Origin of the sequence: Sphingomonas aerolata (assembly GCF_003046295.1) — a bacterium.
Lineage (GTDB): Bacteria > Pseudomonadota > Alphaproteobacteria > Sphingomonadales > Sphingomonadaceae > Sphingomonas > Sphingomonas aerolata.
The window spans coordinates 1542896-1600566 of record NZ_PZZN01000001.1 but is presented as its reverse complement, the minus strand read 5'-3'; the positions used below and the strand labels follow the sequence as shown (position 1 = coordinate 1600566).

44 protein-coding genes and 2 tRNA genes (2 of these 46 running past the window's edge) are annotated in these 57671 nt (G+C 67.3%); 19 read left to right on the top strand and 27 right to left on the bottom strand.

The features are described 5' to 3' along the window. The 3 genes from prmC to hisS form a co-directional block, all read right to left on the bottom strand. On the bottom strand, window positions 1-421 hold the 5' portion of the coding sequence (gene prmC / locus C8J24_RS07390; protein WP_107931492.1) for a peptide chain release factor N(5)-glutamine methyltransferase. Its footprint begins 425 nt before the window's first position; 421 of the gene's 846 nt are visible here — the first part of the coding sequence; it begins with the start codon at window positions 419-421; its stop codon lies off the left edge, out of view. 123 nt (window positions 422-544) lie between these two features. Then, window positions 545-1618: a peptide chain release factor 1 gene (prfA, locus tag C8J24_RS07385; RefSeq protein ID WP_107931322.1), complete on the bottom strand. Its 1074-nt coding sequence runs from the start codon at window positions 1616-1618 to the stop codon at window positions 545-547. 106 nt (window positions 1619-1724) lie between these two features. After that, complete coding sequence (gene hisS / locus C8J24_RS07380) at window positions 1725-2969, bottom strand: histidine--tRNA ligase (RefSeq protein ID WP_056672879.1); 1245 nt, start codon at window positions 2967-2969, stop codon at window positions 1725-1727. A 49-nt stretch (window positions 2970-3018) separates the two neighbouring features. Between hisS and C8J24_RS07375 the strand changes: the two genes are divergently transcribed. The 3 genes from C8J24_RS07375 to ppa all read left to right on the top strand — a co-directional run bounded on the left by C8J24_RS07375 (window position 3019) and on the right by ppa (window position 6458). Next, window positions 3019-3669, top strand: coding sequence for a DUF1345 domain-containing protein (locus C8J24_RS07375; RefSeq protein WP_031393173.1), 651 nt, complete (start codon window positions 3019-3021; stop codon window positions 3667-3669). A gap of 219 nt (window positions 3670-3888) precedes the next feature. Next, window positions 3889-5802, top strand: coding sequence for a M61 family metallopeptidase (locus C8J24_RS07370; protein WP_107931320.1), 1914 nt, complete (start codon window positions 3889-3891; stop codon window positions 5800-5802). A gap of 77 nt (window positions 5803-5879) precedes the next feature. Continuing rightward, window positions 5880-6458 (top strand): inorganic diphosphatase, encoded by a 579-nt coding sequence (gene ppa, locus C8J24_RS07365; protein ID WP_031393175.1) that lies wholly within the window; start codon window positions 5880-5882, stop codon window positions 6456-6458. Between the two features lie 144 nt (window positions 6459-6602). Here ppa and egtD read toward each other — a convergent pair whose 3' ends face one another. The 4 genes from egtD to C8J24_RS07345 all read right to left on the bottom strand — a co-directional run bounded on the left by egtD (window position 6603) and on the right by C8J24_RS07345 (window position 9738). Then, a complete protein-coding gene (egtD, locus tag C8J24_RS07360) occupies window positions 6603-7580 on the bottom strand; it encodes an L-histidine N(alpha)-methyltransferase (RefSeq protein ID WP_107931317.1) in 978 nt (325 codons plus the stop codon). Then, a complete protein-coding gene (egtB, locus tag C8J24_RS07355) occupies window positions 7580-8857 on the bottom strand; it encodes an ergothioneine biosynthesis protein EgtB (protein ID WP_107931315.1) in 1278 nt (425 codons plus the stop codon). The genes egtD and egtB overlap by 1 nt, the downstream gene beginning before the upstream one ends. A 67-nt stretch (window positions 8858-8924) precedes the next feature. Further along, window positions 8925-9491 (bottom strand): cob(I)yrinic acid a,c-diamide adenosyltransferase, encoded by a 567-nt coding sequence (locus C8J24_RS07350; RefSeq protein WP_107931313.1) that lies wholly within the window; start codon window positions 9489-9491, stop codon window positions 8925-8927. Window positions 9492-9510: 19 nt separating this feature from the next. Next, window positions 9511-9738, bottom strand: coding sequence for a twin transmembrane helix small protein (locus tag C8J24_RS07345; protein WP_031395690.1), 228 nt, complete (start codon window positions 9736-9738; stop codon window positions 9511-9513). A gap of 137 nt (window positions 9739-9875) precedes the next feature. Here C8J24_RS07345 and C8J24_RS07340 point away from each other — a divergent pair, with 137 nt between their 5' ends. Then, entirely contained in the window at window positions 9876-11351 is a 1476-nt protein-coding gene (locus C8J24_RS07340) for a S41 family peptidase (RefSeq protein ID WP_244180484.1), read from the top strand. 155 nt (window positions 11352-11506) lie between these two features. Here C8J24_RS07340 and gluQRS read toward each other — a convergent pair whose 3' ends face one another. Continuing rightward, window positions 11507-12397 (bottom strand): tRNA glutamyl-Q(34) synthetase GluQRS, encoded by an 891-nt coding sequence (gluQRS, locus tag C8J24_RS07335; RefSeq protein WP_107931311.1) that lies wholly within the window; start codon window positions 12395-12397, stop codon window positions 11507-11509. Between the two features lie 74 nt (window positions 12398-12471). Between gluQRS and C8J24_RS07330 the strand changes: the two genes are divergently transcribed. From C8J24_RS07330 to ppc, 3 genes are all read left to right on the top strand, one after another. Continuing rightward, on the top strand, window positions 12472-13038 hold the full coding sequence (locus C8J24_RS07330) for an HNH endonuclease (RefSeq protein ID WP_031440448.1): 567 nt from the start codon (window positions 12472-12474) through the stop codon (window positions 13036-13038). A gap of 37 nt (window positions 13039-13075) precedes the next feature. After that, window positions 13076-13453 (top strand): EF-hand domain-containing protein, encoded by a 378-nt coding sequence (locus tag C8J24_RS07325; RefSeq protein WP_056409745.1) that lies wholly within the window; start codon window positions 13076-13078, stop codon window positions 13451-13453. Between the two features lie 105 nt (window positions 13454-13558). Then, on the top strand, window positions 13559-16252 hold the full coding sequence (ppc, locus tag C8J24_RS07320; protein ID WP_107931309.1) for a phosphoenolpyruvate carboxylase: 2694 nt from the start codon (window positions 13559-13561) through the stop codon (window positions 16250-16252). A gap of 107 nt (window positions 16253-16359) precedes the next feature. Here ppc and C8J24_RS07315 read toward each other — a convergent pair whose 3' ends face one another. From C8J24_RS07315 to C8J24_RS07305, 3 genes are all read right to left on the bottom strand, one after another. Next, entirely contained in the window at window positions 16360-16758 is a 399-nt protein-coding gene (locus C8J24_RS07315; RefSeq protein ID WP_183937533.1) for an acyl-CoA thioesterase, read from the bottom strand. After that, window positions 16755-17333 (bottom strand): DedA family protein, encoded by a 579-nt coding sequence (locus tag C8J24_RS07310; protein ID WP_244180482.1) that lies wholly within the window; start codon window positions 17331-17333, stop codon window positions 16755-16757. Before C8J24_RS07310 ends, C8J24_RS07315 begins: the two co-directional genes overlap by 4 nt. Window positions 17334-17511: 178 nt before the next feature. Next, window positions 17512-19599: a S9 family peptidase gene (locus C8J24_RS07305; protein ID WP_244180480.1), complete on the bottom strand. Its 2088-nt coding sequence runs from the start codon at window positions 19597-19599 to the stop codon at window positions 17512-17514. A 380-nt stretch (window positions 19600-19979) separates the two neighbouring features. Here C8J24_RS07305 and C8J24_RS07300 point away from each other — a divergent pair, with 380 nt between their 5' ends. After that, window positions 19980-21791, top strand: coding sequence for an aminopeptidase P family protein (locus tag C8J24_RS07300; RefSeq protein WP_107931302.1), 1812 nt, complete (start codon window positions 19980-19982; stop codon window positions 21789-21791). 5 nt (window positions 21792-21796) lie between these two features. Here C8J24_RS07300 and C8J24_RS17535 read toward each other — a convergent pair whose 3' ends face one another. After that, on the bottom strand, window positions 21797-21946 hold the full coding sequence (locus tag C8J24_RS17535; protein WP_167396718.1) for a hypothetical protein: 150 nt from the start codon (window positions 21944-21946) through the stop codon (window positions 21797-21799). An 89-nt stretch (window positions 21947-22035) separates the two neighbouring features. Here C8J24_RS17535 and C8J24_RS07295 point away from each other — a divergent pair. Further along, window positions 22036-22110, top strand: a tRNA-Thr gene (locus C8J24_RS07295). Window positions 22111-22352: 242 nt separating this feature from the next. Beyond that, window positions 22353-24284, top strand: coding sequence for a glycoside hydrolase family 84 protein (locus C8J24_RS07290; RefSeq protein ID WP_244180478.1), 1932 nt, complete (start codon window positions 22353-22355; stop codon window positions 24282-24284). 25 nt (window positions 24285-24309) lie between these two features. Here the strand turns inward: C8J24_RS07290 and mdoH are convergent, their stop codons facing one another. From mdoH to C8J24_RS07275, 3 genes are all read right to left on the bottom strand, one after another. Then, window positions 24310-26178: a glucans biosynthesis glucosyltransferase MdoH gene (mdoH, locus tag C8J24_RS07285; RefSeq protein ID WP_107931298.1), complete on the bottom strand. Its 1869-nt coding sequence runs from the start codon at window positions 26176-26178 to the stop codon at window positions 24310-24312. A 3-nt stretch (window positions 26179-26181) separates the two neighbouring features. Beyond that, window positions 26182-27729, bottom strand: a complete 1548-nt coding sequence (locus C8J24_RS07280) for an OpgD/OpgG family glucan biosynthesis protein (protein WP_107931295.1) — start codon at window positions 27727-27729, stop codon at window positions 26182-26184. 113 nt (window positions 27730-27842) lie between these two features. Beyond that, a complete protein-coding gene (locus C8J24_RS07275) occupies window positions 27843-28418 on the bottom strand; it encodes a TetR/AcrR family transcriptional regulator (protein WP_338110801.1) in 576 nt (191 codons plus the stop codon). A gap of 179 nt (window positions 28419-28597) precedes the next feature. Here C8J24_RS07275 and C8J24_RS07270 point away from each other — a divergent pair, with 179 nt between their 5' ends. From C8J24_RS07270 to C8J24_RS07260, 3 genes are read left to right on the top strand one after another with little or no spacing between them, the layout of a single operon-like run. Continuing rightward, complete coding sequence (locus tag C8J24_RS07270) at window positions 28598-29749, top strand: efflux RND transporter periplasmic adaptor subunit (RefSeq protein ID WP_478212560.1); 1152 nt, start codon at window positions 28598-28600, stop codon at window positions 29747-29749. A 6-nt stretch (window positions 29750-29755) separates the two neighbouring features. After that, on the top strand, window positions 29756-32953 hold the full coding sequence (locus tag C8J24_RS07265; RefSeq protein WP_107931291.1) for an efflux RND transporter permease subunit: 3198 nt from the start codon (window positions 29756-29758) through the stop codon (window positions 32951-32953). Between the two features lie 4 nt (window positions 32954-32957). After that, window positions 32958-34442 (top strand): efflux transporter outer membrane subunit, encoded by a 1485-nt coding sequence (locus C8J24_RS07260; RefSeq protein WP_107931289.1) that lies wholly within the window; start codon window positions 32958-32960, stop codon window positions 34440-34442. Window positions 34443-34510: 68 nt separating this feature from the next. Here C8J24_RS07260 and C8J24_RS07255 read toward each other — a convergent pair whose 3' ends face one another. Then, window positions 34511-35137: an NADPH-dependent FMN reductase gene (locus tag C8J24_RS07255; protein WP_244180476.1), complete on the bottom strand. Its 627-nt coding sequence runs from the start codon at window positions 35135-35137 to the stop codon at window positions 34511-34513. 117 nt (window positions 35138-35254) lie between these two features. Between C8J24_RS07255 and C8J24_RS07250 the strand changes: the two genes are divergently transcribed. The 3 genes from C8J24_RS07250 (at window position 35255) to C8J24_RS07240 (ending at window position 39491) form a co-directional block, all read left to right on the top strand. Next, entirely contained in the window at window positions 35255-37444 is a 2190-nt protein-coding gene (locus C8J24_RS07250) for a transglycosylase domain-containing protein (protein ID WP_107931287.1), read from the top strand. Window positions 37445-37560: 116 nt separating this feature from the next. After that, on the top strand, window positions 37561-38562 hold the full coding sequence (locus tag C8J24_RS07245) for a threonine aldolase family protein (RefSeq protein WP_107931285.1): 1002 nt from the start codon (window positions 37561-37563) through the stop codon (window positions 38560-38562). Then, window positions 38559-39491: a DMT family transporter gene (locus tag C8J24_RS07240; protein ID WP_107931283.1), complete on the top strand. Its 933-nt coding sequence runs from the start codon at window positions 38559-38561 to the stop codon at window positions 39489-39491. Before C8J24_RS07245 ends, C8J24_RS07240 begins: the two co-directional genes overlap by 4 nt. Here the strand turns inward: C8J24_RS07240 and C8J24_RS07235 are convergent. Further along, the gene (locus C8J24_RS07235) at window positions 39404-40240 is read right to left on the bottom strand and encodes a Rossmann-fold NAD(P)-binding domain-containing protein (protein ID WP_107931281.1); all 837 of its coding nucleotides are present in this window, start codon (window positions 40238-40240) and stop codon (window positions 39404-39406) included. The two genes, C8J24_RS07240 and C8J24_RS07235, sit on opposite strands and share 88 nt — an antisense overlap. Beyond that, the gene (locus C8J24_RS07230; protein WP_107931279.1) at window positions 40237-41979 is read right to left on the bottom strand and encodes a M28 family metallopeptidase; all 1743 of its coding nucleotides are present in this window, start codon (window positions 41977-41979) and stop codon (window positions 40237-40239) included. The genes C8J24_RS07235 and C8J24_RS07230 overlap by 4 nt, the downstream gene beginning before the upstream one ends. Window positions 41980-42098: 119 nt before the next feature. Here C8J24_RS07230 and pepN point away from each other — a divergent pair, with 119 nt between their 5' ends. Continuing rightward, window positions 42099-44711 (top strand): aminopeptidase N, encoded by a 2613-nt coding sequence (gene pepN, locus C8J24_RS07225; protein WP_107931277.1) that lies wholly within the window; start codon window positions 42099-42101, stop codon window positions 44709-44711. A 34-nt stretch (window positions 44712-44745) separates the two neighbouring features. Here the strand turns inward: pepN and C8J24_RS07220 are convergent, their stop codons facing one another. The 7 genes from C8J24_RS07220 to C8J24_RS07190 all read right to left on the bottom strand — a co-directional run bounded on the left by C8J24_RS07220 (window position 44746) and on the right by C8J24_RS07190 (window position 54643). Next, window positions 44746-45090, bottom strand: coding sequence for a tRNA-binding protein (locus C8J24_RS07220; protein ID WP_031396480.1), 345 nt, complete (start codon window positions 45088-45090; stop codon window positions 44746-44748). Window positions 45091-45092: 2 nt separating this feature from the next. Further along, window positions 45093-45767: a glutathione S-transferase family protein gene (locus C8J24_RS07215; protein ID WP_031396481.1), complete on the bottom strand. Its 675-nt coding sequence runs from the start codon at window positions 45765-45767 to the stop codon at window positions 45093-45095. 326 nt (window positions 45768-46093) lie between these two features. Then, window positions 46094-50608 (bottom strand): glutamate synthase large subunit, encoded by a 4515-nt coding sequence (gltB, locus tag C8J24_RS07210; RefSeq protein ID WP_107931275.1) that lies wholly within the window; start codon window positions 50606-50608, stop codon window positions 46094-46096. 2 nt (window positions 50609-50610) lie between these two features. Then, a complete protein-coding gene (locus C8J24_RS07205) occupies window positions 50611-51192 on the bottom strand; it encodes a DUF2059 domain-containing protein (RefSeq protein ID WP_107931273.1) in 582 nt (193 codons plus the stop codon). Beyond that, entirely contained in the window at window positions 51189-52631 is a 1443-nt protein-coding gene (locus C8J24_RS07200) for an NAD(P)-dependent oxidoreductase (RefSeq protein ID WP_107931271.1), read from the bottom strand. Before C8J24_RS07200 ends, C8J24_RS07205 begins: the two co-directional genes overlap by 4 nt. A 152-nt stretch (window positions 52632-52783) precedes the next feature. After that, window positions 52784-53593 carry an undecaprenyl-diphosphate phosphatase gene (locus tag C8J24_RS07195; protein WP_031441542.1) on the bottom strand — a complete coding sequence of 270 codons (810 nt, stop codon included), beginning with the start codon at window positions 53591-53593 and terminating at the stop codon, window positions 52784-52786. A 72-nt stretch (window positions 53594-53665) separates the two neighbouring features. Next, a complete protein-coding gene (locus tag C8J24_RS07190) occupies window positions 53666-54643 on the bottom strand; it encodes a complex I NDUFA9 subunit family protein (RefSeq protein WP_107931268.1) in 978 nt (325 codons plus the stop codon). A 102-nt stretch (window positions 54644-54745) separates the two neighbouring features. Between C8J24_RS07190 and C8J24_RS07185 the strand changes: the two genes are divergently transcribed. Next, a tRNA-Leu gene (locus tag C8J24_RS07185) sits at window positions 54746-54832 on the top strand. 586 nt (window positions 54833-55418) lie between these two features. Continuing rightward, complete coding sequence (locus C8J24_RS07180; RefSeq protein WP_031394198.1) at window positions 55419-55910, top strand: Ros/MucR family transcriptional regulator; 492 nt, start codon at window positions 55419-55421, stop codon at window positions 55908-55910. A 137-nt stretch (window positions 55911-56047) separates the two neighbouring features. Here C8J24_RS07180 and C8J24_RS07175 read toward each other — a convergent pair whose 3' ends face one another. Both C8J24_RS07175 and motA read right to left on the bottom strand, forming a co-directional pair. Then, window positions 56048-56950, bottom strand: a complete 903-nt coding sequence (locus C8J24_RS07175) for a flagellar motor protein MotB (RefSeq protein ID WP_031441540.1) — start codon at window positions 56948-56950, stop codon at window positions 56048-56050. A gap of 1 nt (window position 56951) precedes the next feature. Next, on the bottom strand, window positions 56952-57671 hold the 3' portion of the coding sequence (motA, locus tag C8J24_RS07170; RefSeq protein ID WP_031394196.1) for a flagellar motor stator protein MotA. It continues 144 nt past the right edge of the window; the window shows 720 of its 864 coding nt (coding positions 145-864); its start codon lies beyond the right edge, outside the window — the gene reads right to left on this strand; the stop codon is at window positions 56952-56954.

Below are 57671 nucleotides of genomic sequence, written 5' to 3'. Positions count from 1 at the left end.
ATTCGTCGAGCGCGGCGAGCAGCAGCGTGCCGGGGCCGGTGCCGAGATCGAGGATGGTCGCAGGCGCACCGCCGGCAAAATGCGCCTGCGCGGCGATCAGCAGCGTCTCGCTGTCGGCGCGGGGCACCAGCGCCCCCGGCCCGACCGCGACATCGATCGACCAGAAGCCGCGCGTGCCGGTGATATAGGCGATCGGCTCGTGCCCGAGACGACGCGCGACCAGCGCCGCGAAGCTGGCGGGGACGGCGTAGCGGTCGGGATCGAGCAGGATCGCGTTCCGCTCGACGCCCAGCGCATGCGCCATCAGCAGTTCGGCGTCGAGGCGGGGGGTGGTGGAGAAGGCAAAGCGCGCGGCCGCGGTGGCGATCGCTGCGCTTACCCCCCCGCCCGCTTGCGGGAGGGGGCTGGGGGGTGGGCTCACGCTCACCGCGGTCGCACCGTCGGCGATGTGTCGAACAACTCCAGTGCCCCGCCCGTATGGAACCGGCCGCGCGCCCACCCCCCGGCCCCCTCCCGCTTGCGGGAGGGGGGGGAGAAGGCAACCTCAGCCATCCAGCTGCGCCAGCCGGTCCGCCTCGTCCTGCGACACCAGCGCACCGATCAGCTCGGCCATATCGCCCGCGACGATTTCCGGCAGCCGGTGCAGCGTCAGGTTGATCCGGTGATCGGTCACGCGGCCTTGCGGGAAATTATACGTCCGGATCCGCTCCGAGCGATCCCCCGACCCGACCATCGACTTGCGCGCACCCGCGCGCTCGGCATGCAGCCGGTCGCGCTCTGCCTCGTAGAGCCGCGTCCGCAGCACGCGCAAAGCCTTCGCCTTGTTCTTGTGCTGCGACTTCTCGTCCTGCTGGATCACCGTCAGCCCGGTCGGGATATGGACGATCCGCACGGCAGAGTCGGTCGTGTTGACCGACTGACCACCCGGCCCCGACGAGCGATAGACGTCGATGCGCAGGTCCTTGTCGTCGATCTTGACGTCGACCTCCTCCGCCTCGGGCAGCACCGCGACGGTCGCCGCCGAGGTGTGGATCCGGCCGCCCGCCTCGGTCGCGGGCACGCGCTGGACGCGGTGGACGCCGCTTTCGAACTTCAGTTTCGCGAACACGCCCTGCCCCGTGACGCTGGCGACGACTTCCTTGAATCCGCCCGCGTCGGACGACGATCCCGAGATCATCTCGACCCGCCAGCCCTGCGATTCGGCATAACGCTGGTACATCCGGAACAGATCGCCCGCGAACAGCGCCGCCTCGTCCCCGCCCGTCCCGGCGCGCACCTCGAGCATCGCCGAGCGCTCATCGGCGGAATCGCGCGGCAACAAGGCGAGCGCGAGCTTGCGGTCCGCGGTCTCGAGCAGCGTGCGATTCTCGTGCAGCTCCTCGGACGCCATCGCGCGCAGCTCGTCATCGGCATCCTCGGCCATGAAGGCGAGGCTCTCTGCCTCCTGCCGCAGCCGCCGCACCTCGGTCGCGGCCTGCGCGACGGGTTCGAGCTCGGCATATTCCTTCGACACCGCGACGAAGCGGTCCGACGGCAGGTCGCCGGTCGACATCAGCGCCTGCAACTCGTCCCGCCGCGCCTCGATCGCGCGGATGCGGTCTGGGGAGATCTGGGTCATGCGGACGCTCCCTCTTGCGTCATCCCAGCGAAAGCTGGGATCCAGGGTGACCGGGCGGAGCCTTCATGGCGCTGGATCCCGGCCTGCGCCGGGATGACGGGGAGGCTCAACGCAGCGCCTCCGCCAGATCGGCGAACGCGACCTCGGTCTGCGTGCCGGTCGCGAGCGCTTTCACCGCGCCCACGCCCTTGGCGAGCTCGTCATCGCCGAGGATGATCGCAAACCGCGCGCCGAGCGCATCCGCCTTCGCCATCCGCGCCTTCATCTTGCCCTTATAGGCCATCTCGACCGCGACGCCCGCACGCCGCAGATCCGCGACGATGCCGGTCGCGCGCGCTTCGGCCGCGGCACCCATCGGCACGACCACCGCATCGATCCCCGCCGCCGCCGGCTCCTCCAGCAGCATCGCCAGCCGCTCGACCCCCGCCGCCCAGCCGACACCCGCCGTCTCGGGCCCGCCGAGCGACCCGATCAACCCGTCATAGCGCCCACCGGCCAGCACCGTCCCCTGCGACCCCAGCCGATCGGTCACGAATTCGAACGCGGTGTGCCGGTAATAATCGAGCCCGCGGACCAGCCGCGCATTGCGCTCCCACGCGACGCCCGCGGCATCGAGCCCGGCGGTCACCGCGTCGAAGAACGCGCGCGCCTCGGGCGTCAGATACGCGTCGATGTCGGGGGCGCTGTCCGCGATCGGGCGGTCCTTCGGGTCCTTCGAATCGAGGATCCGCATCGGGTTCTTCTCAAGCCGCGTCAGGCTGTCTTCGGACAGCTCGCCGCGATGCGCCTCGAAATGCGCGACCAGCGCCGCGCGCCATGCCTCGCGCGTCTCGGCATCGCCCAAAGTGTTGAGCTGCAACGTCACGCCGTCGGCAATGCCGAGTTCGCGCAGCAACTGGTCCGCCAGCACCAGCAGCTCGACGTCCGCCGCGGGTTCGGCCGCGCCGATCACCTCGGCATCGATCTGGTGGAACTGCCGGAACCGGCCCTTTTGCGGGCGCTCGTAGCGGAACACCGGGCCGCTCGTCGTGATTTTCAGCGGCGCGAACTGCTGCCAGCCCTCGGTCAGATAGGCGCGCGCGATGCCGGCGGTGAATTCGGGGCGCAGCGTCAGCGAATCTCCGCCGCGATCCTCGAATGTGTACATCTCCTTCGACACGACGTCGGTCGTCTCGCCGAGCGAGCGCGCGAACACCGCAGTGGATTCGAACACCGGGATGTCGATCCGCTGAAAGCAATACAGCGCACGCACGCGTTCGAAGGTGCTGAGAACATGCGCGAAACGGCGCTGCTCGTCGCCGAAGATGTCCTGAGTGCCGCGGATGCGACGCGGGGTTTCTGTTCTGGCCATGATGCGCGCGTATCTAGGCGACGTGCCCGCGAAGCGCTAGCGCCGTCACATGAGCAACGACGTCCGCTATTGGGGGCTCGGCCGGCGCATCGCCCCGCCGCGCTTCGTGCTGTTCGCATGCGTCTTCGCGATCGGCCTCGTCGCGCTGATCCCCCGACTGGGGCTGGGCCGCGGCACGATGGCGGCGTTCGATATCGCCGCGGTCCTGTTCCTCGCCACCGTCGCGACGCTGTTCGGCAACGCCACCGCGGAGCGGATGCGGCGCTATGCGGACGAGAACGACGCCAACCGCGCGGTGCTGCTCGCGTTCAGCGGGACGATCCTGATCGTCGTGCTGGTCGCGGTGGCGAAGGAATTGCAGGGCAAGACCGATCTCGTCGCGATTTTGATCTCGGTCGCGACCCTGGTGCTCGCCTGGCTGTTCTCCAACATGGTCTACACGCTGCATTATGCGCACCTGTTCTACAGCGACGCCGCGGATGGCAGCGACGCGGGCGGGCTGGATTTCCCGTCCTGCGCCGAGCCCGATTACTGGGACTTCGCCTATTTCGCCTTCACGCTCGGCATGACCTTCCAGACCTCCGACGTCGAGATCACGTCGCGGCGGGTGCGCAAGGTCGCGCTGGGCCAGTGCATGGCCGCGTTCGTCTTCAACATCGGCGTGCTCGCCTTCACGATCAACGTGCTCGGCAGCAGCTGACGCGGGTCCTCCCGTCATTCCTCTTCCGTCATCCTGACGAAAGTCAGGACCCAGAGCCAGACACGCCACCGCCCGTAACCCTGGGTCCTGACGTTCGTCAGGATGACGGGAAGAGGTCATGGTGACCGGGTGAACTATACACCCCGGCAAAGGGCTGGACGACTGCCCTTTCTGCCGCTTACACCTTGACCATCGTCTCTCTGCCGGAAGGCCTTTTCCTTGATCCGCAAGCTTCTCGTCGCATCCCTGCTCGCGTCTGCACTTCCCGCGGTCGCGCAAGTCCCCGCCGGCAACACCGCCCCGCAGCCGGTGCCGTTCGTCGACACGATCCCCGCCGCACAGGACACGCCCTATCCCGGCACGATCCTGCTCGACATCGACGCGACCGATACCGAGCGCGGCATCTTCCGCGTGAAGGAGACGATCCCCGTCGCCAAATCGGGCAAGATGGCACTGCTCTTCCCGAAATGGCTGCCCGGCAACCATGCGCCACGCGGCGAGATCGAGAAGCTCGCCGGGCTGGTGATCCGCGCGAACGGCCGGATCCTTCCCTGGACGCGCGATCCGGTCGACGTCTACGCCTTCCACATCGACGTCCCCGCGGGCACCAAACAGCTCGACGCGACCTTCCAGTTCATCTCCGCGACCAAGGCGGACCAAGGCCGTGTCGTCATGACCCCGACGATGATCAGCCTCCAGCCGAACTCGGTCAGCCTCTACCCCGCCGGCTATTATACGCGTCAGATCCCGGTGAAGATGACCGTCACCTATCCGACCGGCTGGACCGCCGCGGGTGCGGTCCCCGCCAAGGTCTCGGGCGCGACCTATGCCTATGACCGGACCAATTACGAGATCCTCGTCGATTCGCCGATCCTCGCGGGCAAATACGGCAAGGTCTGGCCCTTGAGCCCGAAGGTCGACCTCAACGTCTTCGCCGACACCCCCGACCAGCTCGCCGCCAAGCCCGAGCAGATCGACGCGCACAAGCGGCTCGTCGACCAGGCCGCGCGCACCTTCGGCGCCGAGCATTATGATCATTACGAGTTCCTGCTCTCGATCACCGACCAGCTCGGCGGGATCGGCCTCGAACATCATCGCAGCTCGGAAAACGGCGTCCGTCCCGGCTATTTCACCGAATGGGAGACGGGCGCGTCGGCACGCAACCTGCTGCCGCACGAATTCACGCACAGCTGGGACGGCAAGTTCCGCCGCGGCGCCGACCTGTGGACGCCCGATTTCCGCACGCCGATGCGCAACTCGCTGCTCTGGGTCTATGAGGGCCAGACGCAGTTCTGGGGCTATGTGCTCCAGGCGCGCTCGGGTCTGGTCAGCAAGCAGGACACGCTCGACGGCTATGCCTCGATTCTCGGCACCTACGACACCGCGCAAGGTCGCCAGTGGCGCCCGCTGATCGACACCACCAACGATCCGGTCATCTCGTCGCGCCGTCCCAAGGGCTGGACCAGCTGGCAGCGCTCGGAGGATTACTACAACGAAGGGCTGATGGTCTGGATGGAGGTTGACGCGATGCTCCGCCAGAAATCGGGCGGCACCAAGTCGATCGACGATTTCGCGCGAGCATTCTTCGGCATCCGCAACGGTGACTATGGCGAGGTCACCTACACGTTCGACGACGTGGCCAAGACGCTGAACGGCATCCTGCCCTATGACTGGGCCGGCTTCCTCAACACGCGGCTGACCGAGACGGGCAAGCCCGCGCCGATCAACGGCTTTGCGATGAACGGCTACAAGCTGGTCTATGGCCCCGTGCAGAGCCCGTATCTGAAGCAGGCGGAGAAGAGCCGCGGCACCGATGTCAGCTATTCGCTCGGCTTGGTGATGAACAAGGACGGCGTCGTGACTGCCTCGATCTGGGACAGCCCCGCGTTCCGCGCCGGGATCGACGTCGGCACCGAAATCGAGGCGGTCAACGGCGAGTCCTACTCGTCGGACCGCATGAAAGCGGCAATTCTGGCGGCCCAGGGCACCAAGCTGCCGATCCGTCTGACTGTAAAAAACAACGAGCGATTCCGCGACGTCTCGCTCGATTACCATGACGGCCCGCGCTATCCGCGGCTCGAGAAGGTCGGTACAGGTGACGGCGGACTGGACAAGTTGCTGATGCCGCGCTGACAGTTCCGATATTTTTCCGGTGCCGGCCGCCTCCCCAAGGGGAAGCGGCCGGCACCGCCATTTCTGAAAGGACCGCCATGCGTATCGACCTCATCCCGACGGGCAAGAACCCGCCCGAAGACCTGAACGTCATCATCGAAGTCCCGACCGGCGGCGAGCCCGTGAAGTACGAGTTCGACAAGGCATCGGGCGCGCTGTTCGTCGACCGCATCCTGCACACGCCGATGCGCTACCCCGCCAATTACGGCTTCGTGCCGCACACGCTCAGCCCCGATGGCGATCCGCTCGACGCGCTCGTGATCGCGCGCTCGCCGTTCATCCCCGGCTGCGTCGTCCGCGCGCGCCCGATCGCGGTGCTCAACCTCGAGGACGAGGCCGGCGGCGACGAGAAGCTCGTCTGCGTCCCCGTCAACGACGTGTTCCCCTATTATTCGAACGTCGGCGGCCGTGCCGACGTGCCCGAGATCGTGTTCGAGCAGATCGAGCATTTCTTCACCCACTATAAGGACCTCGAGAAGAAGAAGTGGGTCCGCGTCGGCAAGTGGGGCGATGCCGAGGAAGCCAAGCGCATCACGATCGAGGCGATCGAGCGCTACGAAGAGGCCAAGAAGCAGGGCGACGAGCCCATGAACGCGGACGACGCCGCAGGCCGCTGATTACAAAAGACCGAAGTCGAAGCGGCGCGCACCCGGCGCGCCCTTCGACTGCGCTCAGGGCGAACGGAGCCGCGAACTACGCCCCCCCGTTCGTGCTGAGCGAAGTCGAAGCACCTGCCCCGCCCTCGCCCAGCCGCCCCGCCCTTACGGCGCCGGCCGCTCCGCCTGTGCTTCCGCCAGGTACAGCGAGAACAACCCCGCCGGATCGGTCCATTCGCGGATCGGCGTCCACCCGCCCGACCGCAACAGGATCCGCGCATCGCGCGACCCGTATTTGTGGCTGTTCTCGGTGTGGATCGTCTCGCCCGCGGCGATATCGAACGGCCGCCCCTCGATCGTGAACGCGGCATCGCGCTGCGCCTCGAGATGCATCTCGATCCGCGCGCGGTCGTCGTTCCACACCGCCTTGTGCCGGAACGCCTCGATTGGCACATCGGCGTCGAGCTCGCGGTTGATCCGCTCGAGCAGGTTCATGTTGAACGCCGCGGTTACGCCCTGCGCATCGTCATAGGCGGGGACCAGCACCGCCGGATCCTTGATCCGGTCCATCCCGATCAGCAGCATCGCCCCGATCCCGAGCGACGCGCGCATCGCCTTCAACAGGTCGACCGCCATCAGCGGGATCATGTTGCCGATCGTCGACCCCGGAAAGAAGCCGAGCTTGGGCGTGTCCTCGATCGTCTTCGGCAATGCGAGCGGCCGCATGAAATCCGCCTCGAACGGCAGGACCAGCAGCTCGGGGAACTGCGCCGCAAGCACACGCGACGATTCCCGCAGGAAATCGCCCGAGATATCGATCGGCACATAGACCGACGGCGCCACCGCGCTCAGCAGGATCGGCGTCTTGGTCGACGACCCCGACCCGAATTCGACCACCGCACGTCCCGCGCCGGCAATCTCGGCGACCTCGGGACAGGCGGTCTCGAGGATTGAGCGCTCGGTCCGCGTCGGATAATATTCGGGCAGGTCGGTGATCGCCTCGAACAATTCGGAGCCGCGCCGGTCGTAGAACCAGCGCGCCGGGATCGCGCGCGGCCGCCGTTCCAGCCCGGCGAGCACGTCCGCCCGGAAGGCGGGGTCGGCCAGGCTCTGCTCGCCGTCTTCGATTTCACGCTTCAACATCAGATATCCTTGGCGAGCCGGACGCCGGTGAACTGCCAGCGCTGGTGCGGGTAGAAGAAATTGCGGTAGCTCGCGCGCGCATGGCCGCGCGGCGTCGCGCAACTCCCGCCGCGCAGCACGAACTGGCCGCTCATGAACTTGCCGTTATACTCGCCGACCGCACCCTCGACCGCGCGGAAGCCGGGATAGGGGCGATAGGCGCTGCCCGTCCATTCCCAGACGTCGCCGAAAAAGGCCGGGTCGCCGGCGCGTGCCGGCCGCGGCTCGACCGGGCCCGCCGCATCCATCTGATTGCCGCCATCGCCGGCATAGTCCGCCGCAACGGCCTCCCATTCGGCCTCGGTCGGCAGCCGCGCGCCGGCCCAGCTGGCATAGGCGTCCGCCTCGTAGAAGCTGACATGCGTGACCGGCGCCGCCGGATCGATCGCGCGCCGCCCGTCGAGCCCGAACCGCGTCCAGCCGCCGTCGCGTTCTTCCCAGTACATCGGCGCGACGATGCCTTCGGCCTTCACCCAGGCCCAGCCATCGGCGAGCCAGTGACGCGGCTCGCTATAGCCGCCATCGGCGATGAACGCCGCCCATTCGCCATTGGTCACCGTCCGGTCGGCGATCGCGTGGCGCGCGAGCAGCGTGTCGTGCCGCGGCGTCTCGCAATCGAACGCGAAGCCGTCGCCGTCATGCCCCATCCGCGCGATCCCGGCGTCGCGTTCGATCCAGCCGATCGCGCCCGGCATCTCGACCGGCACCTTGCGCGGCGCGGCCCAAACCGCGGGTTCGAGCGGATTTTCCGAAAACAGGTGAAGGATGTCGGTCACCAGCAATTCCTGGTGCTGCTCCTCGTGATGGCAGCCCAGCGCCACCAGCTCGCGCGCCGCCTCGGGCAGGTCGGGCAGCGCCGCGATCAGCGCCGCATCGACATGCGCGCGGTACGCCCGGACCTCGTCGAGCGTCGGCCGCGTGATCATCCCGCGCCGGTCGCGCGCATGCCGCCGCCCTTCCGCCTCGTAATAGCTGTTGAACAGGAACGGGAAGCGCTCGTCGTGCAGCCGGTAGCCCGCGACGTGATCGCGCAGCACGAACGTCTCGAAGAACCAACTGGTATGCGCGAGATGCCATTTGGTCGGCGACGCGTCGGGCATCGACTGCACCGTCGCATCCGCATCCGACAGCGGCGCGGCCAGCGCGATCGACAGGTCGCGCACGGCCGTGAAACGGGCACCGAGCGCGTCCGTGTCAGGCAGGGTCACGGGATCATGGGTGGGGACGGGGTTCGGCATCGACTGTCCTCGTGCGGGCGATGCACGCGGCATGGCCCCTTATAAAAGGATGCAGCGATACGGAGCGCTATCCGCGCGTTGCCCCCGGTCGCCAAAGAACGTCGCTCGCCCCGTTTTGGTTCACCGCACGCGCGGCGACGAACAGGAAATCCGACAGGCGGTTAACATACGCTAATGCCAGCGGATTGATCGGGTCGTCGACCGCGACCACCGCGCGCTCGGCGCGGCGCGTGATCGCGCGCGCCAGATGCAGCGCCGCAGCGCCCGGCGATCCGCCCGGCAGGATGAAGCTGGTCAGCGGCGCCATCTGCGCGGTCATCGCGTCGATCTCGCCTTCGAGCCGCTCGACCTGCGAACCGATGATCCGCAGCGTCATTTCCGACGGCGCGAAATCCTCGCCCGGCGTCGCGATGTCCGCGCCGAGATCGAACAGGTCGTTCTGGATCCGCTCGAGCGCTCGGCCAAGCGGATGATCGCCCAGCACCACCGCGGCCACGCCGATCGCGCTGTTCGCTTCGTCGACATCACCGATCGCCTGCATCCGCGGGCATGCCTTGGACACGCGCGATCCGTCGACCAGCCCGGTGGTCCCCGCGTCGCCGGTCCGCGTGTAGATCTTGTTCAGCTTTACCATGACGTTACGCCCTTCGGGCTCAGGTCCGGCCCGCGGCGAACAGGATCAGCACGACGATCAGGATCGCGATCGCCTGAAAGAAAATGCGCTGTTGCATCATCCGGTTCGATTTCAGCGACGCGGCGCTCGGCCCCCCGTCCTTCACCTGCGCCGACTGGTCCTGCAGGAACGTCACCACCCCGCGCACCAGAGCAACAAGCGTCGCGATCATCGCCGCGATCAGGAGGATGACGAGGAAGGTGTTCATGACGACAATCTAGGCATGCGCGCCCCGCCCCGCAATGGCCGTTCCGCCGGTCGCCGGACAAGCCTCGAAACGGGCGGAATTCTACGCTGACAGCCCCGATCTTCCCGGCTAGCATCGTGACAAATGGGGGAATGAGTATGCGTAACGGACGGATCGGCGCCAGCCTGGCGATGCTGGCTATGTTGAGTGCGTGCGGCGGAGACTCCGGCGCGGTGTCGGGATCGACCGGCGGTACGCCCGGGGTGTCCACCCCGACGACCGGCACGACCACCCCGACGACCGTCGCGGGGTGCAGCCTGCGCGAGCGGCAGGACTGGGCAGCGGCGCAGCTGCGCGAATGGTATCTGTTCCCCGAGACGCTGCCCGCCAGCCTCGACCCGACACCCTATACGACCGTCGACGCCTATATCGACGCGCTCACCGCGACCGCGCGCGGTCAGCGCCGTGACCGCTATTTCACCTATCTGACGTCGATCAAGGAGGAGGACGCCTATTATGAGGCGGGGTCCAATGCCGGCTTCGGCTTCCGTCTCGGCATCGATGGCAGCGGGCGCCGTGCCTATGTCATCGAATCCTTCGAAGGCGGCGCCGCGCTGGCGGCGCAGGTCGATCGCGGTGCGGAAATCGTCGCGATCGGGACCAACGCCAACACGCTGCGGACCGTCAGCGCGATCTTCGCCGCAGAGGGCAGCGCGGGCGTCTCGACCGCGCTCGGGCCCGACACGGTCGGCACCAGCCGCGTGCTGCAGATCCGCGACGCGCAGGGCACGCGCGACATCACGCTGACCAAGACCGATTTCGCGCTGCTCCCGGTCTCGAGCCGCTACGGCGCGAAGGTCATCGCCGATGGCGGGCGCAACTATGGCTATATCAACCTCCGGACGTTCATCTCGACCGCCGACCCCGCGCTGCGCGCCGCCTTTGCCAGCTTCCGCGCGCAGAACGTCACCGATATCGTCATCGACCTGCGCTATAATGGCGGCGGGCTGATCTCGATCGCGGAGCTGATGACCGACCTGCTCGGCCGCAACCGCGCGACCTCCGAAGTGTCGAGCTACACCACGTTCCGCACCGAAAAATCCGCCAACAACACGACGCGCTTCTTCGCGCCGCAGCCCGAATCGATCGCGCCGACGCGCGTCGCGTTCATCGGCACGGGCGGGACCGCCTCGGCGAGCGAACTCGTGATCAACGCGATGATCCCCTATCTGCACAGCGCTGCCGGGCTGATCGGTACGAACACCTATGGCAAGCCCGTCGGCCAGATCGGGCTCGACCGCGCCGCCTGCGACGACCGTCTCCGCGTGGTCGCGCTGTCGACGCAGAACGCCGCACGCCAGGGCGCCTATTATGACGGGCTCGCCGGCACGGTCGAGGCGAGCTGCCGGGCGGAGGACGATATCCGCTATCCGCTCGGCGACCCGCGCGAAGCCTCGACGCGCCAGGCGATCGACTTCCTCGCCGGCCGCAGCTGCCTGCCGGTCACCGCGACCGCGGCGACCGCGTCGGCCCGTACCAGCACGCCCACGCCGACGACCGACCTCCCCACGCGCGCGCTGCTGATCCCCGACCACCCCACCACCCCGCAACGCGAAGTCCCCGGCCTCTATTGATCCGTCCGGCGCGACGGGGCCGGGTCACCCCGCCCACCCCGTCAATCCCGCTCACCCCGTCACCCCCGCTCACCCACCCACCCCGTCACCCTGACGAAAGTCAGGGCCCAGAGCCAAACACGCCGCCCCCCGGTAACCCTGGATCCTGACTTTCGTCAGGATGACGGCACGTGGGGAGCATCCCGGTGAGCATCCTCCGCCAGCATCGCCCGCACCCCCGCCGCAACCGCGAGCCCGTCCTCCCCCCGTTCGCGCATCGCCGCGAGCGAGGGCGCGCCGGTGCGCTTGGCGAGCCGCGCACCGTCCGCCCCCAGCATCAGCGGATGATGATGATAACGCGGCGTCGGCAGCCCCAGCAGCGCCTGCAACAGCCGGTGCACGTCGGTCGCCGCGAACAGGTCGTCGCCGCGCACCACGTCGGTGACGCCCTGCGCCGCATCGTCGAGCGTCACCGCGAGATGATAGCTGGCGGGCGCATCCTTGCGCGCGAGCACCACGTCGCCCTGCGCCGCCGGATCGGCCCGCACCCTCCCCGCGCGCGCATCCACCCATTCGAGCGGTCCCGTCACGTTGAGCGCCGCCGCCATGTCGAGCCGCCAGCAATGCGCCTCGCCCATCCGCGCCGCGACCTCGGCGGGCGCCAGCTTCCGGCACGTCCCCGGATAGACCGCGCCCTCGCCCTCATGCGGCGCCGACAGGCTCGCCGCGATCTCCGCCCGCGTACAGAAACACGGATAGAGCAGCCCGCGCGCGTTCAATCCATCGAGCGCCGCCTGATAGGATGCGAGCCGCGCCGACTGGTAGGACAGATCGTCCCAGTCCAGCCCCAGCCAGCGCAGATCCTCCACGATTCCCGCGACATGCTCGGGCCGGCTGCGGCCCATGTCGATATCCTCGATCCGCAGCAGGAACCGCCCGCCCCGCGCCCGCGCAAAGTCGTGCGCGCGGATCGCCGACAGCGCATGGCCGAGGTGCAGCCGCCCGGTCGGACTGGGCGCGAACCGCGTCGTGACGAATTCCGCGCTGTTCACTGGACTTGACCCCATGTCCCGCGCCGTGCTGTCATGACCCTGTCATGCCGGTGCGCGAAAGCGCGTCCGGGACTTTTGTGGGAGGAGCCGTGTTTCACCCCGACCTGATACGCCACCCGGATGGATGTCCGGCGCTCGTGCTCAACGCCGATTACACGCCGCTCTCCTATTATCCGCTCAGCGTCTGGCCCTGGCAGACCGCCGTGAAGGCCGTCTTCCTCGATCGCGTCGATATCGTCGCCAATTACGAACGCGAGGTGCGCAGCGCGAGCTTCGCGCTCAAGCTCCCCTCGGTGATCGCGCTCAAGCAATTCGTCAAACCGTCGCAATTTCCCGCCTTCACCCGTTTCAACCTGTTCCTGCGCGACAAGTTCACCTGCCAATATTGCGGCAAGCTGCGCGATCTCACCTTCGACCATGTCATTCCCCGCGCGCAAGGCGGGCGGACCACCTGGGAAAATGTCGTCACCGCCTGTGCGCCGTGCAACCTCAAAAAGGGCGGGCGCACCCCGCGCCAGGCCGCGATGCCGCTCCATCTCGAGCCGATCCGCCCGACCAACTGGCATCTGCACGAACATGGCCGCAGCTTCCCGCCGAATTATTTGCACGAAACCTGGCATGATTGGCTCTACTGGGACATTGAACTCGAAGCGTGACCGTCCGGCCGCGCAGCATTGTGCGGGAGACGGGTCGATGCGGGTGATGATGGGTGTGATCGCGGCGGGACTGATCGTCGCAGGGTGCGGCGACAAGGATGCGCAGCGCGCCGAGGCGGATGCCGGCGCAGTCGGCTTCGTCCCCCCCTCGGTCACCTCGCGGCTCGATTTCGGCGCCAGCATGGAACGGCGCTTCCGCACGCTCGACCGCAACGCCGATGATCGCATCACCAAGGACGAGCTGCCCTCCCCCAATGCACGGATCAAGGCGTTCGACCGCAACAAGGACGGCGTGATCACCGAAGTCGAGTGGAGCGAAGGCACGCTGCGATGGTTCGACCGGATGGACCTGAACCACGACGGCACCGTCACCTCCGAAGAGCGCGCCGAAGCCCGCAAGCGCGAGGGGCGATGATCGTCAGTAATTTTATGTCCTGACCGCACGCCTTCAGGCGCGGATTTCAACGCCGATTGCGGGTTCGGCGGTTGACCTGATCCCTGTCGCAGCGCAGCAAGGCGCATGGCCAGTCTTCCCGCAATCGCGAACAATTCCGACATCCGTTTCCTCGGCACGCTGCTCGGCGACGTCATCCGCAGCTATGGCGGGCCGCGTCTGTTCGAGGCGACCGAGACGATCCGCAAGGCCTCGGTCGAGCGTCACCGCGGCCTTGCCGAGGGCCGGACCGACGATCATGCCGCGGTCGATCTCAGCCTCGAAAAGCTCAGCCTCGACGAGACGCTCGATTTCGTCCGCGGCTTCATGCTGTTCTCGATGCTCGCCAATCTGGCCGAGGACCGGCAGGGGATCGCGGCCGAACACGGCGCCGACCTCGCCTCCGCGATCGCGCAGCTCGAAGCCGAGGGGATCGACCGGACGCAGGTCCGCGCGCTGCTCGACCATGCGCTGATCGTCCCCGTGCTCACCGCCCACCCGACCGAGGTGCGGCGCAAGAGCATGATCGACCACCGCAACCGGATCGCCGAGCTGCTCGCGCTGCGCGATGCGGGTCGCGACACCACCCCCGATGGCGACCGGGTCGACGACGCGATCCTGCGCCAGATCGCGCTGCTGTGGCAGACGCGCGTCCTGCGCCGCGACCGGCTCTACGTCACCGACGAGGTCGATACCGCGCTCAGCTATCTGCGCGACGTCTTCCTCCCCGCCTTGCCCGCACTCTATCAGCGCTGGGACCGCGCGCTCGGCGAACGCACGCCGAGCTTCCTCAAGCCCGGCAGCTGGATCGGCGGCGACCGCGACGGCAACCCCTATGTCACCGCCGATTCGCTCAAGACCGCGCTCGCCCGCGCGAGCGAGGCGGTGCTCGGCTATTATTGCCAGGCGGTCCACGCGCTCGGCGCCGAGCTCTCGATCTCGACCGAGCACGCCGTCGCCGACCCCGCGGTCGAGGCGCTGGCTGCGGCAAGCGGCGACGACGCCACCAGCCGCGCCGACGAACCCTATCGCCGCGCCTTGTCGGGGATCTATGCGCGCCTCGCCGCGACGCAGCAGAAACTGACCGGCAAGGCCGCGCCGCGTCCCGGCCGCCTCACCGGCGCCCCCTATGCCAGCCCCGCCGATCTGCGCGCCGATCTCGTCACGCTCGCCCACGGGCTCGGCACCGCGCTCAAGACCGGCGGCGCGCTCGGCCGGCTGATCCGCGCGGTCGAGACGTTCGGCTTCCACCTCGCCACGCTCGACCTGCGCCAGAACAGCGCGGTCCATGAACGCGTCGTCGCCGAACTGCTCAAGGTATCGGGCGTCGAGCCGGACTATCTCGCGCTCGACGAGGACGCGCGCGTCGCGCTGCTCCGCCGCGAACTCGCCAATGCGCGCCCGCTCACCACCCGCTTCGCCGCCTATAGCGACGAGACCGCGGGCGAGCTCGCGATCCTCCAGGCCGCCGCCGACGCGCATGCCGCCTATGGCCCCGCCTGCATCACCAACTACATCGTCTCGATGGCACAGTCGGTCAGCGACCTGCTCGAGGTGAATCTGCTGCTCAAGGAGGTCGGGCTCTACCGCCCCGGCGACACGCCCAGCGCCGCGATCATGGCAGTCCCGCTGTTCGAGACGATCGGCGATCTCGAGGCCGCGCCCGCGGTCATGACCGCCTGGTTCGCGCTGCCCGAGATCGCGACGATCGCCAAGGCGCGCGGTCATCAGGAGGTGATGATCGGCTATTCGGACAGCAACAAGGATGGCGGCTACCTCACCTCCACCTGGCAATTGTCCAAGGCGTCGACCGCGCTCAGGCCCGTGTTCGAGCAGGCGGGCGTCGGCATGCAGCTGTTCCACGGCCGCGGCGGCGCGGTCGGGCGCGGCGGCGGCTCGGCCTTTGCGGCGATCCGCGCACAGCCCGGCGGCACCGTGCAGGGCCGCATCCGCATCACCGAACAGGGCGAGGTGATCGCCGCCAAATACGGCACGCGCGACGCCGCGATGACCAATCTCGAGGCGATCGCCTCGGCGACCCTGCTCGCCAGCCTCGAACCCGAACGCCTGTCGAACGCCGACACCACACGCTTCTGTGCCGCGATGGACTGGCTCGGCGACACCGCGTTCCACAGCTATCGTGACCTCGTCTACGGCACGGTCGGCGGCGACGAGCGCGGCTTCCGGACGTTTTTCCGCCAGATGACGCCGATCGCCGAGATCGCCGGGCTCAAGATCGGCAGCCGTCCCGCCAGCCGCACCAAGTCCGACCGGATCGAGGATCTGCGCGCCATCCCCTGGGTGTTCAGCTGGGCGCAGGCGCGCGTCATGCTCCCCGGCTGGTACGGCGTCGGCCAGGCGCTCGCCGGGTTCGAGGACAAGGCGCTGCTGCGCGACATGGCGCAGGGCTGGCCGCTCTTCGCCTCCGCGCTCGCCAATCTGGAGATGGTGCTGGCCAAGTCGGACATGGCGATCGCCGCACGCTATGCCGGGCTGGTCGAGGATCCGGCGCTGCGCGACACCGTCTTCGGCCGGATCCGCGACGGCTGGCAGCAGACGCATGACGGGCTGCTCGACGCGACCGGCCAGTCGCGCCTGCTCGAGAAACACCCCGCGCTCGAAGCCTCGATTCGCCTCCGCCTGCCCTATATCGAGCCGCTCAACCTGCTCCAGATCGAACTGATCAAACGCCGCCGCGCGGGCGAAGAGGATGCGCGCATCGGTGAAGGCATCCTCCTCTCGATTAACGCGATCGCCACCGGCCTGAGAAACTCAGGCTAACTCCCTCTCCCCTCGGGGGAGAGGGAAGGGGCCCGCGGCCCTTGCCGCGGGAAGGGTGAGGGCCAGTGAGGCCAAGACCCTCACCCCAAACCCCCCACCCAGAACCCTCAGCCCGCCGCACCAAAAAACGGCGCCGCAATCTCCGGCCGCACCCGCAACAACCGCCCGCTCGCCCGGTCGAGCAGCGCCCAGGTCGTCACCGCGTCCAGCTTCACGCGCCCGTCGTCGCCGACGAACCGCACATGCCGGTCGAACCGCGCGCCCTTCGGCCCGCCCTCGACCCAGGTCTCGCCGGTCACCGTCTCGCCCGCGACCACGCTGCCGCGATAGTCGATCTCGTGCCGCGTCACGACCCAGACATAGGCGGCCTTGTGCTCGGCGGGCGCGACCGCCTCCCAATGCGCGGTCGCGATCCGCTGGATCCACTGGACCCAGACCGCATTGTTCACATGGCCCAGCTCGTCGATATCCGCCTCGGCCGCGGTGATCGTCATCGTGAAGGTCATGCGCTGCGCTCCCGCCATTTCCGCCACGCGAACCAGCCGCCGCCGACCGCCAGCAGCGCCACCGCGCCGAAAAGGATCAGCCGCCCGGTGCCGATCCGCCCCAGCATCGCCTCGATGACGTTGCCGAACGCATAGCCGATCGCGCTGAACACACAGCCCCACACGATCGCCGCGGCGAGGTTCACCGCGAGGAACAGGCGCTGCGAAATCCGGCTCGTCCCGATCGCGATCGGGCTGACCGTGCGGATTCCGTAGACGAAGCGATAGGCAAAGATGAACCGCCGCGGATAGCGTTCGAGCAGGTCGATCGCGCGGGCATAGGCCGAGCGCCGCCGGATCGCCGCAACGGGGCGCGATTCGCGGAAATACCGCCCGCCCGCAAAGAACAGCTGGTCCGCGACGAACGACCCGATCACCGCCGCCGCCATCGCACCCGCCAGCGACACCAGCCCCTGATGCGCGAGCACCCCACCCGTCACGACCGCCGCCTCCCCCTCGACCCCCGCCCCGAGAAAGATCGCCACGACGCCATAGCGCGCCACCAACGCCTCGATCGTCACGCTGCAAGCGACCATTGTTCACGCGAAGGCGCGAAGGCGCAAAGATAGGTGGTTCGCGCAGAGGCGCAGAGGACGCTGAGAATGGTGTGCATCTTCTCTCTGCGTCCTCCGCGTCTCCGCGCGAAAACTCTAAATCTTCGCGCCCCTTCGGCGAAGCTCAGGACAGGCATCGCGCCTTCGCGCGAACCAAGAATCACCCAGCCACGCCAAGCTGCCACAGCACGAACGCATGCTCCTCCGCCGCCTCGCGCAGCGACTCGAACCGGCCCGACTTGCCGCCATGCCCCGCACCCATGTTGGTCTTGAGCAACAGCACATTGTCGTCGGTCTTCATCAGCCGCAGCTTGGCCGCCCATTTCGCGGGCTCCCAATAGGTCACGCGCGGATCGTTCAGCCCGCCGCTGATGAACATCGGCGGATAGGCCTGCGCCTTGACGTTGTCGTACGGCGAATAGGACCGGATCAGCGCGAACGCCGCCGGATCCTCGATCGGATTGCCCCATTCGGGCCATTCCCCCGGCGTCAGTGGCAATTCGGCGTCGAGCATCGTGTTGAGCACGTCGACGAACGGCACGTCGGCGATCACCGGGCCCCAGAGCTCGGGGTCGGAATTGACCACCGCCCCCATCAGCTCGCCGCCCGCAGACCGCCCCGCGATCGCGATCCGCCCCGCCGACGTCCACTTCGCGTCGACCAGCGCCTTGGCCACGTCGACGAAATCGTTGAACGTGTTCTCGCGCTTCTCCAGCTTGCCGTCGAGATACCATTGCTGGCCGAGGTCATCGCCGCCGCGGATATGCGCGATCGCATAGGCAAAGCCGCGGTCGAGCAGGCTCATCCGCCCGGTCGAGAAGCCCGGCGGGATCGCATAGCCGTAAGCGCCATAGGCATAGAGGAACACAGGCGCCGACCCGTCGCGCACGAACCCGGCCGGATAGACGATCGACACCGGAATCTCGGTGCCGTCGCGCGCGGTGATCTTCAGCCGCTCGGTCGCGTATTTCGCCGCGTAGTAACCGCTCGGAATCTCCTGCACCTTGAGCATCGTCCGCTCACCGGTGTCGACGTCATAATCATACACCGTCCCCGGCGTGACCATCGACTCATAGCCGAGCCGCAGCACGGTCATGTCATATTCGGGATTATCGCCGAGCCCGGCGACATAGCTCGCCTCGGGAAACTCGATCCGCTTCCCCTCGGTCGGCGTCTCGTAGCGGTGGATCGCGATCTGATCGAGCCCGTCCTCGCGCCCGTCGACCACGAAGAAGTCCTGATAGCACTCCACCCCGGTCATGTAGAAGGTCGGGCTGGCCGGGATCAGCTCGCTCCACGCGCCCGGCTCCTCGACCAGCGCGGTGCACAGGCGGAAGTTGGGATCGACGTCGTTGGTGTGGATGAACAGCGTCCCGTCATGCTCGTCGACGTCATATTCGCGGCCAACCTTCCGCGCGGACACCAGGATCGGTACCGCCAGCGGCTCGTGCGCGGGCAGCAGGTAGATCTCGCTCGTCACATGGTCGCTCGTCGCGATCACGATCCACTTGCGCGAACTCGTCTCGCCGACGCCGACGCGGAAGCCCTCGTCCTCCTCGTGGAACAGCACGACGTCGTCGCTGATCGGCGTGCCCAGCCGGTGGAACCGCGCATTGTCGGTCCGCCACTGCTCGTTCGCCAGACCGTAGAGGAAGCCCGCATCGTCCGCGGTCCACACGATCTCGCTCAGCATGCCGGGGATGACGTCGGGCAGATGCTCGCCGGTGTTCAGGTCCTTGACCCGGACCTCGAACCGCTCGCTGCCATTGTCGTCGATCGCATAGGCGAGATAGCGCCCGTCATTGCTGACCGAGAACGCGCCGAGCCGGAAATATTCATGCCCCTCGGCCAGCGCCGGCTCGTCGAGCAGCAGCTCGTCGGGACCGCCCGCAACGGGCTTGCGCCACCATTTCTTGTACTGGCCGCCAGTCTCGTAGGCGGTCCAGTAAAGCCAGTCGCCGTCCTTTTGCGGGACCGAAGATTCGTCCTCCTTGATGCGTGCCTTCATCTCTTCGTACAAAGTGTCGGTCAGCGCCTTGTGCGGCGCCATCTGCGCCTCAAAATAGGCGTTCTCGGCGGCGAGATACGCCAGCACGTCCGCGTCATCGACCTCGGGATAGTTGGGATCCTTCAGCCACGCATAGGGATCCTCGATCGTCACGCCATGCGCGGTGAAGCTGTGCGGCCGCTGCTCGGCACGCGGCGGCACGGATGAGGTCTCGGGCGAAGAGATGGCAGGGGAATTCATGGTCATCCCCCCTGTTACCGCCCCGACGACCGGAAGCCAACGCACCACGCCCGCTCCCCCGTCATCGTTCCCCCCGTCATCCTGACGAAAGTCAGGACCCAGGATTGCAGACCTGAACACTCGTGGCTCTGGGTCCTGACTTTCGTCAGGATGACGGACCGGAGTGGCGAGGCTGCGCGCCCTCCCCACCCCCGCAAGCAAACCCCGCTGTCCTACACGCCGCGTTTCTGTCACAACACGCGCCATGCCCTGTCCCGGCCCCAATCGCCCGCACACGCCCCGCCCGCGCGGCACCCGACCGGCACGCTGCCCCTGACAAAGCCGCATATTTTGCTGCCAGCGTCTCAACATTCACAACATTCAGATCGACGAAAGCCCCGATGACCCGATCCAGCCCGACCCGACTCGCCGCCCTGCGCGCCCATCTCGCCGCCGCCGGCCTCGACGGCTTCGTCGTGCCGCTGACCGACGAGCATATGAGCGAATATGTCGGCGGCTATGCGCAGCGGCTCGGCTGGCTGACCGGCTTCCAGGGCTCGGCGGGCAGCGCCGCGGTGCTCGCCGACCGCGCCGCGATCTTCACCGATGGCCGCTACACGCTCCAGGTCCGCGAACAGGTCGACGGCGATCACTGGGAATACGCCCCCGTGCCGCAGACCAGTGTCGCCGCCTGGCTCGGCACGCACGTCGCCGAGGGCGCGCGGATCGGCTATGACGCGTGGCTGCACACCAGCGCCTGGGTCGCCGAAGCCAGCGCGATCGTCGCCGATCGCGGGGCTGAGCTCGTCGCGGTCGACGCCAACCCGATCGACGCGATCTGGACCGACCGCCCCGCGCCCTCGCCCGCCAGGATCACCATCCAGCCCGACGATTTCGCCGGCGCCTCGTCCGCCGAAAAACGCGCGCGGGTCGCCGACTGGCTCGCCGAACAGCGCGCCGACGCGGTCGTTCTCTCCGCGCTCGATTCGATCGCCTGGACGCTCAACATCCGCGGCGACGACGTCAGCCACACCCCCGTCGCGCTCAGCTATGCGATCGTCGGCGCGGACGGCACCACCGACCTGTTCGTCGCACCCGAAAAGCTCGACGACACCGTCCGCCAGCATCTCGGCAACGCGGTCCGCGTCCATGACCGCGCCGCGTTCCAGCCCGCGCTGCGCGACTTCGCAGGCAAGCGCGTTGCCGCGGATCCCGAACGCGCCGTCGCCGCGATTTCCGACGCACTGACCGCGGGCGGGGCCAAGGTGCTCGCGCTGCGCGATCCCGTCGTGCTCGCCAAGGCGCTCAAGAACCCGGTCGAGATCGCCGGCCACCGCGCCGCCTCGGTCCGCGACGGCGCCGCGCTCGCGCGCTTCCTGCGCTGGGTCGAGACCGACTGCGCCGACGGCAGCCAGACCGAATTGTCCGCGACCGCCAAGCTGCTCGCCTTCCGCGAGGCGACCGGGCTTCTGAAGGACACCTCGTTCGACACGATCTCGGCGACCGGCGCGCACGGCGCCAGCCCGCACTACCACTGCACCGAGGAGTCGAACGTCCCGCTCGAGCCCGGCCAGCTCTATCTGGTCGATTCGGGCGGGCAATATGCCGACGGCACCACCGACGTGACGCGCGTCATGCCGATCGGCGCGCTGGCGCCCGAACAGGGCAAGGAGATCCGCGACCGCTTCACCCGCGTGCTCAAGGGCCATATCGCGATCGCGACCGCGGTCTTCCCCGACGGCACGCTCGGCGGTCAGATCGACGCCTTCGCCCGCCGTCCGCTCTGGGAGGCGGGGCTCGATTTCGCGCACGGCACCGGTCACGGCATCGGCGCCTATCTGGCGGTGCATGAAGGGCCGCAACGGATCGCTTCGCCCAACTATCCCGGCGGCGCGGCAATGGAGCCGCTGCGTGCCGGCATGATGCTCTCGAACGAGCCCGGCTATTACAAGGCGGGCGAATACGGCATCCGGATCGAGAACCTGCTGCTGATCGAACCGCGCACGATTCCCGGCGCGGACCGCGCGATGCTCGGCTTCGAGACGCTGACCTTCTGCCCGATCGAGCGCACGCTGATCGAGCCGTCGCTGCTCACCCAGCCCGAGCTCGCGTGGCTCAACGCCTATCACGCGCAGGTGCTGGACACGCTCTCGCCCGAAATGACCGGCGACGACCTTGCCTGGCTCCAGGAAAAATGCGCGCCGATCGGCTGACCGCCTCAGTCCACAGGCGGCTCATCCGTAGGTGGGGCCGCGGCGGGCCCGGCCGCCGCGGCACGCGCCTGCGCCTTGCGACGGCGCAGATTCTCGCGCAGCGCGGCGGCCATGCGGGCCGCTTTTTCCGCCGCTTTTTCATCGTTCGATTGCATAATAACGCCCTACATCGTCGCGCGACGCCTTGACAATCGTCCCGCCCTCGTCTCTTAGCCCCACTCCGCCGACAGCGATGTCGACGAGTGCTGCCGTAGCTCAGTGGTAGAGCGCATCCTTGGTAAGGCTGAGGTCGTGAGTTCAATCCTCACCGGCAGCACCAGCTTTTTTCATCCGACCGCCGCGTGGACCCGACGTCCCGCCGGCCCCGCGATAGCGGGCCTTAAGGTCGGCCACCCCATCCTGACCAAAGTCTGTCGGCAATGGCCGCCATGGCAGCGACGCCTTGCCGTGACGCCGTCCTGTGCCTAAACCGCTCTCATAATACCAATGAAATACCGGAGAGCTGTTATGACGCGACGCATGGCCATAACGGGGACGTACGCGGCCCTGATCGCGACGGGCTTGGCGACCACGGTCTCTGCGCAGGGTGCCGCGCAGCCGGTGACGATGCCCGCCATCTTCCCCGCGCCGACGTCGGTCGCGCTGCGAACCGGCACGATAACGCTCGGCCGATCGGTGGTGCTCGTCGCCCCCACCGGCACCGACGGTGACAGCGTCACGCTGGTCCGCGAGATCCTGCGCGCCGCCGGAGTCACGACGATCACGACCGCACGGCGGCTGCCCGCCGCCCCCGATCGCCCGCACATCCTGCTCGGCACCGGCGACACCGCGATCGTCCGCGACGCGCTTGCCAGCACCGGTACCGTCCGCGATACACATCCCGAAGGCTATACGATCGCCACGCTCGCGGCGGGCAACAGCGGCATCATCACGCTGGCGGGCCAAGACGCGGACGGACTGTTCCATGCCGTCCAGACCTTCCGACAGCTCGCGGCACGCCCGGTCCTCCCCGCGCTGGTGATCCAGGATCATCCCGCGATGCCGATGCGCGGCACGATCGAGGGCTTTTACGGCAAGCCCTGGACGATGGCGGACCGGACGAAGCATCTCGACTTCCTCGCCACGGTCAAGGCGAACACTTATGTCTACAGCCCCAAGGACGATCCCTATGCGCGCGACCGCTGGCGCGAGGCCTATCCCGCGGCAACTTTGTCCGCGCTCGGCACGCTGGTCGCGACCGCACGGCGCAATCATGTCGATTTCGTCTATGCGGTCTCGCCGGGCCCGTCAGTGTGCTTCTCAGACCCCGCCGATGCTCAGGCGCTCGAACACAAGTTCGCCGCGCTGCGATCGATCGGCGTCCACAGCTTCTATGTCGCGCTCGACGACATCGAATATACCAAATGGAATTGTGAGCGGGACAAGGCCAGTTTCGGACCATCGGGCGCCGAAGCCGCAGGCATCGCGCAATCGCGCCTGCTGAACGCGGTTCAGGCGGATCTGCTCGCGAAGGATCCGTCGTCGCGCCCGCTGATCATGGTGCCGACCGAATATTACGACGCGAAGGAAACGCCGTACAAGGCGGCGCTGCGCAAATATCTCGACCCCCGCGTCGTCGTGCAGTGGACCGGCACCGATGTCGTCCCCCCCGCGATCTCGATCGCCGATGCGAAGACCGCGACCAAGGCCTTCGGGCGCAAGACGCTGCTGTGGGACAATTATCCGGTCAACGATTATGCGCAGACCACCGGGCGGCTGCTGCTCGCGCCCTATGCGCGGCGCGAGGCGGGGCTGGCGGGCGAACTGACGGGGATTCTGTCAAACCCGATGAACCAGGAGGCGCCAAGCCGCGTCGCGGTGACTGGCGTTGCTGCGTTCGGCTGGAACGACAAGGACTATGACGCGGACCGCACGTGGCAGTTCGCCGCGCGCGAGCTGGCAGGCGGCGATGCGCGCGCGACCGCGGCGCTGCTGAGCTTCTTCGATACGCAGCATCTGGCCCCGACCTTCGGCAGCCAACCCTGGCAGCCCCAGGCGCCCAGGCTCAAGGCGCAGCTCGACGCCGTGCGCCTCGCGCTGGCGGAGGGCGACGCGGCGGCCCGCGGCCTCGCGCTCGCCGATCTGGCCAGCGCCGCCGACACGCTGGCGGCTGCGCCCGACACGATCCGCTCGGGCACGATCGATCCGGGCTTTGCGGACCAGGCACGCCCTTGGCTCGATGCGATGCAGCTCTGGGGCCGCGCGTTGCAGATGACCGCCGCCGGACTCGACGCCGCAAACCGCGACGGCGCGGCCGCCCCCGGCTATTTCGCCGAAGCGCGCCGTCTCGCCGCACAGGCCGCGGCCGTCCAGACCATTCCCGGTGCGACGCGGTTCGACGGTGCGATCCGGGTCGCCGACGGCGTGCTCGACCGGTTTGTCGCGGAGGCCCCGACGCTGATCGTCGCCGCATCCGCCCCAGCCGTTTCCGCCTCCGCCGAAGCCGTGCGGTAGCGGCACCTGCGCCGCGCGTCGCGCGTCAGTGCGCGATCGCGCGGAGCGCCAACGCCTCGGTCGCGGGTAGCTGGTCGATGCCGCTGGCGGGCACCTGGAACAGGCCGCGCGCGTCAGCGCGGCTTCCCGCCGCGTTGCTCGCGCTCCATTTGGCGAGCCACGGCGACAGCAACAGCCCGAGCGTCACCGGCGCCAGCCACAGCGCAGTGATCGGAACGGCGGGCGAGATCAGGAGCAGGGCGACCCCCGCCGCCAGATGCCAGCGATAGCGCGGCACGACATCCGCGATCGACAGCCCGTCGCGATCCCGGTTCTGCGGGCTCCAGCCCGAGGGCTGGCCGCGGAAGATGCTGATCAGGTCCATCGTCTGCGTCAGCATGATGACCGGCGCGGACAGCATCGACAGCGGGATCTCGGCAATGGCCGACAGGATGATCGCCCGCGCGCCCCCGAACGCCGTGCGCCGGCTCCGGTCGGACACCGCCCAGATGATCCCGAGCAATTTGGGACCGAATAGCAGGATGACCGTCAGCGCCAGCACGCGCGCCGAGGTCGTCGCCTCGACCAGCTTGCTTTCGCCGGCAAAGGCCTGCGCGATGGTCGTCAGGATCAGGACCAGCCAGGCGGGCGACGTCATGTACGCCGACGCCCCGATCGCGAGCTGCAGCCGGTTGACCGGATGGAACCCGTCCGACCCCAGCAGCTTCAGATGCTGGATATTGCCCTGCGCCCAGCGCCGGTCGCGCACCGCCATGTCGATCAGCGTCGGGGGAAATTCCTCATAGCTGTCGTCGATCATGATCAGGTGCACCGCCCAGCCGCGCCGCCGCAGCAAGGCGGCCTCGACCATGTCGTGGCTCATGATCGCGCCGCCGAACGGCGGGCCGCCGGGCAGCACGGGCAGGCCGCAGCTTTCGGCAAAGGCCCGGGTGCGGATGATCGCATTATGCCCCCAGAAGCTCGCCTCCGACCCCGACCACCAGACCAGACCGGCGGTCGAGATCGGACCGTACAACCGGCTGTTGAACTGCATCCAGCGCTGGAACAGCGTGGTCGCGCCGCGGATCGTCGGCACCGTCTGCAACAGGCCGACCGAGGGGCGGCGCTCCATCACCTGCGCCATGCCGATCATCGCGTCGCCGCTCATCAGGCTGTCTGCGTCGAGCACCAGCATGTGATCATAGCCGCCGCCGAAGCGCCGGACCCAGTCGGCGACATTGCCCGGCTTGCGCGCGACATTGTCGGTCCGGCGGCGATAATAGAGCGGGACACGCGATCCGGGGGCGAGCACCTCCCAGGCCGCGACCTCCTGCGCGCCCGACTCTTCGCCCGAATCGCTCAGCACGAAAAAGGCGAAGCTCCCCGCCTCGCCCGCAGCCTCGATCGCATGCATCATCCGTGCGATCCGGCCGAACACCGCGTCGACATCCTCGTTATGGACCGGGATCAGCACCGCGGTCTGCCCGGTCAGCGGCTGACGGTTCTGCGGGACCGGCACGAAGCCCGGATGCATCCGCGTCATCAGCAGAACGAACCCGATCAGCGCGTTGAGGAACCCGAACGCGATCCACGCGAACAGCGGGAAGAACAGCACGAGCAGCGCGACGTCCCACAGGTCGATGCCGTCGCCGAGCAGCGAATCCTGGACCGCCGCCGAGGCGGTGGTGGCGAGCAGCATGGTCAGCAGGAACAGGAGCAGTCGCCGCGACGACATGCCCTCGGGCGAGGTCAGCGTGTCCGAGCCGTTCGACGGTCCGGCCAGCGGGTCGGGTGTCGGCCCGCCGCCGGTGCCGCGCGCCCGGAAATTCTGCAGCGGCATGTCGATCGGGACCTCGGCGGGCAACCGTGCCGGAAGTGCGGGATGACCGGGGCGGCCCGAACTGTCCACGGACATGGCTCAACCTACCTGAGTCAGCACGGTTTCGCTGAGCGACTGCCCGCCGCGCTTCAGGAACAGCCGGACATCGGCCAGGACGCCGCGTTCGGGCGCGACATCGAGCGTGACGCGCCAGCGGTTCGGCTGGCCGACGACCGGATAGGCGGCGCTGGCGAGGACCCGGCCACGGCTGACATCGGCCTGCACCGTCACCCCGCTCGAGCGGTCGAGACCGGCGAGCGTCGCACCGACGAAATCGACCACGACCTTCCGCGCGCCCGGCGTTGGCTCCGCGCCCGGCCGGCCGGCCGAGCCCCGCCAGTTCTCGACCGCATGCGCGGGCTGCGCGACCGACGGATCGCGCGACGACCAGGTCAGCCGATAGTCGAACTGCATCGTCTTCCCCGCGGTCGCCGGCGCGGCGGGCACCCAGAAGGCGGCGACATTGTCGACCGTCTCGCTCGCGGTCGGGAAGGCGTACAGCGTCACCGCGCCCTTGCCCCAGTCGCCCTGCGGTTCGATCCACAGGTTCGCGCGGCGATCGTAGAAGGCGCCGTCGTCCTGATAATGATCGAACGCCCGGTCACGCTGGATCAGGCCGAAGCCGCGCGGATTGTCGTCCTGGAAGCTGTCGAGCGTGGGGGTCGCGGGATTGGCGAGCGGACGCCAGATCCGCTCGCCGGCACCGGTCGCCATCGCCAGCCCGTCCGAATCATGGATTTCGGGGCGCCAGTCGATCGCCGCGGCGCGGTTGCCCTCGCCATACCAGAACATGCTCGTCGCCGGCGCGATGCCGAGCCGCGCGACGTCCTTGCGCAGCGTGATCGTCGACGAGACATCCTGCACGACGCCGCCATCGGTCCCGTCGGTGTAGCGGCACACGAAGCGGTACGCACCGGTCACGCTGGGCCCGTCGAGAAGGGCATAGACGGTGTAGCTCTGCGCGCCCGTCGCCTCGATCCAGAAGGCGGTGAAGGCGGGAAATTCCTCCTTGCCGTCGATTCCCGTGTCGATCGCGATACCGCGCGCGGACAGGCCATATTGGTCCTGCGAACCGGCGGTACGGAAATAGGAGGCGCCGATGAACGCCATCCAGTCGCTCTTGCCGTCGCTCGACACCGCGCGAAAGCCGGCGATGCCGAGTGCGGCGTGATGCCCGGATTCGGTCTTGAAGAGATCCGCGGCGAAATCGACCGCGCGCGCCTGCCCGCGTTCGACGACATGGATCGCGACAGGGGTCGGCGCATAACGGCCGAGTGGGAACAGGCGGATGCCGCCCGCCAGCGTCCGTTCGGGCTTGTAGCTGATCGACCCTACCGCGTCGTAATCGATCGCCTCGGCCGCCGCGACCTTGGCCGGCGCGCGGTAAGGCGCACGCGCCAACGCGGCGGCGCGCTGTTGCAGCACCTCCCAGGAAAACGACTCGGGCTTGCCCAGCGCGGGGGTGGACGACGCCGCGGCGCCGCGCTTGCGGGGGGTGCCCGACCCCGTCTGTGCCAGTGCCGCCGCCGGCCACAGGCCCGTGGCCGCAAGGGCCATCATGATCTCGCGTCGTGTCGTTTCGGTCATAAACCGCTTATCCGACTTCGCGCGCCGCAGTGCAACAATCGGTAATGCCCCGCGCCGCCGCCCGCCCGCCAAACGGGGCCGCCTGCCCCGTCGTCAGGACACCGTGTCGTGTCTCAGAGCGCGTGGAGCGCCGCAAGGATCATGCGGCCGGTGACCTCTGCGGTCTCGGTCTCGGACAGCCGCGGACAGGACAAAGTCCGGTGCCCCAGCCCGAACATGCACGCCAGCACCAGCTCCTCCGCGCCGTCGAGCGCATCCGCCGACAACGCGGGATTGGCGACGCAGGCGAGATCGCGCACCACCGCGCGAAACCCCGCGCACAGCGAACCGATCGTGTCCGCGACCTCGCCGTTGCGATGCGCTTCTGCCATGATATCAAACGACAGCGCCTCATCCCCCTTGGCGAGCGACCGCCGCGCGAGCTCGACAAATCCGCGCTCGATCGACAGCCGCCCCGTCGAAACGTCGTCGGTCAGCTTGCGCAGGTCTGAGAGTTTGGCCTCGGCATCCTCGAGGATCAGCGCCTGGATCAGCGCGTTCTTGCCGGTGAACAGGCGATAGATCTGGCCGACGCTGACGTCTGCAGCGGTGGCCAGTTCGGCCATCGACGTCTGATGGAATCCCTGCGTCGCATAAAGATGCCGGGCCGCATCAACGATGTGCGAACGCGCCGACTTCTCATGTTGCACTGCACTCAAAATTCCACTCCGGACGACGTTTTAACTTGACCCGGCGTTTGCACGTCCATAGCGGCGGCGCAAGCGGAATGAACGTTCATTCCGGTGAACTCTTCTGCACGGACGTCGGGATGCTCAACATGCAGCGATTGAATCTCAAGGGATCGGTGGCCCTGGCCGCGCTGGCGCTGATGGCGGCGTGCAGCAAGGAAGAAGCCCCCCCGCCCCCGCCGACGCCCACGGTCGGCGTCGTGACGGTCGCGCAGGAGGCGGTGACGCTCACCACCGAGCTGCCGGGGCGGATTGCCGCGGTGGAGACGTCGGAAGTGCGGCCGCAGGTGTCGGGCGTCATCCGCCGTCGCCTGTTCACCGAGGGCGCGATGGTCCGTTCGGGCCAGGTCCTGTACGAGATCGAGGACGCCCCCTATCGCGCCGCGCTCGGCACCGCGCAGGGCCAGCTTGGCGCCGCGCAGTCGCAGATCAATGCGACCCGACTCCAGGCGCAGCGTTACGGCCAGCTCGTCGCACTGAACGCGGTCAGCAAGCAGGAGGCGGACAACGCCACCGCGTCCGCACAACAGGCGCGTGCCAATGTTGCAGCGCAGCGTGCAGCAGTCGAAGCCGCGCGCGTGAACCTCAATTTCACCCGCATCAAGGCGCCGATCTCGGGTCGTATCGGCCGGTCGATCTTCACCGCCGGCGCGCTCGTCCAGACCGGGCAGACCGACGCGCTCGCGACGATCCAGCGGACCGACACCGTCTATGTCGACGTCACCCAGTCGGCGGCGCAGCTGCTCGACCTGAAGGCGGCGATGGCCTCGGGCGGCGTGACGCGTGGCGACGGTACCGCACGCGTCCAGCTGATCCTGCCCAATGGCCAGACCTATCCGATCGAGGGTCGTCTGCAGTTCGCCGAAGTCACCGTCGACCCCGCGACGGGCGCGGTCACGCTGCGCGCCAGCTTCCCCAATCCCAACGGGCTGCTGCTGCCGGGCATGTATGTCCGCGCCAAGCTGGTCGAGGGTATCCGCAGCCAGGCGATCATGGCCCCGCAGGAAGGCATCACGCGCGATCCGCGCGGCAAGGCGACCGCGATGGTCGTCACCGCACAGAACAAGGTCGAGCAGCGCAATGTCGTCACCGACCGCGTGATCGGCGACAAGTGGATCGTCACCAGCGGGCTGAAGCCCGGCGACAAGCTGATCGTCGAGGGGCTGCTCAACCTGCGCCCCGGCACGACCGTCAAGCCCGCCGCTCCGCAGCAGGTCGGCAAGGCCGGCGGCAAGGACGCCGCCGGGAATGCCGCAGCTGGTGGTGCCGCGTCCACGCAGGCCGGGAAGTAACGCCTCATGTCACGCTATTTCATCGATCGACCCATCTTCGCATGGGTCATCGCGATCATCCTGATGCTGGCCGGCGTCCTGGCGATCCGGTCGCTGCCGATCGCGCAGTTCCCCGAGATCGCCGCGCCCAAGGTGACGGTCGCGACCTCCTATCCGGGTGCCGACGCGCAGACGCTCGAGAACACGACAACGCAGATCATCGAGCAGCAGATGAAGGGGATCGACAACCTTCGCTACTTCGCCTCGACCAGCGACGGCGCGGGCAATCTCGCGATCACGCTGACCTTCGAGCAGGGCACCGACGCGGACATCGCGCAGGTCCAGGTGCAGAACAAGCTGCAACAGGCGACCCCGCTCCTGCCGCAGGAAGTGCAGCAGGCCGGGCTTCGCGTGACCAAGGCGACCGCCAACTTCCTGCTCGTGATCGCCGCCTATTCGCAGGACGGCAGCCATGATCAGGTCGATCTCGGCGATCTGATCGCATCCAAGCTTCAGGATCCGCTCAGCCGGATCAAGGGCGTCGGCGACACGCAGGTGTTCGGCGCGCAATATTCGATGCGGATCTGGGTCGATCCGTTCAAGATGTCGAACCTCGGCGTCACCGTTACCGACATCACCTCGGCATTGACCGCGCAGAACGCACAGGTTTCCGCCGGTCAGGTCGGCAGCCTTCCCGCGGTCAAGGGCCAGGCCCTGAACGCGACCGTCACTGCGCAGTCGCGTCTGCAGACTCCGGAACAGTTCCGCCAGATCATCATCCGCTCGGCCACCGGCGGCGCCACCGTGCGCCTTGCCGATGTCGCCCGGGTCGAAATGGGCTCGGAAAACTACAGCTTCCAGGCGCGCTACAACGGCAAGCAGGCAGCAGGCTTCGGCGTGAAGCTGGCGCCGGGCGCCAACGCGCTCGACACCGTCACGCTGGTGAAGGCCGAGGTCGAGAAGATCGCCAAGCAGTTCCCGGCCGACGTCAAGATCGCCTATCCGGTCGACAATTCGACGTTCGTGCGGCTGTCGGTCGAACAGGTGGTCCACACGCTGATCGAGGCGATCATCCTCGTCTTCCTCGTGATGTTCCTCTTCCTCCAGAACTTCCGCGCCACGCTCATCCCGACGATCGCGGTGCCGGTCGTGCTGCTCGGCTCGCTCGCCGTGCTTCAGGTCGCGGGCTTCACGATCAACACGCTGACGCTGTTCGGCATGGTGCTGGCGATCGGTCTGCTCGTCGATGACGCGATCGTCGTCGTCGAGAATGTCGAACGCCTGATCCAGGAAGAGGGGCTGAGCCCCAAGGAAGCCGCCAAGAAATCGATGGACGAGATCAGCGGCGCGCTGGTCGGCATCGGTCTCGTACTGTCCGCGGTGTTCCTGCCGATGGCGTTCTTCAGCGGCTCGACCGGCGTGATCTTCCGCCAGTTTTCGATCACGATCGTCTCGTCGATGGTGCTCTCGGTGCTGGTCGCGCTGATCCTGACGCCCGCACTCTGCGCCACCATCCTGAAGCCGTCCAAGCAGGATCACGGCGACAAGAAGGGCTTTTTCGGCTGGTTCAACCGGACCTTCGATCGCGGCGTCGACAGATATGGTAAGGGCCTGCGCCGCGTCGAAAAGGGCTGGGTGCGGACGATGATCGTCTATGCGGTCATCGTCGGCGCGATGCTGTTCGTCTTCCTGCGACTGCCCTCGGGCTTCCTGCCCGAAGAGGATCAGGGCCTGATGTTCGCGCAGGTGTCGATGCCCACGGGCACGACGATGGAAGAGACCGCGCGGACGATGGACAAGCTGCGCGATCACTTCCTGGTCGACGAGAAGGCCAACATTGCGGGCATCTTCACGATCAGCGGCTTCGGCTTTGTCGGCCAGGGCCAGAATGTCGGACTCGCCTTCATCCAGCTCAAGCCGTGGGAGGATCGCGAAGGCGACGCGAACACCGTCGCCGCGGTCGCCCAGCGCGCCAACCAGGCGCTTGCCGGGATCCGCGCCGGCATGGTGATCGGCTTCGTGCCCCCCGCCGTGCAGGAACTCGGCAACGCCAACGGCTTCGACTTCATGCTGAAGGACAATGCCGGCGTTGGCCACGACAAGCTGCTCGAGGCCCGCAACATGCTGCTCGGCATGGCCAGCCAGGACAAGCGCCTGATGCAGGTCCGTCCGAACGGCCTGGAGGATGCGCCACAGCTCAAATTGAACGTCGACCAGGCTCAGGCGGGCGCGCTCGGGCTGAGCCAGGCGGATATCAACACCACCGTCAGCACCGCGTTTGGCGGATCGTACATCAACGACTTCATCGACCGCGGTCGCGTGAAGAAGGTGTTCGTCCAGGCCGATGCACCGTTCCGCAAGTCGCCCGCCGACCTTGGCAACTTCTTCGTCCGCGGCGCGACCAACGCGATGACGCCGATGTCGTCCTTCTCGACGACCGACTGGACCTACGGCCCCGCACGTCTCGAACGCTATAACGGCGTCGCCTCGTTCGAGATCATGGGGTCGCCCGCACCCGGCGTCAGCAGCGGCACCGCGATCAAGGCGATGGAGGAAATGGCGGCCAAGCTGCCCCCCGGCATCGGCTATGAGTGGACCGGCCTCAGCTATGAGGAACAGCTTTCGGGCGGGCAGTCGACCTATGTCTATGCGCTGTCGCTGCTGATCGTGTTCCTGTGCCTTGCCGCACTGTACGAGAGCTGGTCGATCCCGATCGCCGTGCTCCTCGTCGTGCCGCTCGGCGTGCTCGGTGCGGTGCTCGCGGCGATGGTCGCGGGGCTGAACAACGACATCTATCTCCAGGTCGGGCTGATTACGACGATCGGCGTGGCGGCGAAGAACGCGATCCTGATCGTCGAGTTCGCCGAGGAGAAGATGGGTGACGGGATGAACGCGGCGGATGCCGCGGTCGAGGCGGCCAAGCTGCGTCTTCGCCCGATCCTGATGACCTCGTTCGCGTTCATCTTCGGCGTGCTGCCGCTCGCGCTGTCGAGCGGTGCGGGCGCCGGCGGCCAGAATGCGATCGGTTGGGCGGTGGTGGGCGGCATGCTGTCCGCGACCGTGCTCGCGATCTTCTTCGTGCCGCTGTTCTTCCTGCTCGTGAAGCGCGTCTTCAAGCAGGACAAGCCCGGCCAGCAGGACGGAGACCGCCGCCGTGATGACACACGTGACGACACCCGTGACGGTGACACCACGCCCCACGACCAGCGGCCGCAGGAGGCCTGATCCGATGTTCTCGCGCAAAATCGCTCTGACGTTCGCCGCCGGGCTCACGCTCGCCGGCTGCAACCTGGCCCCGAAATATGTCCGGCCCGAGCTTCCGGTGGCCCCGTCCACGCCGACCGGACCGGCTTATGCGGCGACCGATGCGGCGGGTGCGATCGTGCCCGCGGACACCGCATGGGAGGCGTTCTTTACCGACGACCGCCTGCGCCGCGTCATTCGCACCGCGCTCGACAACAACCGCGACGTCCGGATCGCGGTTGCCAATGTCGCGCAGGCGCGGGCGCAATATCGCGTCCAGCGCGCCGACCTGTTCCCGACGCTGGGTGCGACGGGCAGCGCAACCTATCAGAAGTCCCCCTTCGGCGCCGTCGGTGGCGGTACGGGCGGCACCACGGGCGGCGGTACTGGAGGCGGCACCGGGGGCGGCGGCACCGGTGCCGGGGCGGTCGCCGGCGGCGGCCGGTTCGACATCTATTCGGCCAATCTCGGCGTCTCGGCCTGGGAAATCGATCTGTTCGGCCGGGTCCGCAATCTGACCCAGGCGCAGCAACAGGCCTATTTCGCCGCGGAGGAAAACCGCAACGCCGCGCAGGTGTCGCTGATCGCGGAAACCGCGACCGCCTGGCTGACGATGGCAGCGGACCAGGATCGGCTGAAGATCGCGCAGGACACCGAACGGGCCTTCGGCGAAACGCTCAAGCTGACGCAGGATCGGTTCCGCATCGGCATCGCGTCCGAACTCGAAGTGCGCCAGGCGCGGACGACCTATGACCAGGCGCGCTCCGACATCGCCGATGCGACGACGCTCATCGCGCAGGACCAGAATGCGCTGAACCTGCTCGCAGGCACCACGCTGAGTGCCGACCTGCTGCCGGCCCGGATGCCGGAGAAGACGCCGACGCTGGAAAATCTGCCCGCCAACCTGTCCTCCGAAGTCCTGCTGCGGCGCCCCGACGTCGCGGCTGCCGAGCATCAGTTGATTGCGGCGAACGCCAATATTGGTGCGGCCCGCGCGGCGTTCTTCCCCAATATCTCGCTGACCGCGTCGCTCGGCACGTTGAGCCTCGGCCTGTCGAACCTGTTCGGCAAGGGCAGCGAATCCTGGTCGGTCGCGCCGTCGATCACGCAGCCGATCTTCGACTTCGGTCGCAACAAGGGTAATCTGGACTACGCCAAGGCCTCGCGCGACGCGATGCTCGCTACCTATGAGAAGAGCGTCCAGACCGGCTTCCGTGAGGTTGCCGATGCGCTCGCCCGGCGCGGCACGATCAACGGCCAGCTCGAGGCGCAGACGTCGCTGCGCGACAATGCGGCGGGCGCGTTCAACCTGTCGCAACTGCGCTTCCGCGCGGGGATCGATCCGTTCCTAAACACGCTCGATTCACAGCGGTCGCTCTACACCGCGCAGCAGAGCCTGCTGGCGACCCGGCTGGTTCGCGACACCAATGCGGTCGAGCTGTATCGTGCGCTCGGCGGTGGGCTGCGGTAACACCGGCCCGTCACGGCCGCCGCGTCATCTAGGGCCAGACCCGGGTGACGCGGCGGTGCGACGCGCGGTCAGTTTGCCGGTTCGGACAAAGGTGCGAACCGCGCGACCTGCCGGCCGACCAGACGAAGCTGCTCAAGCACCGCGGGATCGCTCGCCCCGCCCTCGGCATCGAATTTCGTCACTTGTGTGTTGATCGCCGCTGCGAATGGCGTCGGCCAGCCGCGCAGTGCGTGGACGATCGAGCGAAGCGCCGCGATCGTGCTGCCCGTCGCCTGCCAGCCATAGGCGGTCGCGATCAGCCCGACCGGCATGTCCGCCAGATAGGGCCGTTCGGGATCGCGCGCGGTTTCCTCGAGCAGGTCGAGCGCGTTCTTCACCACGCCCGAGATGCTGCCATGATAGCCCGGACTGGCGATGATCACTGCCGAGGCCGCGCGCACCGCCGCGACAAAGGCACGCTCGTCCTCGGTCCGCTCGGTCGCCTTGGGATCGTAAAGCGGCAGCCGGGCCATGTCCGCGCCGCCGAACATCTGTGTCCGGTATCCGTGTCGCTCGACCGAATCGAGCGCGATCCGCAATGCGCGCTCGGTCGACGACACGCCGCCGATCGTCCCGCCAATGCCGACGACAAGCGGCAGGGAGGGCGATAGAGAGTCGGTAGCTGCCACGGTGTCACCCTGTTCGAACATCATCATTAGCTCTTCCTCGTTTCGCCCGGTGATGACAACAGGCCAATGCTGTCGCTCAGCGCGCGTACACGTTAAGCGTGCGCATAGGCTTGTCCGAACTGTCATAGAACGATAACACACCAGATGCCCGACCGCTGGAACGATCCGATGCGCCCCGATCCCTTCGACCCCGCCCGATCCGGCTCCGGCATGTCCGGCGAACGCGAGCCCTATGCCTATGAACGCGAGCGGTTGATCACCGAGCGCGAACGCCTGCGCGAGAAATATGAGCGCGAGCGACTGGGCGAGGATCCGGACGGCAATTACGATCCCCGCCAGGACGATGGCTACCCGCAGCCCGCGACACCGCGGCGCAGGCGGGGCGGGATCGGCCGGTGGATCGTGCGCGGCACCGGTATCGGCATCATCCTGCTGGTGATCGCGATCATCTGGCTGGCGATCACCGCGCCCCTGTCGAAATCACTGCAGCCGCCGACCCCGCCCTCGATCACGCTCACCGCCGATGACGGCACGCCGATCGCACGGCGCGGCGCGATCATCGGCAAACCGGTCGACGCGGCGACGCTGCCGCCGCACGTGCGCGAGGCGTTCCTCGCGATCGAGGACCGCCGCTTCTATTCGCACTGGGGTATCGACCCGCGCGGGATCGCGCGCGCGGCCTGGGCGAATCTCGGGTCGGGCGGGGTGCGTCAGGGCGGCAGCACGATCACGCAACAGCTTGCGAAGAACGCGTTCCTCGATTCGGATCGCACCGCGACGCGCAAGATCCGCGAGGCGATGATCGCCGTCTGGCTTGAGGCATGGCTGTCGAAGGACGAGATCCTCTCGCGCTATCTGTCGAACGTGTATTTCGGCGACAACACCTATGGGATCAGCGCGGCTGCCAAGCATTATTTCGGCCGGACACCCGCGGCGCTGAACGTCGGCCAGGCAGCGATGCTCGCCGGCCTGGTCAAGGCGCCGTCGCGGCTCGCCCCGACCTCCAACCTCGAGGGTGCGCGCAAGCGTGAAGCCGTCGTCGTCGGCGCGATGGTCGCCGCGGGTTTCCTCACCGAAGCGGAGGGCGATGCGGTCCGCCCGCAACGCGTGCTGGCGAACCGCCCGAAGCAACTCCCCAACGGCACCTATTTCGCCGACTGGATCCTGCCCGAGGCGCGCGACCAGGCGGGCGAGGTGAAGACGGAAACCACCGTCCGGACCACGCTCGATCCGCGGCTGCAACGCGCCGCCGAACGCACCGTCGCGCGCGCCGGGCTGCGCGAGGCGCAGGTCGCGCTGGTGGCGATGCGTCCCGACGGGCGCGTCGTCGCGATGGTCGGCGGCAAGGATTACCGCAAGAGCCCGTTCAACCGTGCGACTCAGGCGCGTCGCCAGCCCGGATCGACGTTCAAGCTGTTCGTCTATCTCGCCGCAATGCGCGCGGGGATGACACCCGATTCGACGATCGAGGACCGCCCGGTGACGATCGGCGACTGGACGCCCAAGAACAGCGACGGACGCTATCAGGGGACGATCACGCTGCGCCAGGCATTTGCCCGCTCGTCCAACGTTGCCGCCGCCCGGCTGACGCAAGAAGTCGGCGTCCGGGCGGTGATCAAGGCGGCGCGCGACCTGGGAATTTCCACGCCCATTCCGAACGAGGCGACGATCGGCCTCGGCACCTCGACCGTGTCGCTGCTCGAACTGACCGCCGCCTATGCCGCGATCGCGCGCGAGACCTATCCAGTGCAGCCGCGCGGGCTCGCCGATGTTCGGGAAAAGGGCTGGTATCAGTCGCTGACCGGGGGTTCGACCGCCCTGCCGCCGAAGATCCATGACGAGATGCTCGACCTGCTCGCCGCCTCGATCCGCAACGGAACCGGGCGGAGCGCCAACCTGACGGTCGATGCGTTCGGCAAGACCGGGACGACGTCCGACAACAAGGATGCGCTGTTCGTCGGCTTCGCGCGCGACCTGGTGGTCGGCGTATGGGTCGGCAACGACGACAACAGCTCGAATCCCGGCCTGTCTGGCGGCGGCATCCCTGCGCGGATCTGGCGCGACTTCATGCAGTCCGCGCTGGGCATCGCCCCCGTCGCCGCCCCCGCGCCGCCGGTCGAGGAAATCGACCCCGATGCACTGCCCCCCGAAGACGGGGACAACAGCGTCCTGCCGCTCGGCGGCGAGATCGAGGGGCTCGGCTTCAACCTGAAGATGGGCGAGGACGGGACGATCTCGGTCGGCCCCGCACGCCGCGATCGACCGGAGGATGGGCCACCACGCGACGATCGCCGGCCGCCCGAGGAGGAGCCGGGATTTGACGAGGGGCAGTAGTTCGATCCCCCGTCATCATCCTGACGAAAGGCAGGACCCGGGATGACGACGTAGAAGGCGGCGACCAAGGCGAAGCGCCCGTTGACGCCATCACCGCATCGCAGCATGTCCTGACGATGCGCTTTTTCTCCGACAACGCCGCCAGGATCCACCCACAGGTCATGGCCGCGATCGCCGCCGCCGACACGCTCGACACCGCCTATGCGGGCGATCAATGGAGCCAGCAGCTCGACGGCCGCCTGTCGGCGCTGTTCGAAACCGAGGTGGCGGTGCTGTGGGTGCCCACCGGCACCGCCGCCAACTGCCTCGCGCTCGCCGCGCTGTGTCCGCCGCATGGCGGCATCGTCTGCCACCGCGACGCGCACATCCAGAATGACGAGGGCGGCGCGCCCGAATTCTACACGCACGGTGCCAAGCTGTTCCTCGCCGATGGGGACGGCGCGAAGCTGACGCCCGCGACGATCCGCACCGTCCTCGACGCGATCCCCGACGACGTCCACCGCGTCCAGCCGCATGCGATCTCGATCACCAACGCCACAGAATATGGCCAGGTTTACCGCCCCCACGAAGTCGCCGAGATCGGCGCGCTCGCAAAGGAGCGCGGGCTCGGCTTCCACATGGACGGCGCGCGCTTTGCAAACGCGATGGTCCATGCGGGATGCTCGCCCGCCGACATGACGTGGCGCGCAGGCGTCGACGCGCTCAGTTTCGGGTTCGTCAAGAACGGCGCGATGAGCGCGGAGGCGCTGGTGTTCTTCAAGCCCGAGCTCGCCGCCGTCACCCAGTATCGCCGCAAGCGCGCGGGCCTGCTCCTGTCAAAGGGGCGGTATCTGGCCGCACAGATCCTCGCGATGCTCGAGGACGACCTCTGGCTCGCCAATGGCAGGGCCGCGAACCAGGCTGCCACGCGACTGGCCGCGGCGGCGGGCGACCGCCTCGTCCATCCGGTCGAGGCCAACGAGGTCTTTCTCCGCGCGACCCCCGACGAGGCCGCCGCGCTCCGCGCGCAGGGGTTCGACTTCTACGACTGGGCAGCAGGCGAGATCCGGCTGGTGACCGCATGGGACACGCCGGTCGGTCCGGTCGACCAGCTCGCGGACGCGATCCGGGCGTTATGACCGGGCCGTCCGGTTCGCCGCAACCCCCGATCCAGTCGACGCGTGCGGCGGTGCTCGTCCCGTTCGGGATCGTCACGCTGATCTGGGGGTCGACCTGGCTCGTCATCCGCGACCAGATCGCGGTGGTGCCGCCGAGCTGGTCGATCAGCTACCGCTTCCTCATCGCCGGCATCGCAATGGCGATCTATGCGCGGGTAAAGCGCGAAAGCCTCGTGCTCGACGCCCGCGGCTACGCCTTTGCCGCGGTCATCGGTACCGCGCTGTTCGCGTTCAATTTCAACTTCGTCTACCGCGCCGAGCATTATGTGACGTCGGGGCTGGTCGCGGTGGTGTTCGCGTTGCTGCTCGTCCCCAACGCGGTGTTCGGCCGCATCTTCCTGGGGCAGAAGCTCGGGCGACAATTGATGCTCGGGTGCGCCGTCGCCATGGCGGGCGTCGCATTGCTGTTCGTCAACGAGGCGCGGGTCGATCCGCATGGTCCGCAGTCCGCGACCATCGGCATCGCCCTGACGCTGGGCGGCGTCCTGGCCGCGTCGATCGCCAATGTCATGCAGGGCAGCGCGTTTGCCAAACGTTATCCGATGGCCCCGATGCTGGCGATCGCGATGCTGATCGGTGCGACGCTCGACGCGACCTTCGCCTGGATCACGACCGGGCCACCGGTGTTCGAGCTGCGGCTGGGCTATATCGCCGGGATCCTCTATCTCGGCATCTTCGCCTCGGCGCTCGCCTTCCCGCTCTACTTCAACGTCATCCGCGCGATCGGGCCTGCCAAGGCGGCCTATTCGGGGGTGATCGTGCCGGTCATCGCGATGATCTTATCGACGATCTTCGAGCATTATCACTGGTCGACGCTGGCGGTGGCCGGTGCGGTGCTCGCAGGTGCCGGGCTCGTCATCGCACTCAGCGCCCGCAGACCCGCCCGGTAATCCGGCCAGGTCGGCGTCCAGCGCAGGACGCGCTTCGCCTTGCCGTTCGCGACCCGCCGGTTCTCGGCATAGAAGCCGCGCCCCATGGCCGACAACTGCTCGATCGTCACGAACGGCGGCGCGGGCAGGCCGAGCAGCGCCGCGGCAAAGGCGACGACGTCGTTCTGCGACGCGGGAACGTCATCCGCCAGATTATAGGCGCCCGCCGGCGCATCGAACGCCGCGATCACGCCCGCGCCGATATCGTCGACATGCGCGCGACTGAACACCTGTCCCGGCTGGTCGATCCGGTGCGCCTTGCCCTCACGCACGCGGTCGAGCGGCGACCGGCCGGGGCCATAGATGCCGGGCAGCCGAAACGTCCGTGCACCAATCGCGAGCCAGTCGGCATCCGCCGCCGCGCGCGCGCTCCGACGTCCGCCGCCGATCGGCGCGGTCTCGTCGACCCAGGCACCACCGGCATCGCCGTACACGCCGGTCGACGACAGATAGCCGAGCCAGGCGCGCGTCCGCAGCAGCGCCGATCCGTAGCGCGCCAGCACGGGGTCGGCGTCATGCTCGGGCGGGACCGAGGACAGGATATGCGTCGCCGCGGCGATCTCCGTCATGACCGCGGCGGCGTCGTCGAACCGGATCGTGTCGCCGCGACCGTCGCGCGACGTGCCGACGACATGCCACCCGTCCCCGGCCAGGCGGCGTGCGATCCGCGACGCGGTATAGCCGAGGCCGAAGACGAGCAGCCGGCTCATTTCGCGGCCGCTGCCCGGCCCATCGGGCCCTTGTAGAGCGTGCCGAAATAATCGCCCGCATTCCAGACCGGCCGCTCCGCGCCATCGGCGATCTCGCGGGCGATCCGGTAGTTCGCATCGACGAACCGCACGCCCTGATCCCACAGGATCGGCTGCGACAGATCGTCAGACGGCTTGTGATAATTGTTCGCCATGAAATAGGCGACCGCGGCCTTGCCCGGCCCCTTCTGCCCCGGCCACAGGAACACCGCCGGGATCCCCTTCTGGACGAAGCGGAAATGATCCGAGCGGACGAAGATTCCCTCTTCGGGCATCGGATCGGGCGACAGGCCGACACCGATCGCCGCGACTGCCTTTTGGACAATCGGGCCGAGCGTCGATCGCTCCGCGCCGAACACCACCATGTCCTCGAACTTGTAGGTCAGGATCGGCATGTCGAGGTTCACGTCCGCGACGATATTGGCGAGCGGCACGGTCGGATGGTTGGTGAAATAATCGCTGCCGACCAGCCCCTTTTCCTCGCCCGTGACCGCGAGGAAGATCAGCGTGCGCTTCGAGCCCTTGCCGCTGGTCGTGAAGCGCTTGGCTTCCTCGATCAGGCTGGCGATGCCGATCGCATTGTCGAGCGCGCCGTTGTTGAGCGCATCGCCGTCCTTCGCGCCGTTCGCGGGCCGGGTGATGCCGATATGATCGAGATGCGCGGACAGCACGACGACCTCCTTGCCGAGCACCGGATCGGTGCCGGGAATGACGCCGACGACATTGCTGCTTACCGCCGGCGCGAAGCTCGTCTTGGTCGCAACCGTCAGCGTGCCTGCAAGCGGCGCGGACTTGAACTTCGCATTGTCCGACCGCGCCTGCTTGGCAATCGCCTTCCATGACGCGCCGAACAGCTTGGTTGCGCCCGCAACACTCAGCGTGCCGAGCGACGGCGCGCCGGGCGCGTCGACCTTGCCGGTGCCGTCGGGGTTGGCCCAGGTCATCCGGGCGGTGTCGTAGAATTGCGCCGATCGCGCGAACGGGCGGGCCTTGGCGGTCCGCGGGCTTTCGAGCGTGATCACGCCGACCGCCCCCTTGCTTTCGGCAGTCCGGGCCTTGGTGCCGCCGGATCCGAAAAAGGCACGTTCCTCGCCGCTGAACCGCGCCGGCGCACCGCCGAAATAGGCGACGATCTTGCCGCGCACGTCGACGCCGGCATAGTCGTTCTGGCCGTATTGCGGGGCGTCGATGCCATAGCCGACGAACACGATCGGCGCCGACACCGCGGTATCGGCCTTGGCACCGTTCGCAGCGGGTACATAGTCTGCCGCGAACACCAGCGGCTGCGCGGCTCCCGACTGCGGCGTCCAGGTGAAGCTGCCCTTGTCCGCGGCCTTGTAGCTGACCAGCGGTACGCGCTGCAGATAGCCGGCATCGTCACCGCCCGGCCGCAGACCGGCGGCATAGAATTGCGCCGCGACATATTGCGCGGCGATGTCGAACTCGGGGCTGCCCGCCTCGCGCCCCTTCATCGCATCGGAGGCGAGAAACAGGACGTGCGCCTTCATCGCCGCCTGATCCGCCGGCAGCGTTGCTGCGAGCCGTGCATTGAGGATCGCCGGATCGGGCTTTGCCGCCGCGGTGGCCCCCGATGCGGCGGCCGGTGTCGGCGCGGCGGCTTTCGGTTGCGGAGCCGACGTCTGCGCCAGCGTCGCCGTGGAGAGGGCGAGCACCGAGAGCGCGCCGATGAACCGATACATGCCGAAATCCTCGCAAGACGAACGTGTTGCAGCCGGGTAGCACGCCGGCCGCGACACGCAAGCACAGCCCGGCAAGCTTTGGCTGGCGGAGCCCGCGACGGCCCCTATATTCGACGTCTATGCTCGACATCCAACACAGCCTCGCCCAGCCCGACATCGCTGCCCCGGTCGCCATTCGACGGGTCGATTATACGGCGCCGGCCTGGCTGGTGCCGACGACACGGCTGGAGTTCACGCTCGATCCGTCCGCGACACGCGTCATCGCCACGCTCTCCGTAACCCGCAACGGTGACCACCGCGATCCGCTGAAGCTCGATGGGGCAGGCCAGCGACCGCTGTCGATCATGGTCGACGGCGTCGCGGTCAACGACTGGCATTTCGAGGGCGAGCAGCTGGTGATCCCCCTGTCGGGTGACGCGCATGTCGTCGAGACCGAGGTCGAGATCGCCCCCGACCGCAACACCCAGTTGATGGGGCTCTATGCCTCGGGCGGCAATCTGTGCACGCAGTGCGAGGCGGAGGGGTTTCGCCGCATCACCTATTTCCCCGACCGCCCCGACGTGCTCAGCCGCTATTCGGTGCGGATGACCGCCGACAAGGCGCGCTTCCCCGTGCTGCTGGCGAACGGCGACCCCGTCGCACAGGGCGATCTCGCCGATGGCCGCCACTGGGCGGAATGGAACGACCCCTTCCCCAAGCCCTCCTATCTGTTCGCGATCGTCGCCGGGGATCTCGCGGTCAATTCGGGCAGTTTCACGACGATGTCGGGGCGCGAGGTGTCGCTCGGCATCTGGGTGCGCAAGGCCGAACTTGCCAAGACCGATCATGCGCTTGAGGCGCTGGCGCTCTCCATGGCCTGGGACGAGGCGACCTATGGCCGCGAATATGATCTCGACGTGTTCAACATCGTCGCGGTCGACGACTTCAATTTCGGCGCGATGGAGAACAAGGGGCTCAACATCTTCAACTCGCGCTACATCCTGGCCGACCCCGATACCGCGACCGATTATGACTATGACGCGATCGCCGCGGTCGTCGCGCACGAATATTTCCATAACTGGTCGGGCAACCGGATCACCTGCCGCGACTGGTTCCAGCTGTCACTGAAGGAGGGCTTCACGGTCTATCGCGACCAGGGCTTCTCCGCCGACCAGGGCAGCCGCGCGGTCAAGCGGATCGAGGACGTCCGCGGCCTGCGCGCGTCCCAGTTTCCCGAGGATTCAGGACCGCTCGCGCATCCCGTCCGCCCAGAATCCTACCAGGAGATCTCGAACTTCTACACCGCGACCATCTACAACAAGGGCGCCGAGCTGATCCGCATGATGGCGGCGATCCTTGGGCCGAAGAACTTCCGGGCGGGGACCGATCTGTATTTCGACCGCTTCGACGGCACCGCCGCGACCTGCGAGGATTTCGTCGCCAGCATGGAGGAGGCGAGCGGGATCGATCTGACGCAGTTCCGCCTCTGGTATTCGCAGGCAGGCACTCCGCGTCTCTCGGCAAGCCTGTCGCATGATCCCGCGGCGCGGCGCGCGACGCTGACGCTGGCGCAGCATGTGCCCGCCACGCCGGGCCAGCCGGACAAGGCGCCGATGGTCCTGCCGCTCGCGATCAAGCTGTTCGGCGCCGACACGGGCACCGCCCTGATCGACGAACGGCTCGTCCTGCTCGACGGGCCGGGCGAGACGATCCGGTTCGAGGGGATCGACGAACGCCCGGTCCTGTCGATCAACCGCGGCTTTTCCGCGCCGGTCGTGGTCGAAAGCGATCGTAGCGCCGCGGATCTCGCCTTTCTCAGCGCGCATGACGACGATCCCTTTGCGCGGTACGAGGCGATGCAGCAGCTGATGCTCGAGACGCTCGTGGCCAGCGCGAGCACGGGTCGGGCGGAGCATGACGGTGTCATCGCTGCGGTCGCCCGGACGCTGGAGGATCCCGATCTCGACCCCGCCTTCATCGCTGAAGCGGTGATGCTGCCCTCCGAGAGCTTTATCGGCGACCAGACGCGGATCGTCGATCCCGACGCCATCTTCCGCGCGCGCGACGGCCTGCGTCGCGATCTCGGCACGCAGCTCGAACGCCAGTGGCGTCAGGCGCATGCGCGCGCCGGTTCGGCACCCTTTGCCTATACGCCGGAGGGCAAGGGCCTGCGCCGGCTGCGCTCGGTCGCGCTCGCCTATATCATGGCGAGCGACGCACCCGACGCTGCCGAACTGGCACTCGCGCAGTTCGAGGGGGCGGACAACATGACCGACCGCCAGGGCGCGCTGACCGCGCTCGTCAGCTCGACGGCGGCACAGCGCGACACGGCGCTCGACCGCTTCTACGCGCGCTACAGCAGCAATCCGCTGGTGCTCGACAAGTGGTTTCAGACCCAGGCCCAGTCGTCACGCGACGATACCGGCACGGTCGTCGCGGCGCTCGCCCGCCATCCCGACTTCACGCTGACCAATCCGAACCGCGCGCGCGCTCTCATCGGCGCGTTCGCGGCAAACCAGCGTGCCTTCCATGCGATCGACGGCAGCGGCTATCGCTTCCTCGCGGATCATCTAATTGCGCTCGACCGGCTCAATCCGCAGACGGCGGCAAAGCTCCTGCCGCCGCTCGGTCGCTGGCGCCGGTTCGACGCCAAACGCGCCGGGCTGATGCGTGCGGAACTCGAGCGGATCCTGCACACGCCCGGCTTGTCGCGCGACATGGTCGAGCAGAGCTCGAAAAGCCTCGAGGGCTAGGCTCCGGGCCGTATTCGGCCCGGACGGCGGCGCGTCAGAAGAGGCGGCCGCCGTTCGGAACGGGCTCGGACGGTGCGATCAGCACGACCTTGCCGTCTGAATCGGGAAAGCCCAGCGTCAGCACCTCGGACATCATCGGCCCGATCTGCCGCGGCGGGAAATTGACCACCGCGGCGACCTGGCGGCCGACGAGCGTCTCCGGCGAATAATGGTCGGTGATCTGGGCCGAGGATCGCTTGGTTCCGATCGTGTCACCGAAATCGATCGTCAGCTTGAACGCAGGCTTGCGGGCCTCGGGAAAGGGCTCGACCGCGATGATCGTCCCGACCCGGATATCGACCCTAGCAAAGTCGTCGAACGCGATTCCGGGCTCGGCCATCGTCAGAAGTCCACATTGTCGTAATGCGCGGGCGGCGCGATCAATTCCATGCGTTCGCTCAGCAAGGGACGAAAGCTCGGCCGGCTCTTGAACCCGCGATACCAGCGTGCCGTCTGGTCGTGCCCCTTCCAGTCGATCCCGCCGAGATAATCCGTGACCGAGATCTGCGCCGCGGCGGCCAGATCGACCAGGCTCATCGTCGCGCCGCCCAGCCAGTTGCGGTGATCGAGCAGGTAATCGGTGTAGTCCAGATGCCCCACCGCTGCCTTCATCGCCTCGCGCAGGCCCTTGGCATCGGGTGCGGCGCGGTGCGCGAGGCGCTTGACCATCCGCTCGTGGAGCAAGGGGCCGGTCACGTCGCGATAGAAATGCGTGTCGAACCACGTCACCAGCCGGCGGATCTCCGCGCGGTTGGTCGCGGTGCCGTTGATCATCGCCGACTTCTCGACGGTTTCCTCGAAAAATTCGCAGATCGCCATCGAATCGATCAGCGGCGCGACGCCGCGCGACGCATCGACCATCACCGGCGTCTGACCCGCGGGGTTCATGTCCATGAACTCGTCACGCCGCTCCCAGGGCGATTCGCGGACGAGCTCGTAGCCGATGCCCTTCTCGCCCAGCAGCAAGCGCACCTTTCGCGAGAAGGGACATAAGGGGAATTGATAAAGCTGCCACATAGCGTCCGTTTAGGCGGCATCGGGCGGGTGTGTCACTAGCGCGGGTTTGCCGGCGCGTAAGAAGATTGGGTTCGCGCGGAGACGCGGAGGCGCGGAGGTGTCGCGCTCGCTGTGAGCGAAGCTCCTTCATCACCGTTCGCGATCAAGAAGCGAAGAGGGGATTCAAGCTCCGCGTCTCCGCGTCTCCGCGTGAACCCCCTTCTTTCCCCCTCCCCGGCGAAGGCCGGGGCCCAATTGGGGGCCGTAGGTAACGAGGCACCGCGCTCCGTTACTGCAACCTTTCCAACTGGGCCCCGGCCTTCGCCGGGGTGGAATAAGCGGCAGAGCTATTCAGCCGCGACCAGCTCCGCGCTGTCATCCAGCGGATGCGGCAGCCGCGTCAGCATTTCCTTCGGCACGATCTGCCAGAAATGCGGTGCCACCCGGTCCCAGTCCTCGAGCAGGCCCTTCGACCATTTGCTGTCGGTCGTATCCGCATGGTCGCGGACGAGGTCGAGCAGGACGTCCGCCCAGTGGAGCGATTTCACCCGGTCCCAGGTGATGTTCTCAGGGTTGGCACGCTTTGCGAACAGGACCTCGGGATCGTAGACGAACGCCATCCCGCCGGTCATCCCAGCGCCGAAGTTCGCCCCCACCGCGCCGAGCACGACCGCGATTCCGTTGGTCATGTATTCGCAGCCGTTCGCGCCGCAGCCCTCGACGACAACGGTCGCACCCGAGTTGCGGACCGCGAACCGCTCGCCTGCCTGCCCCGCCGCGAACAGCCGGCCGCTGGTCGCGCCATAGAGCACGGTGTTGCCGATGATCGTGTTGTCCTGGCTGGCGAGCGGCGAGCTCACCGCGGGCCGGACGATGATCGTCCCCCCCGACAGTCCCTTGCCGACATAGTCGTTCGAATCGCCGAACACCTCGAGCGTGATCCCCTTGCAGAGGAACGCGCCGAGCGACTGGCCGGCCGAGCCGCGCAACCGGATCGTGACGTGATCGTCGGCGAGCGTCGACATGCCGAACTTGCGCGTGATCTCGCTCGACAGCCGCGTGCCCACCGCGCGGTGCGTGTTGCGCACCGAATAGGTCAGCTGCATCTTCTCGCCGCGCGAGAACACCGCCGCGGCATCCTTGATGATCTGCGCGTCGAGGCTGTCGGGCACTTCGTTGCGGAAGGTCGAGAGCGAGAAACGCCGCTCGGCATCCGAGGCGTCGACCTTGGCGAGGATCGGGTTGAGATCGAGATCGTCGAGATGCTCGGCACCGCGGCTGACCTGCCGCAACAGCTCGGTACGGCCGATCACGTCGTCGAGGCTCTTCACGCCCAGCCGCGCGAGGATGTCGCGCACTTCCTCGGCGATGAACGTCATCAGGTTGATGACCTTCTCGGGCGTGCCGACGAACTTCTGCCTGAGCGCGTCGTTCTGCGTGCAGATACCGACCGGACAGGTGTTCGAATGACACTGGCGGACCATGATGCAGCCCATCGCCACCAGCGACAGCGTGCCGATCCCGAACTCTTCCGCGCCGAGGATCGCGGCGATCACGATGTCGCGTCCGGTCTTGAGCCCGCCATCGGTGCGCAGCCGCACGCGCCCGCGCAGGCCGTTGAGCGTCAGCACCTGGTTGACCTCGGACAGCCCCATTTCCCACGGCGTGCCCGCATATTTGATCGACGTCTGCGGCGACGCGCCGGTCCCGCCGACATGCCCCGCGATCAGGATCACGTCGGCATGCGCCTTCGCGACGCCCGCCGCCACGGTGCCGATGCCCGCCGAGCTGACGAGCTTCACACAGACCCGCGCGCGCGGATTGATCTGCTTCAGGTCGTAGATGAGCTGCGCCAGATCCTCGATCGAGTAGATGTCATGGTGCGGCGGCGGCGAGATCAACGTCACGCCGGGCGTCGCATGACGCAGCTTGGCGATAAACTCGGTCACCTTGAAGCCGGGCAGCTGGCCGCCCTCGCCGGGCTTGGCGCCCTGCGCGACCTTGACCTCGATCTCCTCGCACGCGTTCAGATATTCCGCGGTCACGCCGAACCGGCCGGAGGCGATCTGCTTGATCGTCGAGTTCGCATTGTCGCCGTTCGCGTACGGCACGAAGCGCGACTTGTCCTCGCCACCCTCGCCCGACACCGCCTTCGCGCCGATCCGGTTCATCGCGATCGCCAGCGTCTCGTGCGCCTCGGGAGAGAGAGCGCCGAGCGACATGCCCGGCGTCACGAACCGCTTGCGGATCTCGGTGATCGCCTCGACCTGGTCGACGGGCACGCCCTCGGCCGGGAAGTTGAACTGGAGAAGGTCGCGCAGATACACCGGCGGCAGGTCGGACACCCCGCGCGAGAATTGCAGGTAGCTCGTATAGCTGTCGGTCGCGACCGCGGTCTGGAGCAGGTGCATCAGCTGCGCCGAATAGGCATGCGTCTCGCCGGTGTGGCGCTGGCGATAGAAGCCGCCGATCGGCAGCGTCGCGACCGCCGGATCGAACGCCGCATCGTGGCGATCGGTCGCGTTGACGTGGAGCGAGGCATAGCCCTCGCCACTGATCTTCGCGGGCATGCCGGGGAACAGGTCGTTCACCAGGCTGCGCGAGAGGCCGACCGCCTCGAAATTATACCCGCCACGGTAGGACGAGATGACCGCGATGCCCATCTTCGACATGATCTTGAGCAGCCCCTCTTCGACCGCGACGCGGTGGCGGCGGAGGCATTCGGCGAGATCGAGATCACCGAACAGTCCGCGGCTCTGGCGATCGACGATCGCGGCCTCGGCCAGATACGCGTTCACGGTGGTCGCGCCGACGCCGATCAGCACGGCATAATAGTGCGTGTCGAGGCATTCCGCGGTGCGCACGTTGATCGACGCATAGGAGCGCAGGCCGCGACGGACGAGATGCGTGTGCACCGCCGCCACCGCGAGCACGCCGGCGATGCCGACGCGGTCCTCGCCGATCGCCTCGTCGGTCAGGAACAGTTCGCTCTTGCCCTGGCGGACCGCCTGCTCGGCCTCGTTGCGGATCCGCTGGATCGCCGCGCGCAGCTTCTCCGGGCCGCCGCCCGCGTCGAAGGTGCAGTCGATCTCGGCGACCGCGCCGCCGAAATGCGCCTTCAGCCGCGCCCAATGCTCACCGGTGAGCACCGGTGAATCGAGCACCAGCACGCGCTCGCGCTGGTCGCGCACGTCGAGGATGTTGGCGAGATTGCCGAACCGCGTCTTGAGCGACATCACGTGCCGCTCGCGCAGAGGATCGATCGGCGGGTTGGTCACCTGGCTGAAATTCTGACGGAAGAACTGGCTGATCAACCGCGGTTTGTCCGAAATGACCGCGAGCGGCGTGTCGTCGCCCATCGATCCGATCGCTTCCTTGGCCGATTCGACCATCGGCGACAGGATCAGCTCCATGTCCTCGATCGTCTGCCCGGCCGCGACCTGGCGTCGTGCCAGCTCGGCGCGATCATAGCGGACCACGGCGTCCTCGACCGACGGCAGGTCTGCCAGCGTGTGGAACTCGCCGATCATCGCGGCATAGTGGGCCTCGCCGGAGATGCGATCCTTGACCGCGCGGTCCTGCAACAGCCGTCCTTCGTCGAGGTCGACCGCGATCATCTCGCCCGGCCCGAGCCGCCCCTTGGCGATGATCGTCGATTCGGGGACGACAACCATCCCGCTTTCCGATCCGACGATCAGCAGCCCGTCGACGGTCAACGTGTAGCGCAGCGGCCTGAGCGCGTTGCGGTCCATGCCTGCGACGGCCCAGCGGCCATCGGTCATCGCCAGCGCGGCCGGGCCGTCCCATGGCTCCATCACCGACGCCAGATACTGGTACATCGCGCGGTGCTCGGGCGGCATGTCGGGGCTCGCGGCCTCGGGCACCAGCATCAGCTTTGCGGTCGGCGCGTCGCGGCCCGAGCGGCAGATCGCCTCGAACACCGCATCGAGCGCGGCGGTATCGGACGCGCCTGCCGGGATCACCGGCTTGATGTCCTCCGAATTATCGCCGAACGCGAGGCTCGCCATCCGGATCTCGTGGGAGAGCATCCAGTTCTTGTTGCCGCGGATCGTGTTGATTTCGCCGTTATGCGCAAGGCACCGGAACGGCTGCGCCAACCACCATTGCGGGAAGGTGTTGGTCGAATAGCGCTGATGGAAGATCGCGACGCGGCTCTCGAACCGCTGGTCGCACAAATCAGGATAGAAGACCGACAGCGATTCGGCGAGGAAGAGCCCCTTGTAGATGATCGAGCGGCACGACAGCGAACAGATGTAGAAGCCCTGGATCTGCGCCGCGATCACGCGCTTCTCGATACGCCTGCGGACCAGGTACAGTGTCTTCTCGAACTCGGCAGCGTCCTGCTCGTCGGGCAGCGGCCCGGCGATCATGATCTGCTCGATCTCAGGGCGCGTCGCCTGCGCCTTCTGGCCGATCACCGACACGTCGACGGGCACTTGGCGCCAGCCATAGATGGTATAGCCCGCCTCGATGATCGCGCTCTCGACGATCGTCCGGCAATCCTCCTGCGCCCCCAGATCGGTGCGCGGCAGGAAGATCATGCCGACCGCGAGCCGGTTCGGCCGCACCTTGTGCCCCGAGGCGGCGACCGCGTCGTCGAAGAACTTGAGCGGAAGGTCGATGTGAAGCCCAGCGCCATCGCCGGTCTTGCCGTCCGCATCGACCGCGCCGCGGTGCCACACCGCCTTCAGCGCATCGACCGCGGACTGCACGACGCGCCGCGAGGCGCGGCCGTCGGTCGCGGCGACGAGCCCGACGCCGCAGGCATCACCCTCGAACTCGGGGCGGTACATGCCGTGTTCGGCGAGATATTGGCGCTGATCGGTGCTGGAATCGGTCATCGTCACTTCTTCTTTTGCTCGGGCGTGGCAACGTGCTTGGCGAATTCGGCGACATCGGCCTGCATGTGGCGCATCGAGGATTCCATCATCGACCGCTGCCACGCGGCGACGTCAGGATCGGCCATGATCGTCAGCGACTGCTGCATGTACAGGCGTCCGCTCGGCGTCGCGAAGAACGCCTTGATGTCGCGACACTGGGCAACGTCGAAGCGGCGCGCATAGGCACGCGCCATCGCATCGAACATGCCCGGCATGCCGTCGCGCATCAACGTCAGCGTGCGAGTCTGCTGCTGGTTCATGAAGGCGGCAAACTGCGCCTGCATCTGCGGATTTTTAGCCATTGCGCTGCTGAACATCGGGCTCTGCGCCATGCCCTGCTGGAGATTGCCCAACATCGGCGCGATCATGCCCTCGATCATCCGCGCGCGCGATTCGGGAGGCATCAAGACGTCGATCAATTCGCGCGCTGCTGCGAGTCGGGCCGGATCAGGGGCCGCGGCGGCAACAGGCGCTGCCTGCGCATGCGCCGCCGACGGGACTACCGCACCCGCCAGCAAAACCGCCCCGAGAAACCCGAGCCTCATGCCGCGACCTTCGCGCTGGCCGCCTTCGCCTTGAGATACTTGTGCATCGTCGCCGCCACGTCGCGCCCGTCACGGATCGCCCACACAACCAGGCTTGCGCCGCGGACGATGTCGCCCGCCGCGAACACGCCGTCGAGGCTGGTCATCAGCGTCTTGCCGTCGACCAGCACGGTGCCCCAGCGGCTCACCCCCAGTTCGGGCGTCGCGAACAGCGTCGGCAGGTCCTCGGCATCGAAGCCCAGCGCCTTGATGACGAGGTCGGCATCGACCGAATAGTCGCCGGCAGGATCAGGTTCGGGCGTGCGGCGACCGCTCGCATCGGCCGCGCCGAGGCGCATCTTGCGCACTTTGACGCTCGACACAGCCTCGCCGCCGTCGAAGCTCTGCGGGCCCGACAGCCAGACGAATTCGACGCCCTCTTCCTCGGCATTGGCGACTTCGCGCTGCGACCCCGGCATGTTCGCGCGGTCGCGGCGATAGAGGCACTTCACCGACTTGGCGCCCTGGCGGATCGCGGTGCGGACACAGTCCATTGCGGTATCGCCGCCGCCGATCACGACGACGTCCTTGCCCTCGGCATTCAGGCTGCCGTCGTCGAAGGCGGGGACCGCATCACCGAAACCCTTGCGGTTCGACGCGACGAGAAAGTCGAGCGCGGCGACCACGCCATTGGAGCCGCCACCGGGGAGGTCCATCGCGCGCGCCTTGTACACCCCGGTCGCGATCAGGATCGCGTCGTGGCGCTGGCGCAGCTCGTCGAGGCTCGCATCGTCACCGACCGCAAAGCCTTCATGAAACACGATCCCCGCGGTCTTCAGTCGCTCGACCCGACGCATGACGATCGGCTTTTCGAGCTTGAACCCGGGAATGCCATAGGTGAGCAAACCGCCCGCGCGGTCGTAGCGATCATAGACATGCACGTCATAGCCGTGGCCGCGCAGATATTCGGCGGCGCTCAGCCCGGCAGGCCCTGCCCCGATCACGCCGACCGACTGGCCGCGCGACTTGCCGGGGACCAGCGGCTCGACCCAGCCATTCTCCCAGGCGGTGTCAGTGATGAACTTCTCGACCGAGCCGATCGTGACCGCGCCGTGGCCCGTGAACTCGATGACGCAATTACCCTCGCACAGCCGGTCCTGCGGACAGATGCGACCGCAGATCTCGGGCATGGTCGAGGTCGCGTTGCTCAGCTCATACGCCTCGCGGAGCCGGCCCTCGGCGGTCAGGCGCAGCCAGTCGGGGATATGGTTGTGGAGCGGACAATGGACCGAGCAATAGGGCACGCCGCATTGCGAACAGCGCCCCGCCTGCTCTTCGGCGGGCTCGACCGCATAGCGCGCGGCGATCTCGCGGAAATCGTCCGCGCGTTCCGCCGCATTACGCTTGTCGGGATAGGATTGCTCCCGCCCGACGAATTTGAGCATCGAATCGTTCGCCATGAATGCCTCCGACAATCGCGTTATTGCGTCGTCGGAGGTTTGTCACGGTAAAATCACTCATTAAGTCAGCTATACTGACCTATAAATTATGCCAAATTTGGCAGGACGGCGAATATATTCACAAATCTCACAGAATATATCCCGACCCGGACCTATTTCGACAGAAGCCATACGAGCGCGGCGGAGCCCGCGGCGATGCGATACCAGGCAAACGGCACAAACCCGTGCTTTGTGACGATCCCGACGAACCATTTGACCACCAGCAACGCGACGACGAACGAAACGAGCGCGCCGATCGCGATCGACAGCAGGCCGACACCCTCGCCGCTGGTCAGCGCCGCATGGTTCTTCATCAGTTCGAGCCCGCTCGCCCCCAGCATCGTGGGGATGGCGAGGAAGAAGCTGAACTCGGCGGCGGTGCGCCGCTCGACGCCGAGTGCCAGCGCCCCGAGAATCGTTGCGCCCGAGCGGCTGACGCCAGGGATCATCGCGAGGCACTGGAGCAGGCCGATCCCGACGACGGTGCGCAGCGGGATGTCCGCGACACCGCTGATGTCGCTGCGCGGTGCGAACCGCTCGACCGCCAGAATGGCGAAGCCGCCAACGACCAGCGCGATCGCGACCACCTCGGCATTGCCGAGCAGCGCCTCGATATAATGGTGCAGCGCCAGCCCGATCACCGCGGCAGGGATGAAGGCGACCACCAGATTGCGCAGAAACAGCCAGGATTTCGGCTCGCGGCGAATGAGGCCCATGCCCACCGCCCAGAAGGTCCGCCAGTACAGGACCACGATCGCAAGGATCGCGCCGAGCTGGATGACGACGTTGAACACCTCCCAGCGCCCCGCATCATAGCCGAGCAGCCGCGTCGCGAGGATGAGATGGCCTGTCGACGAGACCGGCAGGAATTCGGTGATCCCCTCGACGATGCCGAGAAGGATGACGGTAAGAAGTTCGGACACGCAAAAGCTCCCGCAGCGCGGTGAATCAGGACTGGTCGATCAGTGTCGATGGCGGCTGGACCCGCATCGGGATCAGACCACGTGGGTCGCCGAATGCGTGTCCACCCCAGTCTCGACACGAGTCTCGGCGCGGCGACCAAACCGCCCGGCCTTGCGAAAACGGACGAGCCACCCCGGCGCGACCGTCGACATCGGCGTCGCCTCGATCCCCATCGCCTTCAACCCGTCGACTCCGGTGACGATATTGTCGCTCTGCAGCATCCGCCACTGATCCTGGGTGATCGGCGCGCCTGGCAGGAACCCGGCCTTGGCGATCAGTGCCCCGGCAAAATCAGGCAATTCGACGATCGACGGTTCGCGGCCGATCGCGGCGGCGATCCAGCGGATCAGGTTGCCCATGGTGATGACGTCCGGTCCGCCAATCTCCAGCGTCTTGCCGCCGAACGTCTCGGGAGCCGCGGCCGCGGCGACGATCGCGTCCGCGACATTGCCGACGAACACGGGCTGAAACTTGGCACCGGCGCGCAGCACGGGCACGACCGGCGCCTTGGCGATCATCCCGGCGAAGCGGTTCACGAACTGATCCTCCTGCCCGAAGATGATCGACGGCCGCAGGATCGTCGCGTTGGGGAAGGCCGCGCGGACCGCCGCCTCGCCCTCGCCCTTCGACTTGCCATAGGCCGACTCCGATGCGGCGTCCGCACCGATCGCCGAGACATGGATCAGCGCGCCGACCCCCGCCTTGGCGGCGGCCTCCGCCACGGTCCGCGCGCCGAGCGTCTGGACGCCGTGGAAATCACCCGCCAGCACCCCGACCAGGTTCACGACGATGTCCGCACCCTGCACCGCCTGTGCGATCGTCGCGGGCTTGGTCACGTCGGCGCCGACGAATTGCGTCTGCCCGAGCCCGCCGAGCGGCTTGAGAAAAAACGCCTGTCGCGGATCGCGCTGTGCGATCCGGACCCGCGCACCCGACGCCAGCAGCGCCTGCGCGACATAGCGGCCGACGAAACCTCCGCCTCCGATCAGCGTCACCAGTCTGTCGTTCATCGCCCGTCCGTCCAATTCTTTATGCCTGCCCGCCCTTTGCCCCAGCAAGAGGGTTGTTGACAAGCATCGCAACCCTCCACTAGAGGCGCCCTCCTACCCCGTGCCCGGATGGCGGAATTGGTAGACGCACCAGCTTCAGGTGCTGGCGATCGCAAGGTCGTGGAGGTTCGAGTCCTCTTCCGGGCACCATATCTCGCCAGGCGGGTGAGACGACGGTCAGCGCCTTAGGCGGACCGTCGGGCGACAGATCGGCAATGCCCCAAGCAATCAGATCTTAGCTCACGAATTACCGACCACCTCGGCAACCGAAGCCCGGTCCACCCCCGTCAGATCAGCGCTCCAGCGCCAGGCCTGCTGCCCGGGTTCGATGCACTGCGGCACGCGCGTCCGGCTTGAGCTGGCCGACCTCAGCCACACGCCGCTCCAGACTTCGGAAAGACTGTCAAAGACAGTGACGGGTTCGGGTCAACCGCCCTTCCTCCGCAGTAGCATTCAGGTCCATGGTATCGGTCCCATATTCATTCCACGGATCAATCAGCCCTGATCTGCATCATAGTTAATGAAGATATCGGACATTATCCCCTATAGTAAGTGTCTGCCCGGACCACTTCCCGATCTTCCTCGAGACTGCATCCACGCCGGTGAAATTGCGTCTTGAGACCGTGCCGCACGGCTTTTGGAAGAAAATGAATAGCAAATGGCATAATAGGTTCAAATCGGATGTTGATTATAGGGCTCTATAGGCGTAGGCGTCGATCAAAGACTGGAGCATATCATGTCCGAAGACATTATTGAGCTGAACGCTGTTGAATTGGCGACCGAACTGACGATCGCGTGGCTGACAAACCCCAATACGCGCACGTCCGCGGAAGAGGTTCCGTCGTTCCTCGGCAAGATGCACGACACCGTGTCTGCATTGCTGGGCACGTCGACGGAGGAGCCCGTGGTCGAGCCCGTCGCCGAATACACCCCGGCAGTCTCGGTCCGGAAATCGCTGGCATCGAAAGATCACATCATCTCGATGATCGACGGCAAGCCGTACAAGACACTGCGCCGTCACCTGGCGACGCACGGCATGACGCCGATCGAATATCGCGAACGCTACGGGCTGAAGCCGGACTATCCAATGGTCGCCGAGACCTATTCGGAAAGCCGCCGTGCCATGGCCAAGAAGATCGGTCTCGGTCGCAAGCCCGGCGCCCGCAAGACCGAAGCCCCGGCTGCCGCGCCGCAGCGCAAGCGCAAGGTCGAGGCTGTCGCCGAATAGACGACGCAAGGCGACCGATCTGAGCGCCTGCAGGGGCCGGTGGTTCGCCACCGGCCCCTTTTCGCATTAGGCAGGTCGCACGCCCCGTTGCCGCCCCTCACCGCCCCGGCGGACACCGGCCGGGTTGTCGCGCCGGGCTAGCTGCCGAAACGACCCCGACGGTAGAGCAGCGTGATCGCGACGCGCCGGTTGCGCGGATCGCTCGGGTTCTTGACGATCAGCGGCTCGCGGTCCGCGACACCCTCGATCCGTTCGAAGCGCGCCTCGGGCGTGCCGCCGGCGAGCAGCCGCCGTCGTGTCGCCTCGGCGCGCCCCGACGAGAGCATCCAGTTGTTCATCGCGCGCGGATCGCCATAGGGCACGCTGTCGGTGTGCCCGCGGATCATGATCGGGTTCGCCGACCCTGCAATGGATCCCGCGATCATCCCGATCAGATCGCCTGCCCTGGCGTCGAGCGCCGTCGTGCCCAGCGCGAACATCGAATAATCGGCATCGTCGATCAGGTCGATGCGCATCCCGTCCTGCGTCGGCACGAAGCGGATGTGGCTCGCGAGACGCGACAGGTTCTTCGACTGTTCGATCTGGCGGAGCACCTTGCGGCGCATCGCGTCGAAATTGCGGCGATCTTCCGCATTCAGCGCGTCGAGCCCCTTCTTGTTGCCCTTGGGCCCGGTGCCGGTGTCCGCGCCGCCCGCCCCTGCGTTCGGAATGGCGATCTGCGGCAGGCTGGTCTGCCCCGCTTGCGGACCGATCTTGTTCTTCGACAGGATCGATTCGCCACCGAGCAGCGCACCGCCGCCGATCCCCAGCGTGTGCGTGTCGATCAGCGTCGGCGCGAAATAGTCGGCAATGCCCTTGCGCTGTTTCTCGGTCGTCGCGCCGAGGATCCAGAGCAGCAGGAAGAACGCCATCATCGCAGTCACGAAATCGGCATAGGCGACCTTCCACGCACCGCCATGATGGCCGCCATGGCCCTCGATATAGACCTTCTTGACGATGATCTTGGGCGGCTGGTTCGCCCCGTGCGGCGCGCGTGCCATCCTACTTCCCGCGCAGCCCGTCAAAGACTTCGGCGAAGCCCGGCTGGTTGCGGTGCGCGATCCCCGAGCGCGCCGCCTCGATCACCAGCGGCTGCGGATGACCGTGGAGCGAGGCGATGATGATCTGCTTCACCACGCCGTAGATCGAGGCATCGGCGTCGAGCACCTGCTTCAGCCGGTTCGCGAGCGGCGCGACCATGCCATAGGCCAGCAGCACGCCCATGAACGTGCCAACCAGCGCCGACCCGATCATCGAGCCGAGCACCGACGGCGGCTTGTCGATCGATCCCATCGTCTTCACCACGCCGAGCACTGCCGCGACGATGCCGAGCGCGGGCAGCGCGTCGGCGAGGCTGGTCAGCGTGCCGTGCGCGCTTTCCTCCTCGTGATGATGCGTCTTGATCGACTGGTCCATCACCTCCTCGACCGCGTGCACGTCGAGTGTACCGCTTGACACCACGACGAGGCGCAGCGTGTCGGCGATCAGGTTGATCAGCGCATGGTCCTTCAGCAGCTTGGGGTATTCGGCGAAGACCGCGGAGGAATTGGGATCCTCGACATGCGGCTCGAGCGCGATCGGCCCGTCGACGCGCAGCATCTTCATCAGCTTGCTGACGAGGAAGATGACGTCGAGATAATCCTGCTTCTTGTATTTCGGGCCCTTGAACACCTTCATCAGCCCGCCGCCGAGCCCTTTGAGCTCCTTGCCCGAATTGCCGAT

Excerpts from the sequence above, each read along its gene's own strand:
- C8J24_RS07255 (WP_244180476.1), bottom strand. The coding sequence starts at position 35,137 with ATGATGATGTTCGAACAGGGTGACACCGTGGCAGCTACCGACTCTCTA.
- C8J24_RS17535 (WP_167396718.1), bottom strand. The coding sequence starts at position 21,946 with ATGCAATCGAACGATGAAAAAGCGGCGGAAAAAGCGGCCCGCATGGCC.
- C8J24_RS07200 (WP_107931271.1), bottom strand. The coding sequence starts at position 52,631 with ATGGCGAACGATTCGATGCTCAAATTCGTCGGGCGGGAGCAATCCTAT.
- C8J24_RS07325 (WP_056409745.1), top strand. The coding sequence starts at position 13,076 with ATGCGGGTGATGATGGGTGTGATCGCGGCGGGACTGATCGTCGCAGGG.
- C8J24_RS07190 (WP_107931268.1), bottom strand. The coding sequence starts at position 54,643 with ATGAACGACAGACTGGTGACGCTGATCGGAGGCGGAGGTTTCGTCGGC.
- C8J24_RS07270 (WP_478212560.1), top strand. The coding sequence starts at position 28,598 with ATGGCGGCGTGCAGCAAGGAAGAAGCCCCCCCGCCCCCGCCGACGCCC.
- ppc (WP_107931309.1), top strand. The coding sequence starts at position 13,559 with ATGGCCAGTCTTCCCGCAATCGCGAACAATTCCGACATCCGTTTCCTC.
- C8J24_RS07240 (WP_107931283.1), top strand. The coding sequence starts at position 38,559 with ATGACCGGGCCGTCCGGTTCGCCGCAACCCCCGATCCAGTCGACGCGT.
- C8J24_RS07220 (WP_031396480.1), bottom strand. The coding sequence starts at position 45,090 with ATGGCCGAGCCCGGAATCGCGTTCGACGACTTTGCTAGGGTCGATATC.
- C8J24_RS07280 (WP_107931295.1), bottom strand. The coding sequence starts at position 27,729 with ATGACCGAAACGACACGACGCGAGATCATGATGGCCCTTGCGGCCACG.
- gluQRS (WP_107931311.1), bottom strand. The coding sequence starts at position 12,397 with ATGGGGTCAAGTCCAGTGAACAGCGCGGAATTCGTCACGACGCGGTTC.
- C8J24_RS07300 (WP_107931302.1), top strand. The coding sequence starts at position 19,980 with ATGACCCGATCCAGCCCGACCCGACTCGCCGCCCTGCGCGCCCATCTC.
- egtD (WP_107931317.1), bottom strand. The coding sequence starts at position 7,580 with ATGTTGAAGCGTGAAATCGAAGACGGCGAGCAGAGCCTGGCCGACCCC.
- C8J24_RS07180 (WP_031394198.1), top strand. The coding sequence starts at position 55,419 with ATGTCCGAAGACATTATTGAGCTGAACGCTGTTGAATTGGCGACCGAA.
- C8J24_RS07340 (WP_244180484.1), top strand. The coding sequence starts at position 9,876 with ATGCGTAACGGACGGATCGGCGCCAGCCTGGCGATGCTGGCTATGTTG.
- egtB (WP_107931315.1), bottom strand. The coding sequence starts at position 8,857 with ATGCCGAACCCCGTCCCCACCCATGATCCCGTGACCCTGCCTGACACG.
- C8J24_RS07350 (WP_107931313.1), bottom strand. The coding sequence starts at position 9,491 with ATGGTAAAGCTGAACAAGATCTACACGCGGACCGGCGACGCGGGGACC.
- C8J24_RS07260 (WP_107931289.1), top strand. The coding sequence starts at position 32,958 with ATGTTCTCGCGCAAAATCGCTCTGACGTTCGCCGCCGGGCTCACGCTC.
- C8J24_RS07345 (WP_031395690.1), bottom strand. The coding sequence starts at position 9,738 with ATGAACACCTTCCTCGTCATCCTCCTGATCGCGGCGATGATCGCGACG.
- C8J24_RS07205 (WP_107931273.1), bottom strand. The coding sequence starts at position 51,192 with ATGAGGCTCGGGTTTCTCGGGGCGGTTTTGCTGGCGGGTGCGGTAGTC.
- C8J24_RS07310 (WP_244180482.1), bottom strand. The coding sequence starts at position 17,333 with ATGGTCGCTTGCAGCGTGACGATCGAGGCGTTGGTGGCGCGCTATGGC.
- C8J24_RS07375 (WP_031393173.1), top strand. The coding sequence starts at position 3,019 with ATGAGCAACGACGTCCGCTATTGGGGGCTCGGCCGGCGCATCGCCCCG.
- pepN (WP_107931277.1), top strand. The coding sequence starts at position 42,099 with ATGCTCGACATCCAACACAGCCTCGCCCAGCCCGACATCGCTGCCCCG.
- C8J24_RS07230 (WP_107931279.1), bottom strand. The coding sequence starts at position 41,979 with ATGTATCGGTTCATCGGCGCGCTCTCGGTGCTCGCCCTCTCCACGGCG.
- C8J24_RS07315 (WP_183937533.1), bottom strand. The coding sequence starts at position 16,758 with ATGACCTTCACGATGACGATCACCGCGGCCGAGGCGGATATCGACGAG.
- prfA (WP_107931322.1), bottom strand. The coding sequence starts at position 1,618 with ATGACCCAGATCTCCCCAGACCGCATCCGCGCGATCGAGGCGCGGCGG.
- mdoH (WP_107931298.1), bottom strand. The coding sequence starts at position 26,178 with ATGTCCGTGGACAGTTCGGGCCGCCCCGGTCATCCCGCACTTCCGGCA.
- gltB (WP_107931275.1), bottom strand. The coding sequence starts at position 50,608 with ATGACCGATTCCAGCACCGATCAGCGCCAATATCTCGCCGAACACGGC.
- hisS (WP_056672879.1), bottom strand. The coding sequence starts at position 2,969 with ATGGCCAGAACAGAAACCCCGCGTCGCATCCGCGGCACTCAGGACATC.
- C8J24_RS07265 (WP_107931291.1), top strand. The coding sequence starts at position 29,756 with ATGTCACGCTATTTCATCGATCGACCCATCTTCGCATGGGTCATCGCG.
- C8J24_RS07245 (WP_107931285.1), top strand. The coding sequence starts at position 37,561 with ATGCGCTTTTTCTCCGACAACGCCGCCAGGATCCACCCACAGGTCATG.
- ppa (WP_031393175.1), top strand. The coding sequence starts at position 5,880 with ATGCGTATCGACCTCATCCCGACGGGCAAGAACCCGCCCGAAGACCTG.
- C8J24_RS07175 (WP_031441540.1), bottom strand. The coding sequence starts at position 56,950 with ATGGCACGCGCGCCGCACGGGGCGAACCAGCCGCCCAAGATCATCGTC.
- C8J24_RS07250 (WP_107931287.1), top strand. The coding sequence starts at position 35,255 with ATGCCCGACCGCTGGAACGATCCGATGCGCCCCGATCCCTTCGACCCC.
- C8J24_RS07235 (WP_107931281.1), bottom strand. The coding sequence starts at position 40,240 with ATGAGCCGGCTGCTCGTCTTCGGCCTCGGCTATACCGCGTCGCGGATC.
- C8J24_RS07305 (WP_244180480.1), bottom strand. The coding sequence starts at position 19,599 with ATGAATTCCCCTGCCATCTCTTCGCCCGAGACCTCATCCGTGCCGCCG.
- C8J24_RS07215 (WP_031396481.1), bottom strand. The coding sequence starts at position 45,767 with ATGTGGCAGCTTTATCAATTCCCCTTATGTCCCTTCTCGCGAAAGGTG.